Source organism: Mycobacterium sp. E796 (genome assembly GCF_001672815.1).
In the GTDB taxonomy this organism is placed as follows: domain Bacteria; phylum Actinomycetota; class Actinomycetes; order Mycobacteriales; family Mycobacteriaceae; genus Mycobacterium.
The window spans coordinates 1-45,641 of record NZ_LZKK01000368.1 but is presented as its reverse complement, the minus strand read 5'-3'; the positions used below and the strand labels follow the sequence as shown (position 1 = coordinate 45,641).

Sequence of the window (45,641 nt, the reverse complement as noted above, 5' to 3'; positions counted from 1 at the left end):
TCCGGACGCTGCACCGGCTGCACCTGGCGCGGCACGCGGTGACGATCGTCCCGACCCACGACCACCAGGCGGCGCAGCAGCTGCCGGCCTAGCACCTTTCGCGCGAGGGCGTCTTTGCAACTACGCGTTTCGCTCCAGTAGGACCTGCGCCGCCTGGTGGTCGTGGGTCGGGACGATCGTCACCGCGTGCCGCGCCAGGTGCAGCCGGTGCAGCGTCCGGAAGGTCTGATCGCGGTCCACGTCGACCAAAGCCCCTGGGTAGCTGGACTTTTGGCGGACCTTCTCGATCTGCAGTCGGTGCCAGGCGGCGTCACCGGCGATCAAGATCCATCCGCGGGCGGTGTGGGTGAGCACCCCGACGCTGCCCGGGGTGTGCCCGGCCAGGTCCACCAGCAGGACGGAGCCGTCGCCGAAGAGGTCGTGGCTCGCGGTGAAGGTCAGCACCGCCGGACCGTCCAGGTCGTATTCGGTGAGGCGCCGATCGCGCAGGGAATCGCGGACACCGCCCACCGGCGCCACCGGGCCGGCACCGATCCACTCGTTTTCCTTGCGGTGCAAGAGCACTGGCAGCTCGGGCAGGTCCAGCAGCCCCGACACGTGATCCCAGTGCGCGTGGGTGGGCAGTGCGAAATCCAACCGCGGCGTTTCCGGCAGCCGTGCCAACGCCGCGACGGTGGGGATGGTGTCCGCGGGGGGCCGGACCACGCCACGCAGCGCGGCGGGTAGTTGGGCGATCGCCCGCCGATCGACGTCCGTGCACACGGCGGGGTCGACGATGAACGTGGCCTCCGGGTGCGTGACGATGAACGACGTCAGCGAGTTCTCCACGCGCGCAGGTTTGAACGTGCCCTCGACGATGGCGGCCGTCGGCACCGAGCGGGGCACCTGCGGCAGCGCGGTCACCGCGACGGTGCCGCGGGGATCGGGCAGTCCCGCGTCGGCGATGCTACGGATGAGCCGCCCGTCCAGCCGCCGGGGCCACACCAGACCGCGAACGAGTCCGGTTGCCGCGCCGCAACATTCGAGGACGGTGGGGGAGCGGACGGGGTCGGGCAGTCCGGCCTTGGTGGCGGTCATGGCAGCTCCACCCGCACGATCGCGCTGTCGGCCCAGACGCGACGGTCTCGGGCGCGCCGCAGCCTTTCGCGGACGCACAGGTCCCCGTGGACGTTGGTCACGCCCGGGACTTTGATCAGCGGGACGATGTTCCACTGCCAGCCATAGCGCCGGTGCAGCAGGCGGTTGGCCCGCTCGGCGTCGGCGCCGGACAGGATCGTCGCTCGGCCGGCCAGCGTCGTGGCGCCGGGGCGCACCCGACCCCGGTAGTCGCAGGCGGCCAGTTCGACGTCGCGACGTGCCGCCAGCCGCCTGGTCTTCGGCCCCACCTTGGTTCGGAACACCAGCGCGTCGCCGTCGAGGCCGAACCAGATCGGGGTGTCGACCGGGGTGCCGTCGCGGCGGAAGGACCGGAGCAGGGCGTAGCGGGCGCGGCTCAGCTCGTCGAGCGTGGGAGTATCCATGCTCCCAGTCAACGACTTAGAGTTAGCTCTAAGTCAAGCATCGAGGTTTTCGGAGGCACCATGGCTCCAACCCTGACGATCGGGGAGGTGGCGCGCCGGGCCGGGGTGGCGGCCACCACGCTGCGCTACTACGAGCAGATCGGGTTGGTGTCGGCGCCGGCGCGGCTGGGCGGGCAGCGCCGCTACGACGATTCGGTGCTCGCCCGCCTCGAGGTGATCCGCCTGTGCAAGTCCGCCGGCTTCGCGCTGGAGGAGATCCAGCTGCTGTTCGCCGACGACGCGCCCGGACGTCCCGCCAGCCGGGCCCTGGCCGAGACAAAGCTGGCCGAGATCGACGCGCAGCTGGAGTCGCTGGCCCGGGCGCGTGCGGTCATCGAGTGGGGCATGCGGTGCACGTGTCCGTCGATTGACGCCTGCACCTGTGGGATTCACACCGCGCCAGCGGTCCCGTACGCGATCTAGAAATCGAGGAGCAGCAATGAGCGAACCCCAGCCGATCGCCGTGCAGAACTTCTCCCACGTCTGCATCGGCGTCTCCGACATCGAGGCCGCCGTGGTGTTCTACACCTCGGTGCTCGGCATGGATGTCGTGTTCGACGTCGAATTGGCCGGGGCCGGACTGGACTCGGTGACCGGCGGGGCCGCGCAACAGGGCCGCATGGTCGGCGGGCTGATCGGCGCCGCCATGGTCGAGCTGCTGTCGTTGGGGGAGGTGACGGCGTCCCCGAGCGGCCCGCATCTGGGCTACACGAACGTGTCGTTCCGGGTCGACGATCTCGACGCCACCTACGACGTCGTCCGGCGCCACCACCCCGGCGTGCGGGCCGAGGCGCCCGTCGACATCGGCGGCGTGCGGATGTTCTTCATCTACGATCCCGACGGCACCCCCATCGAACTCCTCGAATTGCCCGGCGGTGCGTCGACCACGGTGCAGCTGTGGCGCCCCGATGCCGGGTGATGTGTTCCGCGCCACAACCCACGGACGTACGCTCACGAGGGGCTGTGCTGATCCGGCGGCAAGGAGAACGAGGAATGACGACAACCGAACGTCCGGTCACGTTGTGCGAGGCGTTCCAGCGCACCGCGTCGATCGAGCCGGACGCCATCGCGCTGCGGACTCCGGGCGGGACCCAGACGCTGACGTGGCGCGAGCTCGCCGAGCAGGTGCGCAAGGTCGCCGCCGGCCTGTCGGGGCTCGGAGTGGGACGCGGCGACACGGTGTCACTGATGATGGCCAACCGGATCGAGTTCTACCCGTTGGAGATCGGCGCCCAACACGTTGGTGCCATTTCGTTTTCGGTTTACAACACGCTGCCCGCCGAGCAGCTGACCTACCTGTTCGAGAACGCCGGCACCAAGGTGGCGATCTGCGAGGAGCAGTACGTCGACCGCATTCGCGCGAGCGGCGCACCCATCGAGCACATCGTGTGCATCGACGGCTCGCCGCCGGGCACCATCTCGGTCGACGACCTTTATGCCGCCGCACGCGACGACTTCGACTTCGAATCCACCTGGCGGGCGGTGCAACCCGACGACGTGGTCACGCTCATCTACACGTCCGGGACCACCGGAAACCCCAAGGGCGTGGAGATGACCCACGCCAACCTGCTGTTCGAGGCGTTCGCCCTCGACTCCGTGCTCCCGGCCAAGTTCGGTGACCGGGTCACGTCGTTCCTCCCGACGGCGCACATCGCCGACCGGGTGCAGGGTCTCTACAGCCTGGAGGTGTTCGGCTCCCAGGTGACCACCGTCTCGGACGCGCGCGCCATCGCCGCCGCGCTGCCCGACGTGCGGCCCAACGTGTGGGGCGCGGTGCCCCGGGTGTGGGAAAAGCTGAAGGCCGCAATCGAATTCGCGGTGAGCCACGAGACGGACGAAGTCAAGCGGCAGGCGCTGCAGTGGGCGATGTCGGTGGCCGCCCGGCGGGCCGCCGCCCTGGTGGCCGGCGAGGAGATGTCGGACGAGCTGGCCGCCGAGTGGGCAAAGGCCGACGAACTGGTGTTGTCGAAGCTGCGGGAGCGGCTCGGCTTCGGCGAACTGCGGTGGGCGGTATCCGGTGCGGCGCCGATTCCCATCGAGACGCTGGCTTTCTTCCTTAGCATCGGCATCCCGATCGCCGAGGTCTGGGGCATGTCGGAGCTGAGTTGCGTGGCTACCGTGAGCAATCCGCGCGACGCCCGCCTCGGCACCGTCGGCAAGTTGCTGCCCGGTCTCGAGGGAAAGATCGCCGACGACGGCGAGTTGCTGGTCCGCGGTCCGCTGGTGATGAAGGGCTACCGCAAGGAACCCGCCAAGACCGCCGAGGCGATCGACGAGGACGGCTGGCTGCACACCGGCGACATCTTCGAGGCCGACGCCGAGGGTTATCTGCGGGTGGTGGACCGCAAGAAGGAGCTGATCATCAACGCGGCCGGAAAGAACATGTCGCCGGCCAACATTGAGAACACCGTGCTGGCCGCCTGCCCGATGGTCGGCGTGATGATCACGATCGGCGACGGCCGGCCGTACAACGCCGCCCTGATGGTCTTCGACGCCGACTCGGTCGGCCCCTACGCGGCACGGCACGGGCTGGCGGATGCTTCTCCGTCCGCGTTGGCGAACCACCCGGACGTCATCGCGCAGATCGCCGCGGGTGTCGCCGAGGGCAACGCGAAACTGTCTCGGGTGGAGCAGATCAAGCGGTTCCGGGTGTTGCCCACGCTGTGGGAGCCGGGCGGGGACGAGATCACGCTCACGATGAAGCTCAAGCGCAAGCCGATCATGGCGAAGTACGCGGGGGAGATCGAGGAACTGTATTCCAGCGACCTTCATCCCGACGTCCACGAACCTGCCGAAGCCGCGACGGCGCAGCCGGCGTGAGCGGGGGGCCGGTGGTGTCGGCGCGCGAAATCGGTCGCGCTGGGGTGCGAAAGCTGCTGCAGCGCAGTGGGATTGTCGACGAGTCGACGACGCCGTTGCCGACCGATCCCGACGAGGTGGTCGAGCTGTTGGCGGCCCCGTGGTACAACGAGCGGCTGGCCAAGCTGGCCGAAGAGCTCGGGCGCGATCGCGACGACGTGCGCGCCGAGGCCGCCGGCTACCTGCGCGAGATGGCGCCGTCGCTCGATGAGCGGGCGGTCAGGGCGTGGCGCAGCTTCAGTTGCTGGCTGATGCGGGCCTACGACATCCTCGTCGACGAGGATCAGATCGCCCAGCTGCGCAAGCTGGACCGCAAGGCGACTCTGGCGTTTGCCTTTTCGCATCGCTCCTACCTGGACGGGCTGCTGCTGCCCGAGTCGCTCCAGGCCAACCGGCTCTCGCCCGCGCTCACCTTCGGCGGCGCAAACCTGAACTTCTTCCCGATGGGCGCCTGGGCCAAGCGCACGGGCACGATCTTCATCCGCCGTCAGACCAAGGACATTCCGGTGTACCGGTTCGTGTTGCGCGCCTACGCCGCCCAGCTGGTGCAAAACCACGCCAACCTCACCTGGTCGATCGAAGGGGGCCGCACCCGGACCGGCAAGCTGCGCCCACCTGTGTACGGCATCCTGCGCTACATCAGCGACGCCGTCGACGAAATCGACGGCCCCGAGGTCTATTTGGTGCCGACCTCGATCGTCTACGACCAGTTGCACGAGGTGGAGGCGATGACCGCCGAAGCCTACGGTGCGGCGAAACGGCCGGAGGACTTCCGGTTCCTGGTCCGGCTGGCGCGACAGCAGGGCGAGCGGCTCGGTCGTGCCTACCTGGACTTCGGCGAACCGCTGCCGCTGCGCAAGCGCCTGGAGGAGTTGCGCGCCTTGGACACCTCGGCGTCGGGTACCGGGACGGAAATCGAGCGCATCGCACTGGATGTCGAGCACCGGATCAACCGCGCGACCCCGGTCACCCCCACCGCGGTGGTCAGCCTCGCGCTGCTGGGCGCGGACCGCTCGTTGTCGATCAGCGAGGTGCTGGCCACGGTGCGTCCGCTGGCGAGCTATATCGCGGCGCGCAACTGGACGGTGGCCGGCGCCGCCGACCTGACGAACCGCTCGACGATCCGCTGGACGCTGCACCAGCTCGTCGCCTCGGGCGTGGTTAGCGTCTACGACGCCGGCACCGAACCCGTCTGGGGCATCGGAGCCGACCAGCACCTGGTCGCGGCGTTTTACCGCAACACCGCCATCCACATCTTGGTCGACCGCGCGATCGCCGAGACCGCGTTGCTGGCCGCCATCGAAGCCGCCGAGAACTCAGTGGACCGGCTGGTGTCACCGGCGGCCGTTCGCGACGAGGCCTTGGCCCTGCGCGAATTGCTGAAGTTCGAGTTCCTGTTCTCCGCGCGGGCCCAGTTCGAGAAGGAACTGGCCGACGAGGTCCGCCTGATCGGGCGGGTGGAGGACACCAGCAAGGCCGTCCCCGCGGCCGACGTGCGCGGGCTGCTGGAAAAGGCCGACCTGCTGCTGGCGCACCTGGTGCTGCGCCCGTTCCTGGACGCCTACCACATCGTCGCCGACCGGCTGGCCGCCTACGACGACGAATCTTTCGACGAGGACGTCTTTCTGACCGAATGCCTCGAGGTGGGCAAGCAGTGGGAGCTGCAGCGCCGGATCGCCAACGCTGAGTCGCGGTCGATGGAGCTGTTCAAGACCGCGCTGCGGCTGGCGCGGCACCGGGAGCTGGTGGACGCGTTCGAGGACCCGCAACTCGCCCAGCGACGCCGCGAGTTCGCCGACGAGATCGCCACCGCCATCGGGCGCGTCAACACGATCGCGGAGCTGGCCCGGACGGCGGCGACCTAGCCGCGGTGACTGCGGGAGAGCTAGCCCGGAAGATCGCACCCCAGTTGCCTCAGTAGGCAGGAGTGCCCGCCGCGCTCGCCTGCCGAACGGGTGCCTCGGCCGACGGCCCCGCCCAGGCGATGTACCCGTCGGGACGCACCAACACGGCCGGACCCTGGTCGGCCCGCTCGGCCTGCAGCATCCGGGGTGCCTCGACCGGCGCGGTACCGTGTTCGCGCACCAAGACAAATCCCCCGGTGCGTTGCAGCTCGGTCAACCGTCCCTCGACCAGGGGTATCTGGGTGGCGCGCGTGCCGACCAGCCCGCGCCGGCCGTAACGCAGCGTCGTGCCGGCAAAACTGCCCGCCACCAGGTCTCGCACCGCAGGGATCCGAAGCAGACTGGGCGCCAATAGGTTACGCAGCAACCGGGCCGGCCGCGGATGCAGCGTGGCGGCGCGGGCCATCAATCCGGACTGGAACAGCACGCGTTTGCCGATCGGGTGCCGCTCGTCGTGGTAGGAGTCCAGCAATCGGTCGTCGGCGCCACCGAGCACGGCATCCAACTTCCAGGCAAGATTGGCGGCGTCCTGGATGCCGGTGTTCATGCCCTGGCCGCCCATCGGGGAGTGCACGTGCGCGGCGTCACCGGCGAGGAATACTCGGCCGTGCCGGTACTGCTCGACTTGTCTTTCGTCGCAATGGAATCGGGACCTCCAGCTGATATCGATCACACCGAAATCGGTGCGCATGGCCCGGGTAAGGATGTCAACGATCTCGCCGTCGTCGACGGGTTCACGGTCGGGCACCTGGTGGTCGCGGTCCCACACCATGGCCCGATACCACGAGCCGTCCGCGTCGTGGCGGTCGTAGGGCGCCAGGAACCCCAGGACGTCCCCGGTGGCTCCCACGGTCAACCCGCCGTCGGAGGGTCCGTCGGCGAGCTTGACGTCGGCCAGCACGATCGACATCAGCACCGTCTTGCCGGGAAACTCGGCGCCCAGCAACGCTCGAACGCTGCTGTGGGCGCCGTCGGCGCCGACCACATACCGCGACCGCCAGGTCTGCTGATGCGCGGGATCGCCGTCGTCCTTGGGTCGGGCGGTGACGGTGACGCCATCGGCATCCTGGCCGAGCGCGATCACCTCGATGCCGCGGTGGATGTCGGCGCCCTCGCCGGCCGCATAGCGGTGCAGCGCCGCGTCGACGTTGGTCTGCGGGGTCACCAACACGAACGGGTACGGAGAGTCGAGGTGGGTCAGGTCGATGCGGGCCCCGGCGAACAGTTTCACGCCCGGTGCGCGGTGCCCGAGCGCCAACAGGTCGTCGGCCAGCCCCCGGGCGTCGAGGACCTCGAGGGTGCGGGCCATGGTGGCGAACGCGCGACTCGACGGGTTTTCGGTGGGCCAGCGTTCCAGCACCGCGACCGATCGCCCGGCGCGGGCCAGGTCGCCGGCGGCGGTCAGGCCCGTTGGGCCCGCGCCAACCACCAGGACGTCGACGGTGTGCACGGTGCTCATCGGGCCGCTCCCTCCGGCTCGGGGAACCAGCGGCGAATGTCGCCGGGCGTGGACACCGCCGCGCGGTTGAAGACGAAGCGACAGCCGGGCTGTGTCGCGTGCGCGGCGTTGACGATCGACTCGAACAGCAGGGTGTTGCCGGGGACGAGGCGAATCCCGGCTCCGACCAGCACCGCGTCGTAGCGCTTGGCCTCCAGCCATTGGCGGGCGTTGTCGGCGCCCGCCGTTCCGAAGTCGATCAGGCAGTTGTCCACGTCATAGCCGGCGGCGCGCAGGCCCGCGACGTTGTCGTCGTTGGCCGCCCGCAGCGACTCCCTGGACAGCCCCGGGAATTGGGCGAAATCCGGTGACGAGCAGTCGATCACCTCGGGATCGAGTCCGATCTGGATGACGGTCACGGTCATGGCGGGGCCTCCTCGATGATTTCAACAGTTGTTGAACTCGACGGTAGGCGCCCGGTGCTGGCCGTGTCAACAGTTGTTGAATATAATTTCGCCCATGCCTGCCAAGACTCGCGACGGGAAGGCCACCCGCGCGACGATCCAGCGCGTCGCGCGCGGCCAGTTCTCCGCCCACGGCTTCGAGCGGACCACCATCCGCTCGATCGCGTCGGAGGCCGGCGTCGATCCCGCCCTGGTCATGCATTACTTCGGCAGCAAGGCGGACCTGTTCGCCGCCGTTTCCCGGCTCGAAGTCACTTTTCCCGATCTCTCGGGCCTCGCGCCCGAGCAAATGGCGGACGTCCTGGTGCCGCTGTTCGTAAGGGTGTGGGACCCGCACGGGTCTTTCCTGCCGCTGCTGCGCGCTGCCGCGACCAACCGGGCCGCCGCCGACGCGCTGCTCGAGGTGTTCGTCGAGCAGGTGGCTCCGGCGCTGGCGGTCGTCACCCCCGACCGCGCCGCCGAGCGGGCCGCGCTGGTGGGCTCCCAGGTGCTGGGAATTGCGATGGCCCGCAACGTCGTTGGGGTGCCGGCGCTGGCGGATATGGACGACGCGACGCTTACCGAGTGGGTGCGCCCGGTGCTCGCGCGCTATCTCACGGGCCCGGCGCCCTAGCCGGGAACGCCGCCTAGAGTTGGTGACATGCCACTTTCAGGTGAATACGCACCCAGCCCGCTCGATTGGTCCCGCGAACAAGCCGACAAATACGCCGAATCCGGCGGGACCGAAGGCACCGAGCTCAAGGGCAAGCCCGTCATCCTGCTGACCACCGTGGGGGCCAAGACCGGCAAGATCCGCAAAACCCCGCTGATGCGCGTCGAGCACGACGGCGAGTACGCCGTCGTCGCCTCGCTCGGCGGGGCGCCGAAGCACCCCGTCTGGTACTACAACATCAAGAAGAACCCGCGCGTCGAGCTGCAGGACGGCGCCGTCACCCGCGATTACGACGCCCGCGAGGTGTTCGGCGACGAGAAGGCCACCTGGTGGGAGCGCGCCGTGCAGGCATGGCCGGACTACGCCGAGTACCAGAAGAAGACCGACCGCCAGATCCCGGTCTTCGTGCTCAGCCCGGTCGGCTGAAGGCGGCATGGGACCATTGATCGGTGTCCGCTGAACTGAGCCAAACGCCGAGCAGGTCGCCGCTTAGCGCGGCCGACATTGAAGCTGCCGCTCAGCGGATCGCCCCCGTGGTCACGCCCACCCCGCTGCAGCTGAGCGATCGGCTGTCGGCCATCACCGGCGCGCAGGTCTTCCTCAAGCGCGAAGACCTGCAGGTGGTGCGCTCCTACAAGCTGCGCGGCGCGTACAACCTGCTGGTGCAGCTCTCCCAGGAGGAGCTGGCCGCGGGCGTCGTGTGCTCCTCGGCGGGCAACCACGCGCAGGGCTTCGCCTACGCCTGCCGCGCGCTCGGCGTGCACGGCCGCGTCTACGTGCCGGCCAAGACGCCCAAACAAAAGCGCGACCGGATTCGCTACCACGGCGGGGACTTCATCGAGCTGATCGTGGGCGGGTCGACCTACGACCTCGCCGCCGAGGCGGCGCTCGACGACGTCCAACGCACCGGCGCCACGCTGGTGCCGCCGTACGACGACCTGCGCACCATGGCCGGGCAGGGCACCATCGCGCTGGAGCTGCTCGACCAACTCGAAGCGGAGCCCGACCTGGTCGTCGTCCCGGTGGGCGGCGGCGGCTGCATCTCCGGCATCACCACCTACCTGGCCGAACGGACGACGAACACCGCGGTGCTCGGCGTCGAGCCCGCCGGTGCTGCGGCCATGATGGCGGCGCTGGCCGCCGGCGAGCCGGTGACGCTCGACCACGTCGACCAGTTCGTCGACGGCGCCGCGGTGAAACGGGCCGGGACGCTGACCTACGCGGCGCTGGCCGCCGCCGGCGACATGGTGTCGATCACCACGGTCGACGAGGGGGCGGTGTGCACCGCGATGCTGGACCTGTATCAGAACGAGGGCATCATCGCCGAGCCGGCGGGTGCGCTGGCGGTCGCCGGGCTGCTGGAGGCGAACGTGGAGCCGGGGTCCACGGTGGTCTGCCTCATCTCGGGCGGCAACAACGACGTGTCGCGCTACGGCGAGGTGCTGGAGCGCTCGCTGGTGCACCTCGGTCTCAAGCACTACTTCCTGGTGGACTTCCCGCAGGAGCCGGGCGCCCTGCGCCGGTTCCTCGACGAGGTGCTCGGGCCCAACGACGACATCACCCTGTTCGAGTACGTGAAGCGCAACAACCGGGAAACCGGTGAGGCGCTGGTCGGGATCGAGCTGGGATCGGCCGCGGGCTTAGACGGGCTGATGGCACGGATGCGGGCGACGGAAATCCACGTCGAGGCCCTCGAACCCGGTTCGCCGGCCTACCGCTACCTCCTGTAGCCGGGACATGGGTCAACACGGTTTCGGGCCGGTCAGCGCCGGCACCGTGGTGTCGCTCGCACTGCTGGCCGCGGTCGCGATCTGGATCGCTCGGCACGAGCGCCTGGCGCGCCGGGTATGGGCGAGGGTGCGCGACGTCGCGGTGCCGCGCCGCGCGGTGGCGTGGGCGCGCGAGCGCGCCATGGGCTGGCCGCTGCTCCGGCGGTTGCCGCCCTACGAGGTCGCCGGTGCCGCGCTGCTCGCCGGGGCGGCAGTGGTCGCGGCGCTGGCGGCCGGCTTTACGGCCGTGCTCGAGGACGTGCTCGAGGGTGACGGCATTGCCGGGGTCGATCAACCGACGACCGGGTGGGTTGCCGCCCACCGTGACCTGTGGTTGACCAGGGCGATGCGGGTGATTACCGCGATGGGCGATCCCGTCCCGCTGGCGGCGCTCGCCGCCCTGTGCTGCGCCGTGGTGGTTTGGCGGTACAGATCGTGGCTACCCGCGGCGCTCGCGCTGGCCGGCGTCGGCGGGATCGGGCTGGTGATCGTCGTCGCCAAAGCCCTGGTCGTCCGGGACCGTCCGCACACCTCTTATGCCCTGCTCACCGAGGACGGATATTCCTTTCCCTCCGGGCACGCGGCCGGCACGGCCGCGATCGCCTCGATCTTCGCCTGGATGCTGACCCGCTGGCTGATCGCGTCATGGACGGGGCGGGTGATCGTGTGGGCGCTGGCTATCGGGCTGGCGGCCGTGGTCGGGTTCTCGCGTGTCTATCTAGGGGTGCACTACCTCAGCGACGTGGTCGCCGGCTGGCTGCTGGGCGCGGCCTGGGCCGGTGTCGTCATGCTGGTCGGATCGTGGTGGGACAACACCCGCCGGGCGCCCCGGGCTAAGGCGCTAGGTACGACGGCACCGGCGTAGCGGGGTCCAGGTCGTCGGCCGGCACCGCGGTTCCGGCCGTCAGGCGCAGCGGCACCACGCCGGCCCAATGCGGCAACGCGCTGTCCTCCGGATCGTCGACCGGGCCGCCGGCGCGCACCTTGGCCGAGACCTCCGCCAGGTCCAGCGCCAGCACCCCGGTCGCGGCGAGTTCGCGCGCGTTGGGATTGCGGCAGTCGTCCGCGCGGCCGGGCCGGATGTGGTCGAGCAGGCCGCGCAGCGCGCGCAGCTTCTCCGCGCCATCGTCGACCACCCGAGCCGCGCCCAGCACGACCACCGAGCGGAAGTTCACCGAATGATGCATGGCCGATCGGGCCAGCACCAGGCCGTCGACGAGCGTGACGGTGACGCAGATCCGCAGGCCATCGGGTGCCGCCTTGGCGGCCAGCAGCGGGCCGCCGCCGGTGGACCCGTGCAGGTAGAGGGTCTCGCCGAGGCGGGCGTGCGTCGTCGGCAACACCACCGGCCCGCCGGCGCCCTGGTAGCCGAGGTGGCAGATCAGGGCCTCGTCGAGGATCGCGTGGACGGTGGGCCGGTCGTAGCGCGCGCGTTCGCGGTAGCGGGTGGGCGTGGTTCGGGCGGTCGGGCGGTAAGCGGTGTCCACTGGATTGCCTTTAACTTCGTACTAGTACATAATTACACACGTGCCAGTACAATATACGGGGACGGGCGCCGAATCCATAGCCGCCAACGTCGAGGAAGCCATCTCCCACGGCGCGCTGGCGCCCGGGGACGCGCTCCCGCCGATCCGCGACCTGGCGGGCCGGCTCGGCGTGAACGCCAATACCGTGGCCGCGGCCTACCGCCTGTTGCGTGATCGCGGTGCCATCGAGACCGCGGGGCGGCGCGGCACCCGGGTGCGGCACCGCCCCGCGACGACGCCCCGTTCGCTGCTGGGGCTCGACGTGCCCGCCGGCGTGCGCGACTTGTCGAGCGGGAACCCCGACCCGGCGCTGCTGCCGATCGCCTCCGCGCGGGTCCCGCGCCCCCGGCCTCTGGTCTATGGCGAGCCGGCGATGTCGCCGGCGTTGGTCGATCACGCCCGCGCGGCGTTCGCCGCGGACGGCGTCCCGGCCGATCACCTGGCGGTGACGAGCGGCGCGCTGGACGGCATCGAGCGCGCGTTGACCGCGCACCTGCGTCCGGGTGACCGGGTGGCCGTGGAGGACCCGGGATGGGCCAACCTGTTGGATTTGCTTGCCGCCCTTGGTCTTTCGGCGGAGCCGGTGCGGGTCGACGACGACGGCCCGCTGGTCGCGGACCTGGCCCGGGCGCTCGGGCAGGGCGTGCGGGCGGTGGTCGTCACCACCCGCGCGCACAACCCGACCGGTGCGGCGCTGTCCGCGGACCGCGCGGACGCGCTGCGCGGGGTGCTGGCCGGCCGCGCCGACGAGGTGTTGCTCGTCGAGGACGACCACTGCGCGGGCATCGCCGGGGCGCCCCTGCACACGCTGGCCGGATCGACCGGCCACTGGGCGTTCGTGCGGTCGGCGTCCAAGGCCTACGGCCCCGACCTGCGCGTCGCGGTCCTGGCCGGGGATCGCCGCACCGTCGAGCGCGTGCACGGCCGCCTGCGTCTCGGCCCGGGCTGGGTGAGCCACCTGTTGCAGGATCTTGCCGTCGGCCTGTGGTCCGATGACGCGGCGGCGCGCCTCGTCGGCGAGGCCGAGAAGCAGTACGCCGCCAACCGGACGCGACTTCGCACCGCGCTGGCCGAGCGCGGCGTCGTCGCCCACGGGCGCTCCGGACTCAATGTGTGGGTCCCGGTGCCCGACGAGACGGTGGCGATCACCCGGCTGCTCGGCGCGGGTTGGGCCGCGGCGCCGGGGGCGCGGTTCCGGATTCGCACCCCACCCGGGATCCGGGTCACCGTCGCCGATTTGGGCGCGCGCGAGATCGAGCCGCTGGCCGACGCGATCGCCGAGGCGGTGCTGGCTACCGGCCGTCCGAGCGTGTAGGGATGCCGGCGGCGCGGGCGACCTCGCCGTAGGCGGCGGCGAGGCTCGGCAGCGACGCGTGGGCATTGCGCCCGCTCGGGTTGGGGAGGACCCACAGCTCGGTTCCGGGGTAAGGCGACACTTGGATTCCGGTCCTCGCCAGGCGGTCGCCGAAGGCGTCGCGGTAGGCGGTGACCCCCAGGACGGCGACCACCCGGGGAGAGTACTGCCGGACGGTTTTGTCCAGCCTGTTCCGGCCCTCGATGAACTCGGCGACCGTGAGCTCGTCCGCGCTCGCGGTCGCCCGCTCGACGAGGCTGGTGATGCCGATTCCGAGGTCCAACAAATACTTCCGGTCGGCGGGTGTAAACCCGGCCGAGGCGTCGATCAGATGATCGGTGACGCCCGCACGGAACAGCGCCGGCCAGAACCGATTGCCCCGGGGAGCGAAATGGGCTTGCACGGCAACGCTTCTCAGGCCCGGGTTGATCCCGACGAACAGCAGCCGGACCCGGTCGGATATCAAGTCCGGCAGGGTTTCCCCGGCGAACCGCTTCAGCTGCTCACGGGTGAATGGGGCCTTGTCGTCCGGGGCGTCATCCACATCGCAGTATTGCAGCCCCTGCGCCAACAGGTCACGTTGCAGTGCGCGCCGCCCGCTCAGACCGCGAGCAACCGCTCGAAGAATTCGCGGTAGTGCATCAGCGCCACCCGCAGGTCTTCGGTGGAAGCTTCCTCGCCGCGAGCCCACTGTTCTTCGAGCCTGGAGCGGGCATGCGCGAAGCCACTGGTGAGCTGGTCGACCAGATCCGAGACCAGCACGTCGGCCTTCTGCACGCAGTCCCTCGGATCATCGACGAACGCCGCCTGCACGGCCGCCCACCGCGCCCGCAGGTCCGCGAGTTCGTCATCGGCGAAGAGGTTTTCCTCCGCTGAGGACTCGCGCCGCGCCTCCGATGTGTCCGCGGCGGTTTCGCGGCCGCGTCCCGCCTCGGCGCCGGCATTCGGGGATCCGCCCGACATCCCCGACGGCGTGCCGATCGACGGTTGTGACGGTTGCGTCGAAGCCGTCGGCGGGTCGTCCGACACCGGCGACGCCGAGCCCTGGCTCGCCGACGGTGTTGGAACACTAGAGGGTTCGTCGAACGGCTGAGTTGTCTCGATCGGCTGCTCGTGCGTGGTCATGCGCTTCTCTCCCTTGATGTGTCGTTGTCTGCGGTCTCCCCGAGCAACTTCTCAAACAGCGCCCGGTAGTGGACGAAGGCCTCCCGCTGCTGCTCGGTGCTCACATCACCGCGCTGCTGCGCGAGGTGAATGCCATGCGCGGCGCGGTAGTCGTCGACGATTTGCGGGTGGTCGACCGAAATGTCGGCCGCCCGCTGATCGAAATCATCGATCGGGTAACCCCGTTCGCACATGACCTCGGTTACCAGACGATCGGCGACGCCGACTGCCGTCGCCGGATCGTCGACGAACGTGGTCTGCACCTGCTGCCAGCGGACGTTGAAATCCGATCGGGCCGCCGGCTTCAGGGGAACGATGTTGAGTTTCTCTCGCTTTCGTTCCCGGGCGATCAGCTCCTTCTCGGCGGCCTGTTTGTCTCCGGCCTGCGACACCAGGCGCTCGTATTCGGAGCCGTAGTGCTGCCTGAGTCGCTGCGATTTCCGACGTCTGTTCCCCACGATCGCCGCGACAACCACCACGGCGACCACGACGACGACACAGGCAGCGATCAAAATCCATTGCCAGATGGGCATTTCGCGCTCCTCTCGTACTCATGTCGAATAACCCGGGCGCCGCCGGGGCAAACGCGATTCCGCGGCGGAGTCTGCCCGTAGGTTTCGCTAGAAGTAGTGCCGGCGGCCGGCGACGGCGTGTCCGGTATGACCGACGATCGCCAGGATGGCGCCGATGACCAGCAGGATGACTCCGATGGTCCACAGGATGGAAATCTTGAGCAGGAATCCCGCGACGAGCAGGACGATGCCGAGAATGATCATGACGAAACCTCTCTCTATGAAGGCTGTTTCCCCCGACGCTGAGTCCAGTCGACCACCCCTAAGGGCGGTAGCAATACACCCCTAGGTAGGTAATGTTCGGGGCGTGCCCATCACGGTTGCGCTCGTTGACGACTACGACGTCGTCGTCAAGGGCGTGGCCAACATGCTCGACCCCTACCGCGACCGCGTCGTGATCGCGGAGCTCGACTCCACCATGCCCGTCGAGGACACCGTCGACATCGTCCTGTACGACTCGTTTGCCCAGCCGGAATCCGACCACGAGGAGATCGCCGTCCTGGTGGCCAATCCCCGGGCGCACCGAGTTGTGGTCTACACCTGGAACTTTCATCCAGATCTCGTCGAGAGCGCGCGGCGACAGGGCGCGCACGGGTACCTGTCCAAGACGCTGCCCGCGCGCGAGCTGGTCGCCGCGCTGGAGGCCGTGCATTCCGGCGAGGAGGTCATCAGCGATGTGGCCTTGCGCGCCCGCAGCGCACCCGGGCTGGACTGGCCCGGCCGCGGCGAGGGGCTCAGCGACCGGGAGGCGGAGATTCTGGCGCTGATCACCCAGGGAAAGAGCAATGCCGACGTCGCGCGGTTGACCTACCTGAGCCCCAACACCGTGAAGTCCTACATTCGGACGATCTACCGCAAGCTAGGCGTCGCCAGCCGCACCCAGGCGGTGCTGTGGGGCGTCGACCACGGGTTCACGCCGGATCACCACCGCATCGAGCATTGGCGCGGCGGGCCCTAGGCCAGGGTCGCCGTCAGATAGCCCGAGTTGCGGCCGAAGGGGCTCAGCTCGTCGTTGGGCAACTCGAACCCGTTGGCGGCGTAGCACTGCTCGGTGGTGCGGATGTCCACCCGCCAACCGTGCCCGGCGAGGTATTCCGCGGCGGTGTTGCGGTCGCCGGTGTAGAACAACTCGGCCAGGTTGATGTTGGAGCCGATGCGGCGCGACCGCTCGGTCAGCCGTTGCGCCCAGTCCGAGGGGACGTTGCGCATGTCCAGGTGTTCGGTCGCGATCCGGCTGCCGGGTGCGGAGAGCGCGGCGATGTTGTCGAACAGGCGGTCCTGGGCGTCGGGCGGCAGGTAGGGGAGTAGGCCTTCGGCGCTCCATGCCGTCGGCCGCGCGGTGTCCAGCCCGGCCGCCACCAGCGCCGACGGCCAGTCGTCGCGCAGGTCGATGGCGACGGTGCGGCGCTGCGCGGCCGGTTCGGCGCCCAGGCCGGCCAGGGTGCGCGTCTTGAAGTCGATGACCGCGGGTTGGTCGATCTCGTAGACCACCGTGTCGGCCGGCCAGTTCAGCCGGTAGGCCCGGGTGTCCAGGCCGGACGCCAGGATGACGGCCTGCCTGATGCCCGAGCCGGTCGCCTGGGTGAAGAAGTCGTCGAAGAAGCGGGTGCGCACGGCGATCTGCTCTTTCATGGTCCGGCGGCTCAGCACCGGATCGTCCTCCGCGGGCCCGATCTCGCCGTCGATCAGCTTGACGAACGTGTCGATGCCGACCGCCCGCACCAGCGGGTCCGCCCACGGGTCGTCGAGCAGCGGATCCGGGCCCTGGGCCGCCATGGCGCGCGATGCGGCGACGGCCGTCGCGGTCGCGCCGACGCTGGACGCCAGATCCCAGGTGTCGTTTTCGGTGCGGGTCATCCGCCAACCCCTTTCCACGCAGTCGTTACTTAGGCCATTTAAGGGATACTTCCCCACTGTACCCGCGCTGTGGACTGGGCCACGTTTCCGAGGGCAAGGCATGGGTACCGATACAGCGGTGAACACCTCGAACGACGACATCAGGATCAGATTCGCGACCGACGACGAATTGCCGGCGGTCTACGCCAATCAGGCTCAGGCGTACGGAGTTTCGGTCGACCCGGCCGACGTCGAGGCGTGGCGGCGCCGGGTCCGGTGTGACGACATCCTGGTGGCCGAGGACGTCTCCGATCCGCAGCGGCCACAGTTGGTCGGGACGTCGCTGTACTACAGGTTGCGGCTCACGGTGCCCGGCGGCGCCAGCCTCGAGGCCGCGTGGTTGGCCATGATCGCGGTGGCGGCGACGCACCAGGGCAGGGGAATCTGGCAGCAGATCAGCATCCAGGGCTTCGGCATACTGCAGGAGCGTGGCTATCCCATCCTCTGCGGGGTTCCCACCCAGCCAACGGTTTACGAGATACTGGGCGCCGGAGTGGCCAGCCACGCCCGGACCTACAACATCGAGCCACGCTTCACCGAGTTGCGGACCAAACCGGTCCAAAATCGGGCGCGGGTGGTCGACGCGACCGGGGTAGGGGAGCACCTGGCCGCGGTCTACGACCGGTGGTGCGCCACCACGCCCGGGGCGCTGAGCCGCGACGCCGCCTGGTGGGCCGACTTTTTGGAGGACCGGCCCACGCAGCGGGACAACGGATCGACCCTCAATTTCGTGGTTCATCCCGACGGCTTCTTGACGTACCGGGTGATCGGGGCCTCGCCGCATGCGTATCGCCGCCCTTTCGGCACCCTCGTCGTCCAAGACTTCTGCGCCGTGACGGACGAAGCGCACGACGAGCTGCTCGGGACCCTGGTTAGCCTGAAGATGTTCGACGACATCGTCATCGAGGTCCCGGTAGACGACCCGCTTCCGCTCAAGCTGAAGGACCAGCTCGCCGCTCAAACGACGCGGGTGAGCGACTTCCTGTGGATGCGAATCATGAACGTGCCCGACGCGTTGGGCGCCCGCACTTACTGGGCCGACGCCGACGTGGCCCTGGAGGTCACGGATCCCCTGGGGGTCGCGGGAGGGCGATTCAGGCTGCAGACCCGCGACGGCGTCGGGGCGTGCACGCCGCACGACGGGCCCGCCGACGTGAAACTCGCCCTGGGCGACCTGGCATCGATTTACATGGGCGCTCATCGCCCTTGGGAACTGCACCGGGCGAGCCGCATCGCCGAACTGCGCGACGGCGCGCTGGGCGATCTGGATGCCGCCTTCAACACCCGGCGGGTGCCCTACTGCGGCACGCTGTTTTGAGAAGGCCAGCAGACGCAAAAGCCCCCAAACACCGCCAGTTTGGGGGCTTTTATGTCTGCTCGCGCACGGACAGGATGGCGAACGAATGCGCGGGCAGCTTGGCGCTGTCGGCGTCGACCTTCGGCTCGCCCCAGGCGAGCACGAGTTCACCGGTCACCGGCACGGTCACCGGCTCGGCGCCCAGGTTGCAGGCGATGCGTAATCCGCCGCGGTGCAACGTGATCCAGCGCTCGGCTTCGTCGTATTCGACGACGAGGTGCCCCAGCCAGGGGTCGGCCATGTCGGTGTCGTCGCGCCGCAGCGCGATCAGGTCCCGATAGGTGCCGAGCAGGCGGGCGTGCTCGCCGGCGCCGACCTCGCCCCAGTCCAGCTTGGAGCGTTGAAACGTCTCGGGGTCCTGCGGGTCGGGGATCTCGTCGGCGTTCCAGCCGTGTTCGGCGAACTCGGCCTTGCGGCCCTCGGCCGTGGCCCGCGCCAGCTCCGGTTCGGGATGCGAGCTGAAGAATTGGAACGGTGTCGACGCTCCCCATTCCTCGCCCATGAAAAGCATTGCGGTGTAAGGCGATCCGAGGACCAGGGCGGCCTTGACCGCCAGCTGGCCGGGGCTCAGGTTCTGCGAGGGGCGATCGCCGAGCGCACGGTTGCCGACTTGATCATGCGTGCAGGTGTAGGTGACCAGCCGGGTGGCCGGGATGGTCGCGGTGTCCAGCGGTCGCCCGTGGCGGCGGCGCCGGAACGACGAGTAGGTGCCGGCGTGGAAGTAGCCGCGCCGCAACGTCTCCGCCAGCGTTGCCAGCGAGCCGAAATCGGCGTAGTAGCCCTGCCGCTCGCCGGACACGGCGGTGTGAATGGCGTGGTGGATGTCGTCGGCCCACTGCGCGGTCAGCCCGTAGCCGTTGTGATCGCGCGGCGTGATCAACCGCGGGTCGTTGAGATCGCTTTCGGCGACGAGCGACAACGGCCGGCCCAGTTGGCTTGACAGCGCGTCGGTTTCGGTGGCGAGTTCCTCGAGGATGTGGATGGCCGTCGTGTCCACCAGCGCGTGGACGGCGTCGAGCCGCAGGCCGTCGGCGTGGAAGTCGCGCATCCAGCGCAGCGCGCAGCCGATGATGTAGCGGCGCACCTCGTCGGAGTCGGCGTCGGCGATGTTGATGCCCTCGCCCCACGGGTTGCTCGCCGACGACAGGTAGGGGCCGAAGCGCGGCAGGTAGTTCCCCGACGGGCCGAGGTGGTTGAACACCGCGTCGATGAGCACCCCCAGCCCGCGCGCGTGGCAGGCGTCGACGAATCGGACCAGGCCGTCGGGGCCGCCGTAGGGTTCGTGCACGCTGTACCACAGCACGCCGTCGTACCCCCAGCCGTGGGTGCCGGCGAAGGAGTTGACCGGCATCAGCTCGACGAAGTCGACCCCGAGATCCACCAAGTGGTCCAGCTTTTCGATGGCCGAATCGAACGTGCCGCCGGCGGTGAACGTGCCGACGTGCAGTTCGTAGATCACCGCCCCCTCGACCGAGCGGCCCGGCCAGTCGCCGTCGGTCCAGGCGGCGTCGGCGGGGTCCCACAGCTGCGACCGGGCATGCACCCCGTCGGGCTGGCGAGGCGAGCGGGGGTCGGGCAGCACCGAGGGGTCGTCGTCGAGCAGGTATCCGTACCGCGCCCCCGGCGGCGCATCGACGTCCGCGTGCCACCAGCCGTCGTCGGACCGCGTCATCGGGTGGACGGCGCCGTTGACGTCGAGTCGCACTTGCGCGGGTTTGGGCGCCCAGACCCGGAATTCAGTCATGCCGGCGCTCCAACAGGACGACGGGCAGGTCCGAGAACAACTGGGCGGCCGAGGTCGCCCCGCTGGCCACGGCGCCGGACAGGGCGTCGGTCCAGGTGCCCTCGGGCAGCGGCACCACGGTGTTGCCCCAGCCCGTTTCCGCCAGCCGCACGGTCCAGCGGGTCACCGCGACCAGGACGTCGTCGCCGCGGCGAAACGCCACCACGTGGTCGGCGGCCTCGCCGTCGGCGAGCACCGGTCGGTAGCCGCCCCGCAGGAACGTCTCCGGGCGGGAGCGGCGCACCCGAAGCGCCGTGGCGACCACCCGAATCTTCGGATGCTGCAGGTCATTCAGGGCCGCACGGCGGACGCCATAGTCGACGGCGCGCCGGTTGTCGGGGTCGACCAGGCTGTCGTCCCACAACTCGGTGCCCTGGTAGACGTCCGGTGTCCCCGGCACGGTGAGCGCGAGCAGCTTCTGGCCGAGCGCGTCGCTGGCGGCGTGCGGATTGAGTTGGGCCACAAGCTCGGTCAACTGTCCGGCCACCGGGCCGTCGAGGATGGTGTCCAGCCAGCGGTGCACGGCTCCCTCGAACGCGGCGTCGGGGTCGTTCCACGAGGTATGCCAGGCCGCTTCCCTGATGGCCTTCTCGGCGTAGGCGTGCAGCCGGGCGCGCAGTTCCCCGGTGACCTGCCCGTTCACCGGCCACACCCCGAAGATGTTCTGCCACAGGAACTGTCCGGTCGCGGGATCGGGCGAGGGGGCGTGGATCTCCCAGCGGGCCAGGAACTCGGTCCACAGCGACGGCACCTGGGACAGCACGCCGATGCGGGCCCGCACGTCCTCGCCACGCTTGGTGTCATGGGTGGTCAGCGTCGTCATCGTGTGCGGCCACAACCGCGCGCGGTCGGCGGCGCTTTGGTGAAACTCCGCCAGGCCGACGCCGAAGCGGTGCGGTTCGCCGCCCACCTCGTTGAGCGAGACCAGTCGGGCGTCGCGGTAGAACAGGCAATCTTCGACGGCCTTGGCGGTCACCGCGCCGCAGAGCTGCTGCAGCCGGGTCGCGGGCTCGCCGCCCTCGGCCAGCGCCGCAGCCAGCACCTGCAGCGCGGGCCCCAATTGCGGTGACTGGGCTTGCGTTTCGGCCAACGCGGTGGGCAGCAGCGCGACCAGGCTGGGGTAGTCGCTGCGGTAGACGCCGATGTGGGTGAGCAGCGCGGCGATCGCGTCGGGCAGCAGCGGGTGATCGGTGCCCGCCGTCGCCGCGACCGCCCGTCGCAGCCGGGCCAGCTCGCTGCCCAGGGTCTGGGTGGCGGCGCGAACCTTGAGCTCGGCGAGCAGCGCGGGCATGGCGTCGTAATCCAAACCCGCCGAATCGACGAGCGCGGTGAGCGCCTCCTCACCGGCCGGGTCGACGAAGACGCCGCCCACCTGCCGGAGCACGTCGTAGCCGGTGGTGCCCGCGACGGGCAGCGTCGGCTCGAGGGCCTCGTCGACGGCGAGGATCTTCTCGATGACGATCCACGCGCCGGGCCCCAGCAGTTCTCGCAGGCGGGCCAAATACCCGCAGGGATCGGACAATCCGTCGGGGTGGTCGATCCGCACGCCGTCGACGAGTCCCTCGTCGAACCAGCGGGCGATTTCGGCGTGGCTGGCGTCGAACACCGCGCGGTCCTCCTGCCGCAGCCCGGCCAGCGAGGTGATCGAGAAGAAGCGCCGGTATCCGGTGACCCCGTTGCGCCAGCCCACCAAGCGGTAGTGCTGGCGGTCGTGAACTTGCGGGCCACTGCCCTCCGCGGTGCCCGGGGCGATGGGCAGCGCGAGGTCGCCGAGCCGCAGCCGGTCGCCGTCGACCTTCAGGTCGGCCGCGTCGTCGTCGGAACCCAGTACTGGCAGCACAATTCGGCCGTCCTCGTCGAGGTCCCAGTCGATGTCGAAGAACGCCGCATACCGCGAGCCCCGGCCGTGCCGCAGCACGTCCCACCACCACGCGTTCTGCTCGGGGTCGTCGATGCCGACGTGGTTGGGCACGATGTCGACGATCAGGCCCATGCCGCGCGACCGGGCCGCCGCGGACAGCCGCGCCAGGCCGTCGGCGCCGCCCAGCTCCGCTGCGACCGTGGTGGGATCGGTGACGTCGTAGCCGTGGTTCGACCCCCGGGCGGCCGTCAGCACCGGGGAAAGGTAGAGATGGGTCACGCCGAGGTCGTCGAGGTAATCAAGCAGGTTCTCGGCGTCGGCGAAGGTGAACCCGAACCCGCTGGACTCACCACGCAACTGCAGCCGGTAGGTGGACAGGACGGGAAAGGCCATGCGTCACAAGGTCTTACGAAGGATCAGCAGCGAACGTGAGGGCAGGGAGACCTTTTCCTCGGCGTTGACCACCTGGTCCGCCTCACCGGCGGGATGATTGGTGTCCAGCTCCACGGTCCACTCCTGGGCGTAGTCGGCGGGCGGCATCACGAACTCGATCGGGTCTTCACCGGCGTTGAAGCACAACAGGAACGAGTCGTCCACCACCCGCTCGCCGCGGGCGTTCGGCGCGGTGATGGCTTCGCCGTTGAGGAACACCGCCACGCACTTGTGAATGCTCTCGCCCCAGTCCTCGTGCGTCATCTCGCGGCTGCTCGGATTCAGCCAGGCGATGTCGCGCGCCTCGTCGCCGCTTCGGATCGGTTCGCCCTCGAAGAACCGGCGCCGGCGAAACACCGGATGGTTCTTGCGCAGGGTGGTCACCTTGCGCGCGAAGGCCAGCAGGTCGGCGTTCTTTTCGACCAATGACCAATCCATCCAGGACAATTCGGAGTCCTGGCAGTAGACGTTGTTGTTGCCGTCCTGGGTGCGCCCGATCTCGTCGCCGTGCGCGATCATCGGCGTGCCCTGGCTGACCAGCAGGGTCGCCCAGAAGTTGCGCATCTGGCGGCCGCGCAGTTCCAGGATGTCGGGGTCGTCGGTGGGGCCCTCGACGCCGCAGTTCCACGACCGGTTGTGGCTTTCGCCGTCGCGGTTCTCCTCGCCGTTGGCCATGTTGTGCTTCTCGTTGTAGGAGACCAGGTCGCCCAGTGTGAACCCGTCGTGGGCGGTGACGAAGTTGATGCTGGCGCTGGGGCGCCGGCCGGTCGCCTCATAGAGGTCCGACGACCCGGTCAGCCGGGAGGCGAACTCGCCCAGGGTCGCGGGCTCCCCCCGCCAGTAGTCGCGCACAGTATCGCGATACTTCCCGTTCCACTCGGTCCACAAACCCGGGAAGTTTCCGACCTGGTAGCCGCCCTCGCCGATGTCCCACGGCTCGGCGATCAATTTCACCTGGCTGATGACCGGATCCTGCTGCACCAGGTCGAAAAACGCGCTCAATCGGTCGACGTCGTGCAACTCGCGGGCCAGCGTGGCGGCCAGGTCGAAGCGGAACCCGTCGACGTGCATCTCGAGCACCCAGTAGCGCAGCGAGTCCATGATCAGCTGCAGCACGTGCGGGTGGCGGGGGTTCAGGCTGTTGCCGGTGCCGGTGTAGTCCTTGTACAACCGCAGGTCCGTGTCGACGAGCCGGTAGTAGGCCGCGTTGTCGATGCCGCGGAAGTTGACCGTCGGGCCGAGGTGATTGCCCTCGGCGGTGTGGTTGTACACCACGTCGAGGATGACCTCGATGCCGGCCTCGTGGAAGCTGCGCACCATCGACTTGAACTCGGCGACGCTGGCGGTGCGGTTGGCTGCGTACTGGTTGTGCGGGGCGAAAAAGCCAAAGGTGTTGTAGCCCCAGTAGTTTCGCAGCCCCAGGTCCAGAAGTCGCGAGTCGTGCATGAACTGGTGGACGGGCATCAGCTCGATGGCGGTGACGTTGAGCGACTTGAGGTGGTCGATGACCACCGGGTGGGCCAGCCCGGCGTAGGTGCCGCGAAGCTGCTCCGGGATGCCGGGATGGGTCTGCGTCATGCCCTTGACGTGGGCCTCGTAGATGACGGTCTCGTGGTACGGGGTGAGCGGGGCCCGGTCGGAGCCCCAGTCGAAGAACGGGTTACTCACCACGCTGGTCATGGTGTGGCCGAGCGAATCCACCATGGGCGGAGTACCGGGATCGAGCCCGTCGGCGTTCGGGCCGTCCGGGTCGACGGCTTTGAGGTCGTAGGAGAACAGCGCCTGCCCGAATTGGAAATCGCCGTGAAAGGCCTTGCCGTACGGGTCCAACAGCAGCTTGCTGGGGTCACACCGGTGCCCGGCCGCCGGGTCGAAGGGCCCGTGCACCCGAAAGCCATAGCGCTGGCCCGGGACGATGTTCGGCAGATAGGCGTGCCAGACGAACCCGTCGACCTCATCCAGCGGGATGCGCGACTCGCTGCCGTCGCCGTCGATCAGGCACAACTCGACCTTGTCGGCGATCTCGGAGAACAGCGAAAAGTTGGTCCCCGCCCCGTCGTAGGAGGCGCCGAGCGGGTAAGGGTTTCCCGGCCAAACGGTGGCCAGTCTTGGTTGGGCCGTGCCGGCATCGTGTGCGGCGGCGGCTTTGCCCGAGCCTGGTTTGTTCGTAGGCATCATCCGACCTTATCCGCGCCGGGGCGCGGCGGCCTGTCACCACCAACCGGTGCCGGCCCCGATCTGGCGGCCCAGCTCGTTGGTCATCGTCCGGACGTAGGTGGGTGACAGGTGGTGCGCGCCGTGGTAGATCAGCACGTTTCCTTCCACGGGGCGGCAGACGTCGGCGCGGCAGATCGCGTCCGACATGTCGAGGACCTTCAGCAACGGGAATTGTGTGACGAAGTCGAGCGTCTGGTTGCGATCGGCCAGCACGTCGGAGCGCTTGACCGCGCACGAATCGGGGCTGCCGCCCTTCTTGGCCAGGCAGTCCGCGGGGTCGAACGGCTTGCCGTTCTTGACCAGCCACGGGGTGTCCCGCATGCCGAGGATGGGAATGTTGTTGTCCGACAACGTTTGCCAGATGCCGATGTAGGTCGCCGGCATCACGTCGCCGGCCTTGATGTTCCACGGGCGGGTCGTCGTGGTGAATACGTAGTCGGGACGGTCGGTGACCAGCTTGGTCATCGTCCGCTGGACCCACTCCCGGCACTGCATGTACGGGGCGTTGTTGCCCATGATCAGTGGCACTTCCTCGGTGGACAATGGGCAGCCCATCTTGAGGTAGGTGACCACCTTGAAGTGGTGCTGCTGGCCCAGCAGGTCCAGCGCGGGCAGCCAGTGCTCCGCGTGTGACCCGCCGGCCAGGGCGATGCTGCGGGTGGCCTCGACGTCGCCGTAGGTGCAGTTGACCAGCGCGGGGTTGACGAAGTCACTGATGCAGCCATCCCGGGTCGAGATCGGCAGGTCGTCCTTGACCTCGAGGACGCTGGGTCGCATCGGCAGCGCCGGGACCCGCGCGTGCTCGGTGAGGGCGCGCGCGCCCGGGTAGTCCTGCGGGTTGAGGACGCTGAGCTCCTTGCCCGCGGCGCGCAACACCGTGACGTGCTGACGCCAGGTGAACGACGTCGCGGTGAGCGTGACGGCGAGCAGCACCACCATCGATCCCAGCGCCATCGTCGGCCTGCGCAGGCGCAGCGACCAGGGAACCGAGGGGATCCTCGGCGCGGGCGCCGGGGACGCGGCGGATGTCCGGTAACGCAGCGGGTCCTCGACGAGCCGGGTGGTCAGGTAGGCGAGCGCCCCGGAGACCAGCAGGACCGCCGCGCCGTCGACGAAGCCGGCGTGCCGGCGGCCGCTGTAGGACAGCCAGAAGATGAGCAGCGGCCAGTGCCACAGGTACAGCGAGTAGGCCATCGCGCCCAGCGCCACCAGCGGCCGCGCCGCCAGCATCCGGTTGGGCAGCGGCAATCGGTTATCGGTGCCGGCCGGTAGGTTGGCCCCGGCCAGGATCATCAGCATGGTGGCCCCGACCGGGACCAGCGCCCAGGGGCCGGGGAATTCCTTGACGCCGTCGATGAGGGCGCCGCACGACACGATCGCCGCCAGCGCGGTGCCGGCGAGGGCGGTGCGCAACCACATCGGCCAGCGGACGTAGGGCACGACGGCGCCGACGAGCGCGCCCAGCAGCAACTCCCAGGCCCGCGCGAAGCTGTTGTAGTAGGCGAGCGCCTGGTTTTCCTGATGTGCGACGGTGGCGTAGACGAACGAGGCCAGCGTCAGCGTGCCGAGCAGCACCAGGAACACCGTCCGCAGTCGCGGGCCGAGCGGGCGGCGCAGCAGGAATGCGCAGCCGGCGATCAGCAGGAGGAAGGCGACGTAGAACTGGCCCTGCACCGACATCGACCAGATGTGCTGCAGGGGAGTGACGGCCTCACCCGCGCGCAGGTAGTCCGCCGCCGAGCTGGCCAGCTCCCAGTTCTGGTAGTAGCCCAGGCTGGCCAGGCTCTGGTCGGCGAACGTCTCCCAGCGGGTTTCGGGCTGCACCAGGACGGTCAGCAGCCCGCAGCCGGCCAGAACCACCACCAGGGCGGGCAGCAGGCGGCGGATCAACCGGGTCACCTCTGCCACCGGCGACAGCGGGAGGTCGGGGGTGAGGGCGGCGCGCAGGATCTTTCCGCCGAAGAAGAACCCGGACAGCGCTAGGAACACGTCCACGCCGCCGGAGACCCGCCCGAACCAGACGTGGAACACGGCGACGAGCGCGATCGCGATGCCGCGCAGCCCGTCGAGGTCGTAGCGATAGAACCCGGCCGCGCGCGCCGGCACCGGTGCGGCGGCAACCGGTGGACGGGGCGGCGACAGGGTCTGCATGGTCAACCGCCAACTTAACCGAAAACCGCCACCCGCTCCTGGCGGCCGGCCTTCCGGCGAGCCTGTTCAGGGGAGCAAGTGGCGGTTGTTCGGCGGGGCGAAACGGCCCCGGCCGAGGGCTACCGCGTGATGCCGTAGGGCGACTGCTGCACTGGCGCCTGCTGCGGCTGCTGCAGCAGGGGCAGCTGCTGCACCGGCGCCTGCTGGACCGGTGCCTGCTGCAGCGGTGCCTGCTGAGCCGGCGCCTGCTGGACCGGCGCCTGCTGCAGCGGTGCCTGCTGAGCCGGGACTTGCTGCACGGGCGCCTGCTGCAGCGGGGCCTGTTGGGTGGGCGCCTGCTGCAGCGGCGCCTGCTGGAACGGCGTCTGCTGGACCCCGAGAACCCGGACCAGGTAGGGCGTCATGCCGTTGGCGCGCACCGGCGACACCTGGACCACGTCGCCCACCTCGAGCATCTGGTTGTTGCCGAGGTACATCGCGACGCTCTGGGTGCCCTCGGGGCCGTAGAAGATCAGGTCGCCGCGTTGTGCCTGCTGCGGCAGCACCTTCTGACCCAGCCGGTACATCTCACCGGAGGAACGCGGCAGCTTGATCCCCGCGCCGGCGTAGGCGTACTGCATCAGGCCCGAGGCGTCGAAACCGACGGTCATGGCGCCGGTGCCCTTGCCGCGGGTGGGGCCGGTGACGCCGCCGCCGGCCCAGGAAAACGGCACGCCGCGCTGCGAAAGACCACGCATGACGACGATGTCGGCCGCCTGCTGGTAGTCCATCGACCGGGCGCCGGGGTCGGCCGTCGCGATGCTGGCGGTGGCCAACGGGGCCACCAGCATCGCGAGACCGATCGCGAAAGCGAAGCTGCGTTTCATGGGGTTCCCACCTTCTTGGGTCCTGGGCCGCCGTCGCGGTGACTTCGCGCGTCGGCCGCTAGTGCAGCAGCTTGGGCCTCCCCGTCGGGGCCCGACGCCGCTGCATGACGCTTGGCGATGAACCCGGCCGGCCTGCCCGAATTCACACCAGTCACTACAGACACTTTTACAACAGAAGTGGTCGGCGGAAAACGCCTGGTGAGCTTCGGAAAGGATTATTTGTCGTAACGTGACCGGACGGTGACTGGCCGTCCCAATTGTGGGTGCCCAGTTGTGATTTGGGTCTCAGCCGCCCGCGCCGGGCTCAGTTGACCCGGTCGCGCCGAAATCGGCGTTAGCGCGACACCCACCCGCACTTTTCCGCGCTGCCGTCGATCTGGGTGAAGACCGCGCGGCCGTGCCCCTCAGAGCCAGTAGCGCTCGCTGAATGTGGTCAGAATGAAGCCGGCCGCCGAGGCGACCATGAGCAGGACGAGCGACAGGACCGGCCAGAAGGACATGTACCAGCCCTTCAGCAGGGAAACGAACGGGCCGATTCCGGCCGCGGCGATCGCCGCGCCGATGCCGCCCCACACGACCGGGTGGATGTAGTAGTCGATCCCGAACGGGACCGGTCCGCAGTCCTCGCCCTGGCAGACCTTGCCCAGGTAGCCGAAGAGCCGCGCCGGCCAGTTGGTCGCCGTGGCGAGGACCAAGAGCAGCACCAGCAGCGTGACGGTGCAGATGACGTCCCAGGCCGCGATCCGGAGGCGAAGCACCCGCGGCGCCTCGTGGTCACGCTGGTCGGGGCGCTCCGGCGCCGGCGGGGCGGCAATGTGGTCACCCGGGTTGGGGTCGTCGGTCTGGTGCGGCGAAGCCATGGCCATAGATGGTCCCCGATGGCCGCGAATTGTGCGAACTGGCTGGCCTCTACGCTCGATCTCTATGCCTGCGGCGAGGGCCGGGCTCACGCCCGAGGAGATCAGCGCGATCGACGCGGCGCACCTTTGGCATCCCTACAGCACTATCGGCAGCGAAGCGGTGCCGCCCGTCGTCGCCGTCGCCGCCCGAGGCGCCTGGCTGACGCTGATCCGCGACGGCGAGCCCGTCGAGGCGCTCGACGCGATGAGTTCCTGGTGGACCGCGATCCACGGGCACGGCCACCCGGCCCTGGACGCCGCGCTCGCCGCGCAGCTGGCCACGATGAACCACGTGATGTTCGGCGGACTGACCCACGAGCCTGCCGCCCGGCTGGCACAGCTGCTGGTGGAGATCACGCCGGCGGGGCTGGAGACGGTGTTTTTCAGCGACTCCGGGTCGGTGTCGGTGGAGGTCGCGGTCAAGATGGCGCTGCAGTACTGGCGCAGCCGCGCCCGGCCCGCCAAGCACCGGCTGATGACCTGGCGGGGCGGCTACCACGGCGACACCTTCACCCCGATGAGCATCTGCGACCCCGACGGCGGCATGCATGCGTTGTGGACGGACGTGCTGGTCCCGCAGGTGTTCGCCCCGCAGGTGCCCCGCGACTACGACGCCGCCTACATTGCGGCGTTCGAGACACAGCTTGCCGAGCACGCCCCGGAGGTGGCGGCCGTCGTCGTCGAGCCCGTCGTCCAGGGGGCGGGTGGGATGCGCTTCCACGATTCGCGCTACCTGACCGATCTTCGGGACATGTGCCGGCGGCACGACGTGCTGCTGATCTTCGACGAGATCGCGACCGGCTTCGGGCGCACCGGCGAGCTGTTCGCCGCCGACCACGCCGGGGTGAGTCCGGACATCATGTGCGTCGGCAAGGCGCTGACCGGCGGATACCTCAGCCTGGCCGCCACCCTGTGCAGCACCGAGATTGCGCACACCATCAGCTCGGGGGAGGCCGGCGCGCTGATGCACGGGCCGACGTTCATGGCCAATCCGCTGGCCTGCGCGGTGTCGGTGGCCAGCGTCGAGCTGCTGCTCGCCCAGGACTGGCGATCCAGGGTGGGGGAGATATCCGCGGGCCTGGTGAACGGGCTGGGACCGGCCCGGGACCTGCCCGGCGTGGCCGACGTGCGGGTATGCGGCGCGATCGGGGTCATCGAATGCGACCGGCCGGTAGACCTGGCCGTCGCCACCCCGGCAGCGCTGGACCACGGTGTCTGGTTGCGCCCGTTCCGCAACCTGATCTACGCGATGCCGCCGTATGTGTGTTCCGGCGAGGAGACCGCGCAGATCACCTCCGCGATGGTCGAGGTTGCGCGGGTGGTGGGCTCAACCGGTCGCGGTCACTCAGCGAATTCTCAGTAGATTCTTCGAAGCCGGTTAGCTCGGCTCAAAGGGTCCTCAAAGTCGCTGGCCGCAGGATCTACCTCATGACGAGTCAGCCGCTCTGCGCCAAGTTGATCGACCGCTACGTACGCACCTGCGGCCTGCAGTTCCTCAAGGGCGAGCACGACGGCGAATACTTCTGTGTCGCCAACGCCGATGCCAGGCGGCTGCACATCCATCTCGAGATCTCACGGTCGTTCGGCGACATGCTGATCATCGGGATCGCCCCGGCGGGCTCCTTCCGCGCCGCGGACCGCCCCTGGCTCACCCGGTTAGCTGACACGTGGAACAAGCAGAACCGCAAAGTCACCGCGATCGTGCACGGTTGCTCCGATCCGCAAAGCGTCCGCCTTGTGGCCCGCAGGTCGCGGTGGATCCAGGACAGCATCTCGTTCGAGGAGTTCGCTTCCTTCGTCGACCGCACCATCGCCGACGCCGTCGATCTGTTTGCTGAGGCGACGGTGGTTGTCGAGTTGACCTCGACGGCGCAGCCGATGCTGCGCGACGCCAGCTAGATTCTGGGCCGCGCGGTCCAACGCGACGCCAGGGGCATCGCGCGGCGCCGACAGGCTCGGAAGCGGCAGAGTTGCAGCGAGTTTGCCGTATCCGCGAGTTTGCATCCGTCGAGATCGACAGAAGCTCCGCGGCATTCCACTCGTATGCTCGAAGCTACCCGCGGTATTCCACATGTATGTAATCTCCCTATTGGGCGTGACCGAAGTCATGCTTTGTGTCTTGCCCCAGGTCGCCGGATGACCACGTGGGAGGTTAGCTATGTCGTACGTGTTGGCGGCACCGGAGATGATGGCGGCGGCGGCGGCGGATGTTGCGGCGGTTGGTTCGACGCTCAGCGCGGCGCACTTGGCGGCGGTAGCCCCGACGGTCGCGGTGCTGCCGGCGGCCGCCGATGAGGTGTCGGCGGGCATCGCGCAGGTGTTCTCCCGGGCGGCCCAGGAGTATCACGCGCTGGCCGGAAAGGCGGCGGCGTTTGGGCAGCAGTTTGTGCAGCACTTGAATGCCAGCGCGGGCTCGTATTTGGCCGCTGAGGCCGCCAACGCCGCGTCCTTGCTGCACTTAACTGCGGGTGCCGGCGCGGCTGCCAGCGCTATACCCGACTTGCCGAGCCTGTTAACCAGTGCGCTAACGGGTCTAGCGAACGGTTTCTCGGGCGCGCTCAATGATTTAGGCCTTTTGGGACAGGCTGCATTATTTGTAGGACAGGGTGCAGTATTTTTGCTGGAAACCCTGCCGTTTTTCGCGCAGGCTATACCATTTTTAGTAATTCTCGTTACTTATGCCACTCTCCTTGCGACCTTTGTGACGCTGGCGTTCGCGGATCTGATTTTGAAGGCGGCGCTACTCTTCGGGTTCGGGATAGCGGTTCCTTTTTAATCGCGTTCACCAATTCGCAATCAAATTTCGCACGGCTTTAAACCGGATCTCGGCATCGGAGTCCACTTGGACATGCTCCGGGGTTCGATTCTGACCACTCGCCGGGGGTCGACGGACTCGTCTTCGGGCTCCGCAACCAGCGTCCGAGCGCGGCGGCACACGGTATCACCTAAGAGCATACGAAAGGTATCGAACGCCCATTTTCAAAAGTTCGTGCGCCCTGCTGTTTGGACGGTTACAGTCCGTAGAGAGTATCGCAGGTTGGTGGCATACCTTTGCCTTGGCGTTGCGCCGATGATGACCGGGTCGGAGGACAACTATGTCATATGTCTTGGCGGCGCCGGAGATGATGGCGGCGGCAGCGGCGGATGTTGCGGCCGTTGGTTCGACGCTCAGTGCGGCCCACCTGGCGGCGCTGGCCCCAACTGTCGCGGTGTTGCCTGCGGCCGCCGATGAGGTGTCGGCGAGCATCGCGCAGGTGTTTTCCCGGGCAGCCCAGGAGTATCACGCGCTGGCCGCAAAGGCGGCGGCGTTTGGGGAGCAGTTTGTGCAGCACTTGAATGCCGGTGCGGGTTCGTATGTGGCCGCTGAAGCGGCCAGCGCCGCGTCGTTGCTGCATTTAACTTCGAGTGCGGGCTCGGCTGCCAGCGCTATTTCCGACGTGCCGAGCCAGTTGCTCAATAGCTTAACGGGTCTGGCGGGTCCGTTAACGACTCTATTGCCCGAGCTCCGCGCTCTAGCATCTGTGGCATATTTTGACACATATTTCGGGCTTATTGTGGCTTACGAGTTCTTAGTCATCGTAGAACAGTTGGTAAAGACAGTTCTGACCTCATTCGGAGTGCCGCTCCCGTTTTAATTGCCCTGGATTGCTAGTAGGTGGACCGACATGTCGTACGTGAACGTGGCGCCGGAGATAATGACCTCTACCGCAACGGAGTTGGCAACCATCGGCTCGCACCTCGGCGCGGCCCACGCGGCGGCGGCGGGCCCGACCCTCGCGGTGCTGCCCGCGGCCGCCGATGAGGTTTCGGCGAGCATTGCGCAGGTGTTCTCCCGGGCAGCCCAGGAGTATCAAGCGCTGGCCGGGCGGGCGGCGGCGTTTGGGGAGCAGTTTGTACAGCATTTGACTGCGGGCGCGGGTTCGTATGCGGCCGCTGAAGCCACCAACGCCGCGGTATTGCAGCCAGCGGCTGCGAGCACGGCGTCGGTTACCAGCACCATCACCGCCTTACCAAGTGAGATACTCAATTTGTTCAACAGCGCATTGGGCCAATTGCTCAACTTGTTACCACCAGGCTTTTTGAATGCTCTACAACATTACGTTACCGAACAACTCCTTCTCCTCATTTATGCATTTTCCTACGTGTCGACGGCGGCGTTGAGAATCGTCATACCGATTCTAGGGCTGGCCATGCCGTATTTCAGCTAGGCGCAAGGCGTTGAAAGCGGCGTATCAAGCGGCCAAGCTTATCCTCAGTAATAGAAATACCGGGCCGCGGTAAATGGCGAGCGCCCGCCTAGACGGAGAGCTTCGGCAGCTCGGTCGTGACCGCCTCGTCGTCGGACTGGTCCGTCCTTAGCAGCAGGGAGCGTACCAGCGGACGCGGTCCCTCAGATCGAAGCATGTAACTGGCCGGGCGCGGACGAACTACTTGCGGCCACCAGAACCAACGCCTGAGCAGCGCAGCGATTGACGGTGTCATGAATGATCGCACGACCAGCGTGTCGAACAAAAGGCCCAGGCCGATCGTGGTACCGACCTGACCGATGATCTGAAGATCGCTGAAAATCATCGAAGCCATCGTGAAGGCGAATACCAGCCCCGCGTTAGTCACGACCTTGCCCGTGCCCCCCATGGCACGGATGATTCCCGTGTTTATGCCGGCGGCTATTTCCTCTTTCATCCGCGATACCAGAAGCAGGTTATAGTCAGAGCCCACCGCCAAAAGGACGATCAAGGACATCGGAAGCACCATCCAGTGCAATTTGATGCCGAGGAGATACTGCCAAAGCAAGACGGACAGCCCAAACGATGCGCCCAACGAAAGCACAACGGTACCCACGATGACCAGTGCGGCCACAAAACTGCGCGTGAGTACGAGCATGATCACAAAAATCAGGCAGAGCGCACCAACGAAGGCGATCCTCAGGTCGTATTTAGAGCCATCCTGAAAGTCCTTGAAGGTCGACGCGGTGCCAGCCATATAAATCCGGGCATCCTTCAAAGGTGTCGTCTTGAGCGCCTCCTCGGCCGCGGCCCTAATCTGATCGATACGCGCGATGCCTTCGGGCGTCCCGGGATCGCCGCGATGCAAGATGATGAATCGGGCCGCTTTTCCGTCCGGAGACACGAAGGAATTCTCGGCCCGCTGGAAGTCCGGGTTCGCGAAAACTTCCGGAGGCAGGAAGAAGGAGTCGTCGTCCCTGGCCGCGTCGAACGCCTGCCCCATGGCGGTGGCGTCGTTACTCGATTCATTTATTTGGCCGAAAGTGCCAGACATGGTGCTGTGCATTTTGAGCAGGGTCGCCCGCGCATCTTCTGCTATCGCGATCAACTTCGGCATCGACTCGATCAGCTGTGGCAAGAGCTTGTCCAGCTGGTCGAGATCGTGCACGACGTCCGTAAGCTTGTCGCTCAGCTCGTAGACACCGTCGACGAGGTCGAATATCGACCTCAACGCAAAGCATATGGGTATGTCGTAGCAGTGCTTTTCCCAGTAGAAGTAGCTCCGAATCGGCCTCCAGGCATCCTCGAAATCTGCAATGCTGTTTCTCAACTCGTTTACGAGCTCCGACATCTCTTTTGCCTCGACGATCGAGTGGTGTGTGAGTTCATTCATTCGGAGCTGAAGTTGGTATAAGTGCTTAGTTATAGCGATTTGCTCTCCAAGCAGATCGGCTTCTTTCAGCATGTCGCCAATGCGGGCTTCCATGGTTTTCATACTTTGCAGCATGGCCGCGTTTTGCATGCTGATGATGAACGGTATCGAGGTGTGCTCAATCGGTGTCCCTTCGGGACGCGTTATGCCCTGCACTCGTGAAACACCGGGAACGCGAAAGATCCGTTTGGCCAGCTTGTGCAGCACGAGAAAGTCGGCCGGATCGCGCATATCATGATCAGATTCGATCATCAGAATCTCGGGCATCATTCGCGATTGCGAGAAATGACGATCAGCGGCCGCATAGCCCAAATTAGCCGGAATGTCTTTCGGCAGATAGAGTCGGTCGTTGAAGCTTGTTTTGTAGCCCGGCAACGTCACCAGGCCAATCAGCGCGACCGCCAAGGTCGTGACGAGAATCGGCGCCGGCCAGCGGACAATCGCCGTGCCCACCCCTCGCCATCGGCGTTGTGCGATCCGCCGCCTGGGATCGCACAATCCGAAGCGGCTCCCGACCGCCAGCACTGCCGGGACCAGTGTGAGCGCGACCGCGACCGCGACGAGCATGCCTACAGCGCAAGGCACGCCAATCGTCTGGAAGATCGGCAACCGGGTAAAGCTCAGGCACAGCATCGCGCCGGCGATGGTCAATCCGGAACCCAGCACGACGGGAGTGACCCCGCGGTAGGTGGTGTAGTAGGCCGTCTCCGAGTCCTCGCCGGCCTGACGCGCCTCCTGGTATCGACCGAAGAAAAATATGCCGTAATCGGTTCCGGCGGCCATCGCGAGCGCAACCAGGAGATTGATCGCGAACGTTGACAGTACGACGATATTGTTATCGGCTAGAAACGCGATGATCCCCCGAGCCGACAGCACTTCGATCCCGACTCCGATCAACAACAGCACCACCGTGGTCACCGACCGGTAGACCAAAAGCAGTACCGTGAAAATGATCACGGCGCCTATCAACGTCATCTTCAGAATCGATTGATTGCCGCTGCGGACCATGTCCGGCACGAGCGCTGCCGGGCCAGTGACATGGACCTCGATGCCTGGGGGCGGCGGTGTCTGCTTCACGATATTCCGGACCGCCGCCACGGATTCCTGCCCCAAGGTGGTGCCCTGATTGCCGGCCAGATTCAACTGCACATAAGCGGCCTTGCCATCTGGGCTCTGCACACCCGCCGCCGTGAGTCGGTCTCCCCACAAATCCTGCACATATTCGACGTGCCGCGGGTCATTTCTCAACTTACCTATTAATTCACGGTAATACGTGCGAGCGTCGTCGCCGAGGGGTTTCTGTCCCTCCAGCACGATCATCGCGAAGCTATCCGAATCGGATTCTTTGAAGAGTTTGCCCATGCGGGTCATCGCCCGCACCGAGGGCGCGTCTTGGGCAACCAGTGGCACCGAATGCTCTTCGCCGACCCTTTCGAGCGGTGGAACGCCAAAAGTCACGGCAAGGGTTATCGCCACCCAGGCCAAAATGATGAACAGCGAGAGCTTGCGGATCGTTCGCGCCGTGAACGGGGGTCGGGAGCGTTCGGTGCTCATGTGGCCGTCAACAGGTCGTCTCGATCGTGAGCACACCGGGCACTTCGAAACGGCAGCACCCGCTGTCGTTATCGCTGTGTGCCACGATGCTCCCCACGGTCAGCGGCAATGTGCTGGATTGGAAATCTGTCACTTGGAGTCGCTATCTCAGCAACAGGGCGCGAACCAACGGACGAGGACCCGTGGGCCGAAGTAGCGCACTCGCCGGGCGCGGGCGGACTTGTTGCGGCCACCAAAACCAGCGACCCAGCAGCGCGGCTACCGATGGCGTCATGAATGCGCGGACGATCAAAGTGTCGAACAGCAGACCGATCCCGATTGTGGTGCCCATCTGACCGATGCTGAGCAAATCGCTTACCAGCATGGACGCCATGGTGAATGCGAATACCAAGCCCGCATTCGTCACGACCTTGCCGGTACCGCCCATTGCGCGGATTATGCCGGTGTTGATACCGGCGCCGATTTCTTCTTTCATCCGGGAGACCAGCAACAAGTTGTAGTCCGAGCCGACCGCCAAAAGCAGGATCACAGACGTCGCGAGAATCGCCCAGTGGATCTGTATGCCGAGCAAGTCCTGCCAGACCAGCACAGACAGCCCGTATGACGCGCCCAGTGACAGCAATACGGTGCCGACGATGACGAGGGCGGCAACAAAACTTCGCGTCATCACCAGCATGATGATGAAAATGAGGCAGAGCGCGGCGACCACCGCGATGATCAGGTCGATGGTGGAACCGACGACGAGGTCTTTAGTAATTGCGGCGGTGCCGGTGAGGTAGATCCTCGAATCTTCCAGCGGAGTTCCCTTGAGCGCCTCGGCGGCGGCGCTCTTTATCGCATCAACACGGGAGATACCGGCGGGGGAGGCGGGGTCTCCCTTTTGCGAAATGAGCATGCGCATGTTCTTCCCGTCGGCCGACAAGAACACATCCATGACCCGTTTGAAGTCCTTGTTCTTGAAACTGTCCGGCGGCAGATAGAAAGAATCGTCGTTCTCGGCGGTGTCGAACGCCTTCCCCATCGCGGTCGCGTTATTGCCGTTCTCGTCCATCTGGCCGATGGTTCCCGACATGGTGCTATGCATGGTCAGCATCATTGCCCGCATGCTTTTCATAATCGCGATCATCGGCGGGAATTCGGCGGCCAGTTGCGGCATGAGTACATCTAGCTGGTCGAGGTCGACCACCACTTCTTTAAGCTTGTCGGTTAGGGCGTCAACACCGTCGATCGCATCAAACAGGGACCGCAGTGAGTAGCAAACCGGAATATCGTAACAATGCTTTTCCCAGTAGAAATAACTGCGAATCGGCCTGAAGAAATCTTCGAAATCAGAGACGCGATCCCGCAGCTCGTTCGTGATCTCCTGCATCTCGTGCGTTTCGCGGATCATGTGATGAGTGGTGGCGACGAGTTGCTGGAGCAGGTCATACATGTGCTCCATGATCTTGATCGTTTCGGTCAGCTCGTCGGCCTGCTTGAGCATGTCGTTCATGCGGGCCTGCTGGAACCCCATATTTTGGGTCATGGCGGCCTGTTGCAGACTCAGCATGAACGGTATCGACGTGTGCGCGAGAGGGGTTCCCTGCGGCCGAGTTACGGCCTGAACCTGGGAAATACCGGGGACATTGAGGACCGCCTTCGCGAGCTTATTCAATATCAGGAAATCTGCAGGATTGCGCAGATCATGGTCTGCCTCAACTAACAGGATTTCAGGAGCCATCATCGCGGATTGGGGAAAGTGTCTGGCTGCGGCCGCAATTCCCTGGCTGGCGGGAATGTCCTTAGGAATAAACTTCTGGTCGTTGTAGCTGGGTTTGTACCCTGGCAGCGTCAGGAGCCCGACAAGCGCGAGGGCCACTGCGGCGACGAGGATGGGCGCCGGCCAGCGAACGATGGCCGTCCCCACCCGCCGCCATCCCCGGACCCGGATCTTGCGCTTGGGCTCGAACAAACCGAACCGGCTTCCGACGGCCAGAACCGCGGGAACCAGCGTCAGCGCGACCGCGACCGCGACCAACACGCCAACCGCGCAGGGGATGCCCAGGGCTCGGAAGAAGGGGAGTCGGGTGAATGTCAGGCAGAAAAGCGCCCCGGCGATCGTCAAACCGGACGCCAATACAACCTTGGCGACTCCCCGGTAGGTCGTGTAGAAGGCCGCCTCCCGGTCCTGGCCGGCCTGCCGAGCTTCGTGATAGCGCCCGATGAAAAATATGCCGTAATCAGTCCCGGCCGCGATTCCGATGGATACCAGGAGATTGACGCCGAAGGTGGTTAGACCGAGAAGGCCGTGATGGCCAAGGAACGCGACAATTCCCCGGGCGGCCTGCAGTTCTATCCCTACCACCAGCAACAGCAGGATCACGGTGGTGGCGGACCGGTAGACAAGGAGCAGCATCGTGAAGATCACCGCGACGCTTACCGCCGTCATTGTGATGATCGTTCGGTCGCCACTGTGGCCCATGTCGGCAGCGATCGCGGCAGGGCCCGTGACGTAGGCCTTGACTCCAGGCGGCGCGGGCGTCCGCGCGACGATGTGCTGGACGGCTTCGATCGATTCGTTCCCCAGCGTCTGGCCCGGGTTACCGGCGAGAACCAACTGCACATAGGCGGCTTTGCCGTCGCCGCTCTGCGCGGCGCCCTTGGTGAGCTCATCACCCCAAAAGTCCTGGATGTGCAGCACGTGCTTCGGATCGTCGCGCAACTGACGAAGCAGACGGTCGTAGTACTGGTGAGCCTCGTCGCCGAGGGGTTCCTGGCCCTCCAGGACAACCATCACCGGACTACCGGAACCGGATTGCTTGAAATCTTCGTTTGCCCGCTGAGCGGCCTTGAAAGACGGGGCATCGGTCGGGTTCTGGGATACCGACCGCTCCGCCTCGACCTGTTCCAAGGAGGGGACGGCGGTAGTCAGGACGACGACGATCCCCAACCACGCCAAGATGATGCCCACCGAGAACCGATGGATCGTCCGCGCCGCCAACGGCCGAACATTGTGCAACTGATGGTCGCTCATGCGGCCTTCAGCGTGCAGGACGCAAACGAGCTCACTTCGTGCTGCGTCGTCTTCTCGGCTTTGACGACACCGTCGACGAGGATGCGGCAGCCGATGGTGTCCGCGTCGTCCTGCGCCGCGACATCCACGACGGTCGTCGCCGCGCCGATCGGGAACTCCAACGACCACGGCAACGGGGCCGCCTTGATGCGCTGCGGGTCGCCGTCGCCGTCGAAATAGCTGATCTCGGCGACGGTTCCGGGCGGTCCGAAGACCTCATATCTCACGTGCTTGGGGTTGTAGGGCTTCGCCTCGTCTTTTTTGGTGTCGGTGTAGGCGGGCAGTTTGTCGGCGCCGAAGATGCCGTGCAGTCGCGAAACGGTGAATCCTCCCGCGCCGATCACCACCAGGATGACCAGCGGGACCCACAGTCGCCTCAGGACCGTGAACATTGCAATTCCCGGACTGCGACGCCGCTTTGCAGTCCCGCCCGATCCCGGAGCGCCGGGTGAAGGTTCGCTTGCAGCCCGCCGGCGAAGGGGTCGGCGACGGAGCCGTTGGCTGGGGTTTTGACCGCCTAGCGCGGCGAGATCGGACTCAGCTCGCTCAGCGTTGCGCACGCTGCCTTCAACCACCGCACCACCTTAAGCCGACACGAGTCCAATAACGGATTCTTAACATAGTCCAGGCCCACAGGGTCTACCTGAGTTTTTCCCTAAAGTTCCGGGTGTGCGACTCGTGCTCAGCACGCGGGCGTGAACTCAGGCAGGCAGCTACGGCTCGCCGGCATTGATGGCTACGTTTACTTCTTGCGCGTGCGCCACCTGCTGCGCGGTGTAGCGGATGAGCAGCGCAGCTCCGCCGATCAAAATGACCGCCCCACTCAGCCACAGGTAGCCGTAGGCGTAGCCGTGATCCAGCGCGCGCAACTGGGTGTCGTTCATGGACTTCACCGGCCCTTGGGTGCCACCTAGGCGCAGCGTGCGTGACGTAATGACGCCCTGGATGACGGCCAGCATGAGCGGCCCGCCAAGGCTCCGCAGCACCATCGAGATCGCCGAGGCGGGCCCGATGTGTTCAGGGCCGACGCTGGCGATCAGCGCGAGACCGATAGCGACGTTGATCATGCCGAGACCGATGCCGGCGACGAAGATCGGCGCCACAAGATTCGGGAAGTAGGGGATGCCGCGGTGAAGTGTCGAGCCGTACAGCATCGCGCCCAACAGGAGGACACCGCCGGCAATCACCATCATCCGCGGTGGGAGCCAAGTCACCAGCCGCACGGATGCGCTTACCGCAATGGCCGTCGCGATGGAGAACGGGATGAAGCTGATAGCGGCGCGCATGGGACCGTAGCCCATGATGTTCTGCACGTACAGCGCGATCAGCACGGCCATGGTGAAAGTCATTCCACCGGCGAGGAACGTGGTCAGGAACGTTGCCGTACGGTCGCGGTCGGAGAAGAGGCTGAACGGCACAATGGGATTTTCGGCGTTGCGCTCGACCAGAACGAACGCGACGGAAGCTGCCACAGCCACCAGGCCCGACCCGAGGGTGATCGGCGACAACCAGCCATGCTCGGGCCCCCTCGAGAAGGCGAAAACCGCTGCGGTGCAAGCCAACGTCGCCAGCACAGCCCCGGCGGCGTCGAGCTTCATCCGCGCTGTCCCGGTTTCCCGCAGCGCGGTGCGGGTCAGGTAGATCGCCAGCACACCGATCGGCACGTTCACCAAAAACGCCATCCGCCACGACACCTCGGCGAGCAACCCGCCCGCCACCATGCCCACCACTGCCCCGATACTGGCCATCGCCCCGAACACCGCCATCGCGGTGTTGCGGGCCGGCCCCTTGGGGAATGTGGTCGCTAACAGCGCCATAGCGGTAGGCGAAACAATGGCGGCGGCCACGCCCTTCAGCAGCCGGGCCGACACGAGTACCCCACCGTCCCAGGCGATGCCGCACATCGCCGAGGTGAGGGTGAACAGCGCGGTCCCGACGATCAAGGTGCGCTTGTGCCCGAAGGTGTCACCGACGCGGCCACCCAGGAGTATCAGCCCACCGGAGGTCAAGACGTAGGCAGTGATAACCCAGTTGCGCGTGGCATCCGACAGTCCGAGTTCATTCTGGATCTTGGGTAGCGCGAAGATCGCGACCGTGCCATCCATCATCGCCAGCAGCTGAATGCCGCCGAGCGCGCCAAGCATGGCGACGAAACGGCGACGCGGCAGCCCAGTTTGGGAATAACCTGCCGTCTGCCGGGGCGTGGTCGGCTCGACCGCCATGGCGTCGCTCATTTCGTGCGGTGCGTCCTCCGGTGGGTTGAGCCGGCACTTGCGTGGTTACGGTCCGTCGGCGCCGAGCGCCCCCCGGACCCGTCTAATCAACATAAGTGCAATAGCGATTTTCGAACGATAGTAGAGGACTGGCCGGGGCCAGTCACCGGTACATGGTTGGGCCCCTCAGCCGGCGGATTCGCTAGTCTGCCTCGCCGGTCAGGCCGAACTCGGTCAGCGTGCGCAGGGCGAGTTCACGCAGAGCGGGCTTTGTGTTCTCGGCGCCCGGTTGGTAAGCGACGACGGTGATGTAGATCTTGCCGATCCCCGGCGTGCGGCAAGACACCACCTGCATGTGGCCGCCGGTGCGCTCAAGCTGCTGTCGGGTTTCGTTTTGCCTCGTGCCTCGTGCCCAGGCGTGCTCGCACTGGGTGCCATCAGCGCGGCTCACGACCATGCCGGCGTCACCGAGGTTGGAGTAGACAACCGGCAGATCGGGGTCGTTGAGCTGGGCGTCGATTCCCTGTTTCCACATCCGCTCCGGGGTGAAAGGGGCGAGCGGCGCCAGCTGCAACGCCTCGTCCGGCGTTTCAAGTCGACCGTTCAATGCCTCTTTGATGGCGACCCGTGCGTCGCTCAGATCCTTCGTTATGGAAGTCGTGTCGAGGCTGATGCGGGCAAAGTTCACCGCGACCGCACGAGTGTCGTCGTCGGTGCGCTCGGCCATCACGATTCGTAGGGTGACGGCGCCATCGGAGCTGCGTCGGCGACCCAGGTGCTCCGCGAGTTTTGCGGCGAATGCGGCGGCGAGCGTGGTTCCCGTGCCGCCGAGGGCCTTCGCCCGCTCATCCCACGCGGCCTGGTCGACGAGGACCGCGACTCCGGGCAGAATCACCGGCTCATCGCCGTTGCCTGTGCGACGGACGACAGGCGCGGATTGCGTCGGCGATGCGGCGGCATCTCGTCGCTGACGGCGGAACATTTTTGCGGCCGCGACCAGTGCCCGGCCGACCTCGGGTGCGTCACGGACCACTTGACGGGCGTCCTGAAGCAGCGCGGCCGACCGGGTGCGCGAGCGTGGCGGCGGATAGCCGAGATCGCGATTGTTGCCAAGGACAGCATCGGCTACCGCTACGAGACCCCCGACGCCGTCAATTAGATAGTGGGAGAGCACCAACGTGACTGCGGTCGAGCCGTCCGTGAGAGGCTGCACGCTGAGATGCCAGGCGGGCCCCGATTCGGGATCAACCGGTACTTGCGAGCGTTCGTCGGCCCAGTCGCTTAGTTCGGCGCGCGGACGGGCGCTCTCGGCAAAATGGATGTCCGCCGGCCCCCGGTCCAAGACCCACCTGTGCCGTCCGAACGGCAGCGGTGAACGTTCGATAAGCCGTCCGGACAACCCGTAACCGAGATTGTGGTGAAAACGTTTCAAGCCGTCGAAGTCGATAGGGTGCTCGTAGACCCAGACGACCTGCATTACCTCCGTTTGGCCAATGGCGCGTTGCCCGCAATAGAAGGCTTGGTCCGTCAACGCGAGCAGATTGTCTGGCTGTTTATCGCCGTCGGATGCGCGACGGCGTGAGGACATCCGCGCGGGGCGGTTCCGGGTTGTCACTGACTGGCCTCCGAAATCACAGCGTTGCCGCGAAGCCGACGGGGGTCGACCTGCTCATGGCGGCCCCGCGCCGCGCAGGACGGCGTGGGCCTTGACGGGGTGGAACCGAACGATCGAATCAGGTTAGCCCCGAGGACTTCGGGGCGGCCCGGCATTTGACGAAGACCGCGTTGGTCGTACCCGAATGCGGTGCGACACTCCCGATAATTGCCGAAATCGCACGGCCGTACGGTAGGGCACTTACCTTGTTGTGGTGATCAAGGGTCGAATGACTGTCTCAGAGTGCGTCGCGAGATCTTCCCCCAGCCGTCCGGGGGTATTCGACGGCGCGGCATTCATCGCCGGGTTTTGCGGGTGAGCCATACCCCGCAGTCCGGGCCTGCAGTCCGTCCCGTCGCCCTGTTCGTGCTGGGCTTCGCCCGCTCCGGAACCTCGGCGCTGACGCGGGTTCTCTCACTGTGCGGGGCGACGCTCCCGGCCAAGATGCTCGGGGCGACCGCCCACGACCCCGGTGGCTTTTGGGAGCCGCGCCCAGCCGTCCACCTCAACGGGGCAATCCTGCGCCGGCATGGCAGCGCCGGGTTCGACCCGACGCTGCGGCTGCAGGAGGAAGGCGCGCTCGATGCCGCTGCCAAGGCCGCCTGGATAGCCAAGGTCCGGACGTATCTCACCACGTTGCCGGCCGCGCCGGTGGTGGTCATCAAGGATCCGAAGATAACGGCACTTTCCGACGTGTGGTTCGAAGCGGCGCGTCAGGCCGGATTCGACCCCGCTGCCGTAATTGCGGTGCGCCACCCGATCGAGGCCAGCAGGTCGATCACGGCGGCAGTTCGAACCTCGCCGGAGTTCGGCGCCGCCTTGTGGTTGAAATACAGTTTGCTGGCCGAGAGAACGACGCGCGATTTGCCGCACGTGTTCGTCGAATACGACAACCTTCTGGACGATTGGCGCCGCGAAGTCAAGCGGATTTCCGCGGCGATCTCGATCGAACTGGAGACCCACAATGTCGGGCCAGTCGAGGAGTTTCTCGCGCCGGCTTTCCGCCACCACCGACACTTCGGTCCCGTCACCGAGCTCTTCGGCACGGACTGGATGTCCACGGCTTACGAAGCGCTGAGCGCGGCCGCGCGCGACGAGCCCCAGGATCAGTCTGCGCTCGACCGCGTTTACGAGTCGTATCGCGCGACCGAACGGGCTTTCCGTACGGTGCTCGACGACTACTACCAATTCCACAAGCGTTACCGTCTCATCCCGATATGGATGGTGAAGTTGTTCCTCGAGCTCAACGCTGTCTTTCGCAGACGCAACGAGACCTGGGCCTAGGACTGGCGAGCGCAGCGCCTGGCCAGTGCTCAAGCTTCGGGACCTCCAGTGGACAGCGCCGGTTTTGGGTTATGCTGCCCGGCGGCTGAGCCGGGAGTAACGCCCAAGGAAAGCGGAGGGCCAAGACCGCCCGATGAAATTTGTGCTCGCGTTCTACGGAACGCGCGGTGATGTGGAGCCCGGCCTCGCGATCGGTCGTGAGCTGCTGCGCCGTGGGCACGACGTGCGGATGGCTGTGCCCCCGGACCTGGTTGGCTTCGCCGAGTCGGTTGGCCTCGAAGCGATCGCCTACGGGCCGGATATGGAGGCGTGGCTGGAAGTGACGCGCAATTTCTGGGCGCGGCTTTTCCGCAACTTTTGGCGGATCCGGGATGTGCAGGAATTGCTGCGGGAAGCTCGTGAGCCCGGTACCCGATGCTGGGCGGAGATGAGCGCGGCGCTGGTCTCGCTGACTGACGGGGCCGACGTTCTCCTCACCGGCATGAGCTACCAAGAGTTGGCCGCAAACGTAGCTGAGCACCGCAATATCCGGTTGGCGACGCTGCTTTGGTTTCCGACACGCGTCAACGGCCACCTTGTTCCGAACCTCCCGCCGCCGTTGGTCCGGTCGGCGATGACGGTGTACGAGTGGCTGGTGTGGCGCGGCGTGAAGAAGGCCCAAGACGCGCAGCGTCGCGAGCTGGGCTTGCCGAAGGTGACAGGTCCGGCGCCCAGACGGATCGCAGAACGCGGAGCGCTGGAAATCCAGGCATATGACGCGGTGTGCTTTCCCGGGCTGGACGTCGAGTGGGCTAAATGGGGAGGCCAGCGACCCTTCGTCGGCACCCTGACGCTGCAGTTGGCGACCGATGCCGATGGGGAAGTGGCGTCGTGGATTGCCGATGGCAGGCCGCCGATTTTCTTCGGGTTCGGCAGCATTCCCGTCGAATCCCCGACCGACACGATCGCCATGATCGCCGGGGCCTGCGCCCAGCTGGGCGAGCGGGCGTTGGTCAGCGCCGGCTGGACCGACTTCAGCAATGTCCCCGATACCGAGCACGTCAAGGTCGTCGGCGCGGTGAACTACGCGGCCATCTTTCCGGCCTGCCGCGCGGTCGTGCACCACGGTGGCGCGGGCACGACGGCCGCCGGCCTGCGCGCAGGGGTCCCCGCGTTGATCCTCTGGATGGCGGACGTTCAGTTCATGTGGGGCGCCGCGGTCAAGCGGCTGAAAGTGGGCGTCGCTCGGCGTCTGAGCGGATGGCTTAGAGCGAATCAGCCGACACCATTGAGGCCGGCGAACTCTTCCACAAGATCCGCGGCGGCCGCGACGCTCTTGGCGGGTTCGGTCATTCGGGTGGCAATCTCGCGGGCCCGGGCGGCGTACTCCGGGGCAAGGATGGTGCGGAGGTCCGAGACAAGCGATTTCTCAGTGGTGGTCGAAAAGCGCCGAGCGACGCCCACTTTCAGCCGCTTGACCGCGGCGCCCCACATGAACTGAACGTCCGCCATCCAGAGGATCAA

39 protein-coding genes are annotated in these 45,641 nt (G+C 66.9%); 18 read left to right on the top strand and 21 right to left on the bottom strand.

Annotated elements, in window-relative coordinates:
* Nucleotides 1-120: 120 nt before the first annotated feature.
* Both A5706_RS30540 and A5706_RS30535 read right to left on the bottom strand, forming a co-directional pair.
* On the bottom strand, nt 121-1,077 hold the full coding sequence (locus tag A5706_RS30540; protein WP_068139934.1) for an MBL fold metallo-hydrolase: 957 nt from the start codon (nt 1,075-1,077) through the stop codon (nt 121-123).
* Complete coding sequence (locus A5706_RS30535) at nt 1,074-1,520, bottom strand: PPOX class F420-dependent oxidoreductase (RefSeq protein ID WP_068139932.1); 447 nt, start codon at nt 1,518-1,520, stop codon at nt 1,074-1,076. Before A5706_RS30535 ends, A5706_RS30540 begins: the two co-directional genes overlap by 4 nt.
* A gap of 60 nt (nt 1,521-1,580) precedes the next feature.
* On the opposite strand from A5706_RS30535, the gene A5706_RS30530 reads away from it, so the two are divergent.
* From A5706_RS30530 to A5706_RS30515, 4 genes are all read left to right on the top strand, one after another.
* On the top strand, nt 1,581-1,982 hold the full coding sequence (locus A5706_RS30530; protein ID WP_068139929.1) for a helix-turn-helix domain-containing protein: 402 nt from the start codon (nt 1,581-1,583) through the stop codon (nt 1,980-1,982).
* 16 nt (nt 1,983-1,998) lie between these two features.
* Nucleotides 1,999-2,478 (top strand): VOC family protein, encoded by a 480-nt coding sequence (locus A5706_RS30525; protein WP_068139926.1) that lies wholly within the window; start codon nt 1,999-2,001, stop codon nt 2,476-2,478.
* A gap of 74 nt (nt 2,479-2,552) precedes the next feature.
* The gene (gene fadD11 / locus A5706_RS30520; protein ID WP_068139924.1) at nt 2,553-4,379 is read left to right on the top strand and encodes a fatty acid--CoA ligase FadD11; all 1,827 of its coding nucleotides are present in this window, start codon (nt 2,553-2,555) and stop codon (nt 4,377-4,379) included.
* A gap of 14 nt (nt 4,380-4,393) precedes the next feature.
* Nucleotides 4,394-6,283 (top strand): lysophospholipid acyltransferase, encoded by a 1,890-nt coding sequence (locus A5706_RS30515; protein ID WP_156767422.1) that lies wholly within the window; start codon nt 4,394-4,396, stop codon nt 6,281-6,283.
* Nucleotides 6,284-6,332: 49 nt separating this feature from the next.
* Here the strand turns inward: A5706_RS30515 and A5706_RS30510 are convergent, their stop codons facing one another.
* Together A5706_RS30510 and A5706_RS30505 are read right to left on the bottom strand one after the other, a co-directional pair.
* Nucleotides 6,333-7,781, bottom strand: coding sequence for an FAD-dependent oxidoreductase (locus A5706_RS30510; protein WP_068139918.1), 1,449 nt, complete (start codon nt 7,779-7,781; stop codon nt 6,333-6,335).
* The gene (locus tag A5706_RS30505) at nt 7,778-8,185 is read right to left on the bottom strand and encodes a hypothetical protein (RefSeq protein ID WP_068139913.1); all 408 of its coding nucleotides are present in this window, start codon (nt 8,183-8,185) and stop codon (nt 7,778-7,780) included. The genes A5706_RS30510 and A5706_RS30505 overlap by 4 nt, the downstream gene beginning before the upstream one ends.
* Nucleotides 8,186-8,279: 94 nt before the next feature.
* On the opposite strand from A5706_RS30505, the gene A5706_RS30500 reads away from it, so the two are divergent.
* The 4 genes from A5706_RS30500 to A5706_RS30485 are packed head-to-tail and all read left to right on the top strand — an operon-like array spanning nt 8,280 to nt 11,510.
* The gene (locus tag A5706_RS30500; protein ID WP_068139908.1) at nt 8,280-8,837 is read left to right on the top strand and encodes a TetR family transcriptional regulator; all 558 of its coding nucleotides are present in this window, start codon (nt 8,280-8,282) and stop codon (nt 8,835-8,837) included.
* Nucleotides 8,838-8,864: 27 nt separating this feature from the next.
* A complete protein-coding gene (locus A5706_RS30495) occupies nt 8,865-9,302 on the top strand; it encodes a nitroreductase family deazaflavin-dependent oxidoreductase (protein WP_068139905.1) in 438 nt (145 codons plus the stop codon).
* A 23-nt stretch (nt 9,303-9,325) separates the two neighbouring features.
* A complete protein-coding gene (ilvA, locus tag A5706_RS30490) occupies nt 9,326-10,606 on the top strand; it encodes a threonine ammonia-lyase (RefSeq protein ID WP_068139902.1) in 1,281 nt (426 codons plus the stop codon).
* Nucleotides 10,607-10,613: 7 nt separating this feature from the next.
* Nucleotides 10,614-11,510 carry a phosphatase PAP2 family protein gene (locus A5706_RS30485; RefSeq protein ID WP_068139899.1) on the top strand — a complete coding sequence of 299 codons (897 nt, stop codon included), beginning with the start codon at nt 10,614-10,616 and terminating at the stop codon, nt 11,508-11,510.
* Here the strand turns inward: A5706_RS30485 and A5706_RS30480 are convergent.
* Nucleotides 11,479-12,132: a pyridoxamine 5'-phosphate oxidase family protein gene (locus tag A5706_RS30480; protein WP_068139894.1), complete on the bottom strand. Its 654-nt coding sequence runs from the start codon at nt 12,130-12,132 to the stop codon at nt 11,479-11,481. The genes A5706_RS30485 and A5706_RS30480 overlap by 32 nt on opposite strands.
* A gap of 40 nt (nt 12,133-12,172) precedes the next feature.
* Between A5706_RS30480 and A5706_RS30475 the strand changes: the two genes are divergently transcribed.
* A complete protein-coding gene (locus tag A5706_RS30475; RefSeq protein ID WP_068139891.1) occupies nt 12,173-13,486 on the top strand; it encodes an aminotransferase class I/II-fold pyridoxal phosphate-dependent enzyme in 1,314 nt (437 codons plus the stop codon).
* Here the strand turns inward: A5706_RS30475 and A5706_RS30470 are convergent.
* The 4 genes from A5706_RS30470 to A5706_RS33910 form a co-directional block, all read right to left on the bottom strand.
* Nucleotides 13,464-14,069, bottom strand: coding sequence for a mismatch-specific DNA-glycosylase (locus A5706_RS30470; protein ID WP_197518035.1), 606 nt, complete (start codon nt 14,067-14,069; stop codon nt 13,464-13,466). The genes A5706_RS30475 and A5706_RS30470 overlap by 23 nt on opposite strands.
* A gap of 56 nt (nt 14,070-14,125) precedes the next feature.
* Nucleotides 14,126-14,650 (bottom strand): hypothetical protein, encoded by a 525-nt coding sequence (locus A5706_RS30465; protein WP_068139889.1) that lies wholly within the window; start codon nt 14,648-14,650, stop codon nt 14,126-14,128.
* Complete coding sequence (locus tag A5706_RS30460; protein WP_068139887.1) at nt 14,647-15,222, bottom strand: hypothetical protein; 576 nt, start codon at nt 15,220-15,222, stop codon at nt 14,647-14,649. Before A5706_RS30460 ends, A5706_RS30465 begins: the two co-directional genes overlap by 4 nt.
* Nucleotides 15,223-15,309: 87 nt before the next feature.
* A complete protein-coding gene (locus tag A5706_RS33910) occupies nt 15,310-15,465 on the bottom strand; it encodes a DUF6131 family protein (RefSeq protein WP_197518034.1) in 156 nt (51 codons plus the stop codon).
* Nucleotides 15,466-15,568: 103 nt separating this feature from the next.
* Here A5706_RS33910 and A5706_RS30455 point away from each other — a divergent pair, with 103 nt between their 5' ends.
* Complete coding sequence (locus tag A5706_RS30455; RefSeq protein ID WP_068104914.1) at nt 15,569-16,219, top strand: response regulator transcription factor; 651 nt, start codon at nt 15,569-15,571, stop codon at nt 16,217-16,219.
* Here A5706_RS30455 and A5706_RS30450 read toward each other — a convergent pair.
* Nucleotides 16,216-17,118 carry a class I SAM-dependent methyltransferase gene (locus A5706_RS30450; protein ID WP_068139884.1) on the bottom strand — a complete coding sequence of 301 codons (903 nt, stop codon included), beginning with the start codon at nt 17,116-17,118 and terminating at the stop codon, nt 16,216-16,218. The two genes, A5706_RS30455 and A5706_RS30450, sit on opposite strands and share 4 nt — an antisense overlap.
* Nucleotides 17,119-17,218: 100 nt before the next feature.
* Between A5706_RS30450 and A5706_RS30445 the strand changes: the two genes are divergently transcribed.
* Nucleotides 17,219-18,475 (top strand): GNAT family N-acetyltransferase, encoded by a 1,257-nt coding sequence (locus tag A5706_RS30445; RefSeq protein ID WP_369831981.1) that lies wholly within the window; start codon nt 17,219-17,221, stop codon nt 18,473-18,475.
* Nucleotides 18,476-18,524: 49 nt separating this feature from the next.
* On the opposite strand, the gene treZ is transcribed toward A5706_RS30445, so the two are convergent.
* The 6 genes from treZ to A5706_RS30415 all read right to left on the bottom strand — a co-directional run bounded on the left by treZ (nt 18,525) and on the right by A5706_RS30415 (nt 28,684).
* Nucleotides 18,525-20,258, bottom strand: a complete 1,734-nt coding sequence (treZ, locus tag A5706_RS30440) for a malto-oligosyltrehalose trehalohydrolase (RefSeq protein ID WP_068139877.1) — start codon at nt 20,256-20,258, stop codon at nt 18,525-18,527.
* The gene (gene treY, locus A5706_RS30435; RefSeq protein ID WP_068139874.1) at nt 20,251-22,551 is read right to left on the bottom strand and encodes a malto-oligosyltrehalose synthase; all 2,301 of its coding nucleotides are present in this window, start codon (nt 22,549-22,551) and stop codon (nt 20,251-20,253) included. Before treY ends, treZ begins: the two co-directional genes overlap by 8 nt.
* A gap of 3 nt (nt 22,552-22,554) precedes the next feature.
* Nucleotides 22,555-24,765: a glycogen debranching protein GlgX gene (glgX, locus tag A5706_RS30430; protein WP_068139951.1), complete on the bottom strand. Its 2,211-nt coding sequence runs from the start codon at nt 24,763-24,765 to the stop codon at nt 22,555-22,557.
* Between the two features lie 36 nt (nt 24,766-24,801).
* Entirely contained in the window at nt 24,802-26,958 is a 2,157-nt protein-coding gene (locus tag A5706_RS30425; protein ID WP_068139871.1) for an acyltransferase family protein, read from the bottom strand.
* Between the two features lie 119 nt (nt 26,959-27,077).
* A complete protein-coding gene (ripD, locus tag A5706_RS30420) occupies nt 27,078-27,824 on the bottom strand; it encodes an NlpC/P60 family peptidoglycan-binding protein RipD (protein WP_068139866.1) in 747 nt (248 codons plus the stop codon).
* A gap of 404 nt (nt 27,825-28,228) precedes the next feature.
* Nucleotides 28,229-28,684, bottom strand: coding sequence for a hypothetical protein (locus A5706_RS30415; protein ID WP_068139947.1), 456 nt, complete (start codon nt 28,682-28,684; stop codon nt 28,229-28,231).
* A gap of 64 nt (nt 28,685-28,748) precedes the next feature.
* Between A5706_RS30415 and A5706_RS30410 the strand changes: the two genes are divergently transcribed.
* The 5 genes from A5706_RS30410 (at nt 28,749) to A5706_RS35090 (ending at nt 32,931) form a co-directional block, all read left to right on the top strand.
* A complete protein-coding gene (locus A5706_RS30410; RefSeq protein WP_068139863.1) occupies nt 28,749-30,086 on the top strand; it encodes an adenosylmethionine--8-amino-7-oxononanoate transaminase in 1,338 nt (445 codons plus the stop codon).
* A 65-nt stretch (nt 30,087-30,151) separates the two neighbouring features.
* The gene (locus tag A5706_RS30405; RefSeq protein WP_068139861.1) at nt 30,152-30,622 is read left to right on the top strand and encodes a hypothetical protein; all 471 of its coding nucleotides are present in this window, start codon (nt 30,152-30,154) and stop codon (nt 30,620-30,622) included.
* Nucleotides 30,623-30,881: 259 nt separating this feature from the next.
* Nucleotides 30,882-31,499: a PE family protein gene (locus tag A5706_RS35095; protein ID WP_068139855.1), complete on the top strand. Its 618-nt coding sequence runs from the start codon at nt 30,882-30,884 to the stop codon at nt 31,497-31,499.
* A gap of 319 nt (nt 31,500-31,818) precedes the next feature.
* Nucleotides 31,819-32,358, top strand: coding sequence for a PE family protein (locus tag A5706_RS35410; protein WP_068139851.1), 540 nt, complete (start codon nt 31,819-31,821; stop codon nt 32,356-32,358).
* 30 nt (nt 32,359-32,388) lie between these two features.
* Nucleotides 32,389-32,931: a PE family protein gene (locus tag A5706_RS35090; RefSeq protein WP_068139849.1), complete on the top strand. Its 543-nt coding sequence runs from the start codon at nt 32,389-32,391 to the stop codon at nt 32,929-32,931.
* Nucleotides 32,932-33,019: 88 nt separating this feature from the next.
* Here the strand turns inward: A5706_RS35090 and A5706_RS30385 are convergent, their stop codons facing one another.
* The 5 genes from A5706_RS30385 to A5706_RS30365 all read right to left on the bottom strand — a co-directional run bounded on the left by A5706_RS30385 (nt 33,020) and on the right by A5706_RS30365 (nt 42,788).
* Nucleotides 33,020-35,935 (bottom strand): RND family transporter, encoded by a 2,916-nt coding sequence (locus A5706_RS30385; protein WP_068139846.1) that lies wholly within the window; start codon nt 35,933-35,935, stop codon nt 33,020-33,022.
* Nucleotides 35,936-36,077: 142 nt separating this feature from the next.
* Nucleotides 36,078-38,948 carry an RND family transporter gene (locus tag A5706_RS30380; protein WP_068139843.1) on the bottom strand — a complete coding sequence of 957 codons (2,871 nt, stop codon included), beginning with the start codon at nt 38,946-38,948 and terminating at the stop codon, nt 36,078-36,080.
* A complete protein-coding gene (locus A5706_RS30375) occupies nt 38,945-39,379 on the bottom strand; it encodes an MmpS family transport accessory protein (RefSeq protein ID WP_156767421.1) in 435 nt (144 codons plus the stop codon). The genes A5706_RS30380 and A5706_RS30375 overlap by 4 nt, the downstream gene beginning before the upstream one ends.
* A 321-nt stretch (nt 39,380-39,700) precedes the next feature.
* Complete coding sequence (locus tag A5706_RS30370; protein WP_082964747.1) at nt 39,701-41,221, bottom strand: MFS transporter; 1,521 nt, start codon at nt 41,219-41,221, stop codon at nt 39,701-39,703.
* 181 nt (nt 41,222-41,402) lie between these two features.
* The gene (locus A5706_RS30365) at nt 41,403-42,788 is read right to left on the bottom strand and encodes a hypothetical protein (protein WP_068139840.1); all 1,386 of its coding nucleotides are present in this window, start codon (nt 42,786-42,788) and stop codon (nt 41,403-41,405) included.
* Nucleotides 42,789-43,214: 426 nt separating this feature from the next.
* Here A5706_RS30365 and A5706_RS30360 point away from each other — a divergent pair, with 426 nt between their 5' ends.
* Both A5706_RS30360 and A5706_RS30355 read left to right on the top strand, forming a co-directional pair.
* Nucleotides 43,215-44,138 (top strand): sulfotransferase family protein, encoded by a 924-nt coding sequence (locus A5706_RS30360; protein ID WP_068139937.1) that lies wholly within the window; start codon nt 43,215-43,217, stop codon nt 44,136-44,138.
* A gap of 133 nt (nt 44,139-44,271) precedes the next feature.
* Nucleotides 44,272-45,618, top strand: coding sequence for a glycosyltransferase (locus A5706_RS30355; protein ID WP_068139836.1), 1,347 nt, complete (start codon nt 44,272-44,274; stop codon nt 45,616-45,618).
* Nucleotides 45,619-45,641: the final 23 nt, after the last annotated feature.

Bases quoted from the DNA above. Each gene is read 5' to 3' on its own strand.
- treY (WP_068139874.1), bottom strand. From the start codon at position 22,551: ATGGCCTTTCCCGTCCTGTCCACCTACCGGCTGCAGTTGCGTGGTGAG.
- A5706_RS30445 (WP_369831981.1), top strand. From the start codon at position 17,219: ATGGGTACCGATACAGCGGTGAACACCTCGAACGACGACATCAGGATC.
- A5706_RS30500 (WP_068139908.1), top strand. From the start codon at position 8,280: ATGCCTGCCAAGACTCGCGACGGGAAGGCCACCCGCGCGACGATCCAG.
- A5706_RS35095 (WP_068139855.1), top strand. From the start codon at position 30,882: ATGTCGTACGTGTTGGCGGCACCGGAGATGATGGCGGCGGCGGCGGCG.
- A5706_RS30485 (WP_068139899.1), top strand. From the start codon at position 10,614: ATGGGTCAACACGGTTTCGGGCCGGTCAGCGCCGGCACCGTGGTGTCG.
- A5706_RS35090 (WP_068139849.1), top strand. From the start codon at position 32,389: ATGTCGTACGTGAACGTGGCGCCGGAGATAATGACCTCTACCGCAACG.
- A5706_RS30505 (WP_068139913.1), bottom strand. From the start codon at position 8,185: ATGACCGTGACCGTCATCCAGATCGGACTCGATCCCGAGGTGATCGAC.
- A5706_RS30450 (WP_068139884.1), bottom strand. From the start codon at position 17,118: ATGACCCGCACCGAAAACGACACCTGGGATCTGGCGTCCAGCGTCGGC.
- A5706_RS30460 (WP_068139887.1), bottom strand. From the start codon at position 15,222: ATGCCCATCTGGCAATGGATTTTGATCGCTGCCTGTGTCGTCGTCGTG.
- A5706_RS35410 (WP_068139851.1), top strand. From the start codon at position 31,819: ATGTCATATGTCTTGGCGGCGCCGGAGATGATGGCGGCGGCAGCGGCG.
- fadD11 (WP_068139924.1), top strand. From the start codon at position 2,553: ATGACGACAACCGAACGTCCGGTCACGTTGTGCGAGGCGTTCCAGCGC.
- A5706_RS30385 (WP_068139846.1), bottom strand. From the start codon at position 35,935: ATGAGCACCGAACGCTCCCGACCCCCGTTCACGGCGCGAACGATCCGC.
- A5706_RS30375 (WP_156767421.1), bottom strand. From the start codon at position 39,379: ATGTTCACGGTCCTGAGGCGACTGTGGGTCCCGCTGGTCATCCTGGTG.
- A5706_RS30410 (WP_068139863.1), top strand. From the start codon at position 28,749: ATGCCTGCGGCGAGGGCCGGGCTCACGCCCGAGGAGATCAGCGCGATC.
- A5706_RS30370 (WP_082964747.1), bottom strand. From the start codon at position 41,221: ATGAGCGACGCCATGGCGGTCGAGCCGACCACGCCCCGGCAGACGGCA.
- A5706_RS30540 (WP_068139934.1), bottom strand. From the start codon at position 1,077: ATGACCGCCACCAAGGCCGGACTGCCCGACCCCGTCCGCTCCCCCACC.
- A5706_RS30405 (WP_068139861.1), top strand. From the start codon at position 30,152: ATGACGAGTCAGCCGCTCTGCGCCAAGTTGATCGACCGCTACGTACGC.
- A5706_RS30510 (WP_068139918.1), bottom strand. From the start codon at position 7,781: ATGAGCACCGTGCACACCGTCGACGTCCTGGTGGTTGGCGCGGGCCCA.
- glgX (WP_068139951.1), bottom strand. From the start codon at position 24,765: ATGCCTACGAACAAACCAGGCTCGGGCAAAGCCGCCGCCGCACACGAT.
- A5706_RS33910 (WP_197518034.1), bottom strand. From the start codon at position 15,465: ATGATCATTCTCGGCATCGTCCTGCTCGTCGCGGGATTCCTGCTCAAG.
- A5706_RS30465 (WP_068139889.1), bottom strand. From the start codon at position 14,650: ATGACCACGCACGAGCAGCCGATCGAGACAACTCAGCCGTTCGACGAA.
- A5706_RS30380 (WP_068139843.1), bottom strand. From the start codon at position 38,948: ATGAGCGACCATCAGTTGCACAATGTTCGGCCGTTGGCGGCGCGGACG.
- A5706_RS30365 (WP_068139840.1), bottom strand. From the start codon at position 42,788: ATGTCCTCACGCCGTCGCGCATCCGACGGCGATAAACAGCCAGACAAT.
- A5706_RS30530 (WP_068139929.1), top strand. From the start codon at position 1,581: ATGGCTCCAACCCTGACGATCGGGGAGGTGGCGCGCCGGGCCGGGGTG.
- A5706_RS30415 (WP_068139947.1), bottom strand. From the start codon at position 28,684: ATGGCTTCGCCGCACCAGACCGACGACCCCAACCCGGGTGACCACATT.
- ripD (WP_068139866.1), bottom strand. From the start codon at position 27,824: ATGAAACGCAGCTTCGCTTTCGCGATCGGTCTCGCGATGCTGGTGGCC.
- treZ (WP_068139877.1), bottom strand. From the start codon at position 20,258: ATGACTGAATTCCGGGTCTGGGCGCCCAAACCCGCGCAAGTGCGACTC.
- A5706_RS30525 (WP_068139926.1), top strand. From the start codon at position 1,999: ATGAGCGAACCCCAGCCGATCGCCGTGCAGAACTTCTCCCACGTCTGC.
- A5706_RS30425 (WP_068139871.1), bottom strand. From the start codon at position 26,958: ATGCAGACCCTGTCGCCGCCCCGTCCACCGGTTGCCGCCGCACCGGTG.
- A5706_RS30355 (WP_068139836.1), top strand. From the start codon at position 44,272: ATGAAATTTGTGCTCGCGTTCTACGGAACGCGCGGTGATGTGGAGCCC.
- A5706_RS30535 (WP_068139932.1), bottom strand. From the start codon at position 1,520: ATGGATACTCCCACGCTCGACGAGCTGAGCCGCGCCCGCTACGCCCTG.
- A5706_RS30495 (WP_068139905.1), top strand. From the start codon at position 8,865: ATGCCACTTTCAGGTGAATACGCACCCAGCCCGCTCGATTGGTCCCGC.